This is a genomic window from Nonomuraea sp. NPDC049129 (assembly GCF_040648495.1).
Lineage (GTDB): Bacteria > Actinomycetota > Actinomycetes > Streptosporangiales > Streptosporangiaceae > Nonomuraea.
In genome coordinates this window covers 688,398-745,020 of record NZ_JBEZDU010000002.1, presented here as the reverse complement: position 1 = coordinate 745,020, position 56,623 = coordinate 688,398, and the positions used below count along the sequence as shown (strand labels likewise).

Annotated in this window: 51 protein-coding genes and 1 pseudogene (2 of these 52 only partly in view); 23 read left to right on the top strand and 29 right to left on the bottom strand. The window is 70.6% G+C overall.

Annotated features, from left to right (window positions below; translation table 11 throughout):
* Positions 1-152 carry the beginning of a cysteine hydrolase gene (locus AB0B64_RS08425; protein ID WP_358175701.1) on the bottom strand. The gene continues 421 nt to the left of window position 1, outside the view, so only the first 152 of its 573 coding nucleotides appear in the window; its start codon is at positions 150-152; its stop codon lies off the left edge, out of view.
* Positions 47-1,330, bottom strand: coding sequence for a transposase (locus AB0B64_RS08420; protein ID WP_358175988.1), 1,284 nt, complete (start codon positions 1,328-1,330; stop codon positions 47-49). The genes AB0B64_RS08425 and AB0B64_RS08420 overlap by 106 nt, the downstream gene beginning before the upstream one ends.
* Before the next feature lie 64 nt (positions 1,331-1,394).
* On the opposite strand from AB0B64_RS08420, the pseudogene tnpA reads away from it, so the two are divergent.
* Both tnpA and AB0B64_RS08410 read left to right on the top strand, forming a co-directional pair.
* Positions 1,395-1,828, top strand: a pseudogene (tnpA, locus tag AB0B64_RS08415) (IS200/IS605 family transposase).
* An 86-nt stretch (positions 1,829-1,914) separates the two neighbouring features.
* On the top strand, positions 1,915-2,262 hold the full coding sequence (locus AB0B64_RS08410; RefSeq protein WP_357960282.1) for a hypothetical protein: 348 nt from the start codon (positions 1,915-1,917) through the stop codon (positions 2,260-2,262).
* 63 nt (positions 2,263-2,325) lie between these two features.
* Here the strand turns inward: AB0B64_RS08410 and AB0B64_RS08405 are convergent, their stop codons facing one another.
* From AB0B64_RS08405 to AB0B64_RS08385, 5 genes are all read right to left on the bottom strand, one after another.
* On the bottom strand, positions 2,326-3,147 hold the full coding sequence (locus tag AB0B64_RS08405) for an alpha/beta hydrolase (protein WP_358175698.1): 822 nt from the start codon (positions 3,145-3,147) through the stop codon (positions 2,326-2,328).
* Positions 3,148-3,219: 72 nt separating this feature from the next.
* Positions 3,220-3,957: a class I SAM-dependent methyltransferase gene (locus tag AB0B64_RS08400; protein ID WP_358175695.1), complete on the bottom strand. Its 738-nt coding sequence runs from the start codon at positions 3,955-3,957 to the stop codon at positions 3,220-3,222.
* Positions 3,958-4,315: 358 nt separating this feature from the next.
* Positions 4,316-5,320 carry an enolase C-terminal domain-like protein gene (locus AB0B64_RS08395; RefSeq protein ID WP_357960291.1) on the bottom strand — a complete coding sequence of 335 codons (1,005 nt, stop codon included), beginning with the start codon at positions 5,318-5,320 and terminating at the stop codon, positions 4,316-4,318.
* A 21-nt stretch (positions 5,321-5,341) separates the two neighbouring features.
* The gene (locus AB0B64_RS08390; protein WP_358175693.1) at positions 5,342-6,715 is read right to left on the bottom strand and encodes an MFS transporter; all 1,374 of its coding nucleotides are present in this window, start codon (positions 6,713-6,715) and stop codon (positions 5,342-5,344) included.
* Between the two features lie 111 nt (positions 6,716-6,826).
* Positions 6,827-7,549 (bottom strand): TetR/AcrR family transcriptional regulator, encoded by a 723-nt coding sequence (locus tag AB0B64_RS08385; protein WP_357960297.1) that lies wholly within the window; start codon positions 7,547-7,549, stop codon positions 6,827-6,829.
* A gap of 100 nt (positions 7,550-7,649) precedes the next feature.
* Between AB0B64_RS08385 and AB0B64_RS08380 the strand changes: the two genes are divergently transcribed.
* A complete protein-coding gene (locus AB0B64_RS08380) occupies positions 7,650-9,095 on the top strand; it encodes an MFS transporter (protein WP_357960300.1) in 1,446 nt (481 codons plus the stop codon).
* Between the two features lie 46 nt (positions 9,096-9,141).
* Here the strand turns inward: AB0B64_RS08380 and AB0B64_RS08375 are convergent, their stop codons facing one another.
* The 5 genes from AB0B64_RS08375 to AB0B64_RS08355 are packed head-to-tail and all read right to left on the bottom strand — an operon-like array spanning position 9,142 to position 17,079.
* On the bottom strand, positions 9,142-10,314 hold the full coding sequence (locus tag AB0B64_RS08375; protein ID WP_357960303.1) for a VWA domain-containing protein: 1,173 nt from the start codon (positions 10,312-10,314) through the stop codon (positions 9,142-9,144).
* 45 nt (positions 10,315-10,359) lie between these two features.
* Positions 10,360-12,840 carry a DUF5682 family protein gene (locus tag AB0B64_RS08370; protein WP_358175690.1) on the bottom strand — a complete coding sequence of 827 codons (2,481 nt, stop codon included), beginning with the start codon at positions 12,838-12,840 and terminating at the stop codon, positions 10,360-10,362.
* On the bottom strand, positions 12,837-13,901 hold the full coding sequence (locus AB0B64_RS08365) for an AAA family ATPase (RefSeq protein WP_219536275.1): 1,065 nt from the start codon (positions 13,899-13,901) through the stop codon (positions 12,837-12,839). The genes AB0B64_RS08370 and AB0B64_RS08365 overlap by 4 nt, the downstream gene beginning before the upstream one ends.
* Entirely contained in the window at positions 13,898-15,322 is a 1,425-nt protein-coding gene (locus tag AB0B64_RS08360; protein WP_357960311.1) for a DUF5691 domain-containing protein, read from the bottom strand. The genes AB0B64_RS08365 and AB0B64_RS08360 overlap by 4 nt, the downstream gene beginning before the upstream one ends.
* Positions 15,319-17,079, bottom strand: coding sequence for an SWIM zinc finger family protein (locus tag AB0B64_RS08355; protein ID WP_358175687.1), 1,761 nt, complete (start codon positions 17,077-17,079; stop codon positions 15,319-15,321). The genes AB0B64_RS08360 and AB0B64_RS08355 overlap by 4 nt, the downstream gene beginning before the upstream one ends.
* Positions 17,080-17,344: 265 nt before the next feature.
* Here AB0B64_RS08355 and AB0B64_RS08350 point away from each other — a divergent pair, with 265 nt between their 5' ends.
* From AB0B64_RS08350 to AB0B64_RS08340, 3 genes are all read left to right on the top strand, one after another.
* Positions 17,345-17,899 carry a cupin domain-containing protein gene (locus AB0B64_RS08350; RefSeq protein ID WP_358175684.1) on the top strand — a complete coding sequence of 185 codons (555 nt, stop codon included), beginning with the start codon at positions 17,345-17,347 and terminating at the stop codon, positions 17,897-17,899.
* 77 nt (positions 17,900-17,976) lie between these two features.
* Complete coding sequence (locus AB0B64_RS08345) at positions 17,977-18,534, top strand: NUDIX hydrolase (RefSeq protein WP_357960318.1); 558 nt, start codon at positions 17,977-17,979, stop codon at positions 18,532-18,534.
* Between the two features lie 502 nt (positions 18,535-19,036).
* Positions 19,037-19,687 carry a response regulator transcription factor gene (locus tag AB0B64_RS08340; RefSeq protein ID WP_225289552.1) on the top strand — a complete coding sequence of 217 codons (651 nt, stop codon included), beginning with the start codon at positions 19,037-19,039 and terminating at the stop codon, positions 19,685-19,687.
* Here AB0B64_RS08340 and AB0B64_RS08335 read toward each other — a convergent pair.
* The 5 genes from AB0B64_RS08335 to AB0B64_RS08315 all read right to left on the bottom strand — a co-directional run bounded on the left by AB0B64_RS08335 (position 19,679) and on the right by AB0B64_RS08315 (position 25,731).
* Positions 19,679-20,815 (bottom strand): MFS transporter, encoded by a 1,137-nt coding sequence (locus AB0B64_RS08335; protein WP_358175681.1) that lies wholly within the window; start codon positions 20,813-20,815, stop codon positions 19,679-19,681. The two genes, AB0B64_RS08340 and AB0B64_RS08335, sit on opposite strands and share 9 nt — an antisense overlap.
* Before the next feature lie 38 nt (positions 20,816-20,853).
* Positions 20,854-21,618: an SDR family oxidoreductase gene (locus tag AB0B64_RS08330; RefSeq protein WP_358175679.1), complete on the bottom strand. Its 765-nt coding sequence runs from the start codon at positions 21,616-21,618 to the stop codon at positions 20,854-20,856.
* 13 nt (positions 21,619-21,631) lie between these two features.
* Positions 21,632-22,429 carry a family 3 encapsulin nanocompartment shell protein gene (locus AB0B64_RS08325; protein ID WP_358175676.1) on the bottom strand — a complete coding sequence of 266 codons (798 nt, stop codon included), beginning with the start codon at positions 22,427-22,429 and terminating at the stop codon, positions 21,632-21,634.
* A 36-nt stretch (positions 22,430-22,465) separates the two neighbouring features.
* Positions 22,466-24,250 (bottom strand): carbamoyltransferase C-terminal domain-containing protein, encoded by a 1,785-nt coding sequence (locus tag AB0B64_RS08320; protein ID WP_357960328.1) that lies wholly within the window; start codon positions 24,248-24,250, stop codon positions 22,466-22,468.
* 116 nt (positions 24,251-24,366) lie between these two features.
* Positions 24,367-25,731: an FAD-binding oxidoreductase gene (locus AB0B64_RS08315; RefSeq protein WP_358175673.1), complete on the bottom strand. Its 1,365-nt coding sequence runs from the start codon at positions 25,729-25,731 to the stop codon at positions 24,367-24,369.
* A gap of 176 nt (positions 25,732-25,907) precedes the next feature.
* Between AB0B64_RS08315 and AB0B64_RS08310 the strand changes: the two genes are divergently transcribed.
* Genes AB0B64_RS08310 through AB0B64_RS08295 form a run of 4 tightly spaced genes read left to right on the top strand, consistent with a single transcriptional unit; the run spans position 25,908 to position 30,823 of the window.
* Positions 25,908-27,185 carry an aminotransferase class I/II-fold pyridoxal phosphate-dependent enzyme gene (locus tag AB0B64_RS08310; RefSeq protein WP_358175670.1) on the top strand — a complete coding sequence of 426 codons (1,278 nt, stop codon included), beginning with the start codon at positions 25,908-25,910 and terminating at the stop codon, positions 27,183-27,185.
* On the top strand, positions 27,182-28,099 hold the full coding sequence (locus tag AB0B64_RS08305) for a sulfotransferase (RefSeq protein ID WP_358175667.1): 918 nt from the start codon (positions 27,182-27,184) through the stop codon (positions 28,097-28,099). Before AB0B64_RS08310 ends, AB0B64_RS08305 begins: the two co-directional genes overlap by 4 nt.
* A 19-nt stretch (positions 28,100-28,118) precedes the next feature.
* On the top strand, positions 28,119-29,681 hold the full coding sequence (locus AB0B64_RS08300) for an AMP-binding protein (RefSeq protein WP_358175664.1): 1,563 nt from the start codon (positions 28,119-28,121) through the stop codon (positions 29,679-29,681).
* Positions 29,682-29,683: 2 nt separating this feature from the next.
* Positions 29,684-30,823 carry an acyl-CoA dehydrogenase family protein gene (locus tag AB0B64_RS08295; RefSeq protein WP_357960343.1) on the top strand — a complete coding sequence of 380 codons (1,140 nt, stop codon included), beginning with the start codon at positions 29,684-29,686 and terminating at the stop codon, positions 30,821-30,823.
* A gap of 9 nt (positions 30,824-30,832) precedes the next feature.
* On the opposite strand, the gene AB0B64_RS08290 is transcribed toward AB0B64_RS08295, so the two are convergent.
* Positions 30,833-31,495 (bottom strand): nucleoside monophosphate kinase, encoded by a 663-nt coding sequence (locus AB0B64_RS08290; RefSeq protein ID WP_357960346.1) that lies wholly within the window; start codon positions 31,493-31,495, stop codon positions 30,833-30,835.
* Between the two features lie 3 nt (positions 31,496-31,498).
* Positions 31,499-32,743, bottom strand: a complete 1,245-nt coding sequence (locus AB0B64_RS08285) for an ROK family protein (RefSeq protein WP_357960349.1) — start codon at positions 32,741-32,743, stop codon at positions 31,499-31,501.
* Between the two features lie 130 nt (positions 32,744-32,873).
* Here AB0B64_RS08285 and AB0B64_RS08280 point away from each other — a divergent pair, with 130 nt between their 5' ends.
* From AB0B64_RS08280 to AB0B64_RS08260, 5 genes are read left to right on the top strand one after another with little or no spacing between them, the layout of a single operon-like run.
* On the top strand, positions 32,874-33,920 hold the full coding sequence (locus tag AB0B64_RS08280) for a substrate-binding domain-containing protein (RefSeq protein WP_358175661.1): 1,047 nt from the start codon (positions 32,874-32,876) through the stop codon (positions 33,918-33,920).
* A gap of 7 nt (positions 33,921-33,927) precedes the next feature.
* A complete protein-coding gene (locus AB0B64_RS08275) occupies positions 33,928-34,902 on the top strand; it encodes an ABC transporter permease (protein ID WP_357960355.1) in 975 nt (324 codons plus the stop codon).
* A complete protein-coding gene (locus tag AB0B64_RS08270) occupies positions 34,899-35,645 on the top strand; it encodes an ATP-binding cassette domain-containing protein (protein WP_358175658.1) in 747 nt (248 codons plus the stop codon). Before AB0B64_RS08275 ends, AB0B64_RS08270 begins: the two co-directional genes overlap by 4 nt.
* A 35-nt stretch (positions 35,646-35,680) precedes the next feature.
* Positions 35,681-36,556, top strand: coding sequence for a sugar phosphate isomerase/epimerase (locus AB0B64_RS08265; RefSeq protein WP_358175655.1), 876 nt, complete (start codon positions 35,681-35,683; stop codon positions 36,554-36,556).
* The gene (locus tag AB0B64_RS08260; RefSeq protein WP_357960363.1) at positions 36,553-37,209 is read left to right on the top strand and encodes a nucleoside/nucleotide kinase family protein; all 657 of its coding nucleotides are present in this window, start codon (positions 36,553-36,555) and stop codon (positions 37,207-37,209) included. The genes AB0B64_RS08265 and AB0B64_RS08260 overlap by 4 nt, the downstream gene beginning before the upstream one ends.
* Before the next feature lie 6 nt (positions 37,210-37,215).
* On the opposite strand, the gene AB0B64_RS08255 is transcribed toward AB0B64_RS08260, so the two are convergent.
* The 3 genes from AB0B64_RS08255 to AB0B64_RS08245 all read right to left on the bottom strand — a co-directional run bounded on the left by AB0B64_RS08255 (position 37,216) and on the right by AB0B64_RS08245 (position 42,537).
* Positions 37,216-37,692, bottom strand: a complete 477-nt coding sequence (locus AB0B64_RS08255; RefSeq protein ID WP_357960366.1) for a hypothetical protein — start codon at positions 37,690-37,692, stop codon at positions 37,216-37,218.
* Positions 37,689-41,438 (bottom strand): amidoligase family protein, encoded by a 3,750-nt coding sequence (locus tag AB0B64_RS08250; protein ID WP_358175653.1) that lies wholly within the window; start codon positions 41,436-41,438, stop codon positions 37,689-37,691. The genes AB0B64_RS08255 and AB0B64_RS08250 overlap by 4 nt, the downstream gene beginning before the upstream one ends.
* 103 nt (positions 41,439-41,541) lie before the next feature.
* Positions 41,542-42,537, bottom strand: coding sequence for an aminoglycoside phosphotransferase family protein (locus AB0B64_RS08245; RefSeq protein ID WP_358175650.1), 996 nt, complete (start codon positions 42,535-42,537; stop codon positions 41,542-41,544).
* 39 nt (positions 42,538-42,576) lie between these two features.
* Between AB0B64_RS08245 and AB0B64_RS08240 the strand changes: the two genes are divergently transcribed.
* From AB0B64_RS08240 to AB0B64_RS08230, 3 genes are read left to right on the top strand one after another with little or no spacing between them, the layout of a single operon-like run.
* A complete protein-coding gene (locus AB0B64_RS08240) occupies positions 42,577-43,101 on the top strand; it encodes a PadR family transcriptional regulator (protein WP_357960375.1) in 525 nt (174 codons plus the stop codon).
* Complete coding sequence (locus tag AB0B64_RS08235) at positions 43,094-43,759, top strand: ABC transporter ATP-binding protein (protein WP_358175647.1); 666 nt, start codon at positions 43,094-43,096, stop codon at positions 43,757-43,759. The genes AB0B64_RS08240 and AB0B64_RS08235 overlap by 8 nt, the downstream gene beginning before the upstream one ends.
* Complete coding sequence (locus tag AB0B64_RS08230; RefSeq protein ID WP_358175644.1) at positions 43,756-45,105, top strand: FtsX-like permease family protein; 1,350 nt, start codon at positions 43,756-43,758, stop codon at positions 45,103-45,105. The genes AB0B64_RS08235 and AB0B64_RS08230 overlap by 4 nt, the downstream gene beginning before the upstream one ends.
* An 11-nt stretch (positions 45,106-45,116) precedes the next feature.
* Here AB0B64_RS08230 and AB0B64_RS08225 read toward each other — a convergent pair whose 3' ends face one another.
* The 6 genes from AB0B64_RS08225 to AB0B64_RS08200 all read right to left on the bottom strand — a co-directional run bounded on the left by AB0B64_RS08225 (position 45,117) and on the right by AB0B64_RS08200 (position 50,147).
* Positions 45,117-45,602 carry a DinB family protein gene (locus tag AB0B64_RS08225; RefSeq protein WP_358175641.1) on the bottom strand — a complete coding sequence of 162 codons (486 nt, stop codon included), beginning with the start codon at positions 45,600-45,602 and terminating at the stop codon, positions 45,117-45,119.
* Positions 45,603-45,671: 69 nt separating this feature from the next.
* Positions 45,672-46,139: a hypothetical protein gene (locus AB0B64_RS08220; protein ID WP_357941446.1), complete on the bottom strand. Its 468-nt coding sequence runs from the start codon at positions 46,137-46,139 to the stop codon at positions 45,672-45,674.
* Positions 46,123-46,923: a PAS domain S-box protein gene (locus tag AB0B64_RS08215; RefSeq protein WP_357941444.1), complete on the bottom strand. Its 801-nt coding sequence runs from the start codon at positions 46,921-46,923 to the stop codon at positions 46,123-46,125. The genes AB0B64_RS08220 and AB0B64_RS08215 overlap by 17 nt, the downstream gene beginning before the upstream one ends.
* Positions 46,924-47,012: 89 nt before the next feature.
* On the bottom strand, positions 47,013-48,401 hold the full coding sequence (locus tag AB0B64_RS08210; protein ID WP_357941442.1) for an amino acid permease: 1,389 nt from the start codon (positions 48,399-48,401) through the stop codon (positions 47,013-47,015).
* Positions 48,402-48,418: 17 nt separating this feature from the next.
* Positions 48,419-49,390, bottom strand: coding sequence for a MerR family transcriptional regulator (locus tag AB0B64_RS08205; RefSeq protein ID WP_358175638.1), 972 nt, complete (start codon positions 49,388-49,390; stop codon positions 48,419-48,421).
* A 46-nt stretch (positions 49,391-49,436) separates the two neighbouring features.
* The gene (locus tag AB0B64_RS08200) at positions 49,437-50,147 is read right to left on the bottom strand and encodes a GntR family transcriptional regulator (RefSeq protein WP_357941438.1); all 711 of its coding nucleotides are present in this window, start codon (positions 50,145-50,147) and stop codon (positions 49,437-49,439) included.
* Between the two features lie 115 nt (positions 50,148-50,262).
* On the opposite strand from AB0B64_RS08200, the gene manD reads away from it, so the two are divergent.
* Genes manD through AB0B64_RS08180 form a run of 4 tightly spaced genes read left to right on the top strand, consistent with a single transcriptional unit; the run spans position 50,263 to position 55,378 of the window.
* On the top strand, positions 50,263-51,471 hold the full coding sequence (gene manD, locus AB0B64_RS08195) for a D-mannonate dehydratase ManD (RefSeq protein WP_358175635.1): 1,209 nt from the start codon (positions 50,263-50,265) through the stop codon (positions 51,469-51,471).
* Positions 51,468-52,934 (top strand): mannitol dehydrogenase family protein, encoded by a 1,467-nt coding sequence (locus tag AB0B64_RS08190; RefSeq protein WP_358175632.1) that lies wholly within the window; start codon positions 51,468-51,470, stop codon positions 52,932-52,934. Before manD ends, AB0B64_RS08190 begins: the two co-directional genes overlap by 4 nt.
* 27 nt (positions 52,935-52,961) lie before the next feature.
* On the top strand, positions 52,962-54,344 hold the full coding sequence (locus AB0B64_RS08185; RefSeq protein WP_357941431.1) for an MFS transporter: 1,383 nt from the start codon (positions 52,962-52,964) through the stop codon (positions 54,342-54,344).
* Positions 54,341-55,378 (top strand): L-idonate 5-dehydrogenase, encoded by a 1,038-nt coding sequence (locus AB0B64_RS08180; RefSeq protein ID WP_358175629.1) that lies wholly within the window; start codon positions 54,341-54,343, stop codon positions 55,376-55,378. The genes AB0B64_RS08185 and AB0B64_RS08180 overlap by 4 nt, the downstream gene beginning before the upstream one ends.
* Positions 55,379-55,449: 71 nt before the next feature.
* Here AB0B64_RS08180 and AB0B64_RS08175 read toward each other — a convergent pair whose 3' ends face one another.
* The gene (locus AB0B64_RS08175) at positions 55,450-55,689 is read right to left on the bottom strand and encodes a hypothetical protein (protein ID WP_357941427.1); all 240 of its coding nucleotides are present in this window, start codon (positions 55,687-55,689) and stop codon (positions 55,450-55,452) included.
* A gap of 86 nt (positions 55,690-55,775) precedes the next feature.
* Between AB0B64_RS08175 and AB0B64_RS08170 the strand changes: the two genes are divergently transcribed.
* On the top strand, positions 55,776-56,623 hold the 5' portion of the coding sequence (locus AB0B64_RS08170; RefSeq protein ID WP_358175626.1) for a transposase. It continues 382 nt past the right edge of the window; 848 of the gene's 1,230 nt are visible here — the first part of the coding sequence; the start codon lies at positions 55,776-55,778; the stop codon falls past the right edge of the window.

The following is a 56,623-nucleotide window of genomic DNA, read 5'->3' as shown; positions in this document are numbered from 1 at the left end:
GTTTGACGTGCTCCTCCACATAAATAGTGGAGGGTTCCTGTGCTGCTTACGCAGCAGCTCGCAGCGCGGGTGCGGGCGAGACTGTGGGACAGGATGCTTGACGCTTCACCGGCCCCGCTATCGCGGAGTCTCCACGTCCTGTGACCGCCCATCCGGCGGCGGAGTTGTACCGATGAAGCTGGTTTCGGGCGGCGTTGGTATCAGCGTTGCCAATCCATCCGCACGCCAGGTTCTTGCACACGAACCGCGACTGCCTCTCGCGTGACCCTTTCGTGGTGGTGTGGCAGCGGTGACACTCCTGGCTGGTGCCGCGCGGGTCGACCGTGGCGACCAGACCGCCACGGTCGGCGGCCTTGTAGGTCAGCAACTCCACCGTCCGACCCCACGCCTGACCCGCGATCGACCGGTTCAGGCCCCGCTTCTGAGCGACGCCCCGCCCCGGCTCCTGCACCGTCCCGGACGCCGAGGCCATCATGCTGGTGACTCTCAAATCTTCGACCACGATCGCGCTGAGCCGCCGCGCGAGGTCGGTCGTGCTCTGATGCTGCCAGTCGACCACTCGGCGCTTGGCTGTCGCGCGGAGCCGGGCGATCTGGTCGTAGGTGCGGCGTTCCCGGTTGGACACCGGGTCGCCTTTGCCGCGGCTGGCACGCTGACGGGCGCTTTTGCGCTCCAACCGCAACAACCGCTCACGCTGCCCGCCAGACAGCCACGGGCCGTGCCGAAGATGCTCCCCGGTGGACAAGGCCAGCGGGACCGCGATGCCCCGGTCCATGCCGGCCTTCGGCCCGGCGTGCGGCACGGGAGCGGAGACGAGCAGTTCGGTACGGAAGGCGATGGTCCACCCGTGGGCGTCTTTCACCAGTCGAGCCCCGGTGATCCTCCCTGCTGGTCCGCCCTTGGTGAGGCCGGGCAGGTCTTTGGTCCACCGGAACTTCACCCGCCCGAGTTTGGGCAGGTTCACCGCACCCCACCTGCGGTTGATCCTGGCGATCTGCAAGTCGCGGGCCTGGGGGACGTCCACGGCCATTCGGCATCCGAACCGGCCCTTGAACGTCGGGCGTTCGGCCGGGTGGGCGGGGTTGAAGAAGTTCGCCCACGCCTGCCGGTAGGTCTTCAGCACGGCCTGCGCGGCCTGAGCGGGCAACTGCCCCATCCACTCGATCTCGTGGCGGGCCTGCCGAATCGCCGCGTCGCACTCCTTCAAGGACGCAAGGCGGCCCTGACGGAAGGTCGTGAACTCATGCAGCAGGTTCCACACGGCACGCGCAGTGTGGGCTTGACCGTCCAAGACGGCTGCTTGCCGCTTGTCCAACGCCAAGCGCGCCACATGCGCACGCCTCCGTTTCACCTGCTCCACGCACTGATCATATCGTTTCGTTTATGCCACCGCGATGGAATCCAATCCCGAGGCGAGAAGGAGACGATATGTCGTCTACACCCCGTATGCCTATTTGGCTTTCGTGACAAATTTAGTGTTTATGACAAAGTACCGGCGTGGGGTGTTCACTGGCGAGATGCTGATCCGCCGTGAGGAACTCATGCGCTAGGTCTGCGCCGACTTCGAGGTCGAACTGCGCGAGTTCAACGGCGAGCACGACCACGTCCACCTGCTGGTCCACCGCCCGCCTAAGGTCGCCCTGTCCAAACTCGTCAATTCGCTGAAGGGGATCTCGGCCCCGATGCGTCGTAAGGAATACAGCGCACACGTCGCAAACACCTCCGGGGCGGGCATTTCTGATCTGGTTCCTATTTCGCCGGATCGGTCGGCGGAGCGCCCTTCACCGTACTCAAGCAGTACATCGAGCAGCAGAAACAACCAGTATGAGTAAAAGTGAAGCTACCGATAAACCTGAAAGGTCAGGGAACCCTCGCACCCTGACGGGCACTCCCACGTGAGCCATCACCCCCGGCATGAACACCGGAGCATTGGCCTGCGTCGACCAGCGCGTACCGAAGCTGGGGGCCGTGGTCAGGCGGCTCAGCTCGCTGACAGACCCTACCTTCAGCGCCGAACGCGACCGCTTGACGCGCCTGCACATGGAGATCGTCCAGCGGGCGGTCGGCCCCATGACCGACCACCAGCGCCAGGTCATCTGGGTGGTGATCGGCACGGCCGACGCCGCGATCCAGCACTGGATGGCCGACATCCTGACGCCCGTCGAGGTGCGCTTCCAGATCCTCACGGCGTGCCGCCTGCTGGACCTTTCCACCGGCCAGATCGCGGCGGACCGCCGACTCGCGGACCACGAACCGGCCTGATCGTGGGACCGAGCCGCAGGGGCGATTTCCAGAATCGCTTCTGTTTTTCGGCCGGACGTCGGCCTATCGCGGGATCAGTCCCCGGACGTCGGCGAAGAGCCGTTCGTGCGCGGCCGCCGCCTCCGGGCTGGTCAGGTCCATGCCTTGGATGAATCCGTGGACGAGGCCGGGTTCACACCGGTGCGTGACGTCGACTCCGGCTTCGGCCAGGCGGCGGGCGTAGGCGTCGCCCTCGTCGCACAACGCGTCGTGTTCGGCGGTCACCACCAGGGCGGTCGGCAGACCGGACAAGTCCAGCTGGTGCAGGGGACTCGCCGACTGGCGCCCAGCCGGGTCAGGCACCCACTGGGCGACGAACCAGCCCAGTATGTCGGCGTCGAGCCCATAGCCTGTGCCCTTCTCGGCGACGCTCGGCTGGGAGAGCGTGAGATCGGTGTTCGGACATATCAAGATTTGTACGTCGGGCAGCGGACCGCCCTCGTGCCGCAACCGCAGGCAGGCCATGGCGGCGAGATATCCCCCCGCGCTGTCACCCGCCACGGCCACCGGCCCGGCCCAGCGGAGCACGTCAACGACGTCGTCGATGGCGGCTGGGAACGGATGCTCCGGAGCCAGCCGGTAGTCCACCGCCAGCACCTCGACATCGCACTCCTTGGCGATGCGGCGACAGGTCCTGTCGTGCGTCTCCAGGTCACCGAAGACCCATCCGCCACCGTGCACGAACACCAACAGGGGACGCGGCTCGGCGGCGGGCCGGTAGTGGCGCAGCGGCAGGTCCGAGGGGCCGGTCACGTCCGCGACGTGCGGCAGGCCGGGCCCCTTCGGTCGAGTGCCGTTCCGGCTCCGCGCGCTCTCACGGAGTTCACTGGCGAGATATGGGGACACGCCAACGAATGATAGAGGCCACCCCTAAAGGGGAGGAATGCCACGGTCTTCCTCGCTGACGCTGCCGCGGTCTTACTCGCTGACAGCGGGGCGGTGGAAGGTGGCGCGGCAGCGGTGGCGTTCCGGGCTGCGGAGGTCTTCGATGTGGTCCGCGACCAGGCCCTCCGATGCGAAGGACGCGATCTCGGACGGCGTGAGAGGCCACGGCGGCGCGAACACCGGGCCGCCCTCCTCACGGGCCGAGGCGATCACCAGGAGCGTGCCGCCCGGCCCGACGAAGCCGGAGACCGAGTCGATGGCCTGCGCGTGGAGGTGCTCCGGCAGAGCTTGGACGGTCATGATCTCCACCACGAGGTCGAACGCATGGCGCCACTCGGTGGGCGGGTCGAGCAGGTCGGCTGCGCGATAGTCCACCGTGGAGTCCGGAAAGCGCTCCTGGGCCAGGCGTACGGCCGACTCGCTGACGTCGAAGGCAACCGTGTCGTAGCCGAACCTCACCACGTACTCGGCGTCGTCCCCCAGCCCGCACCCGACCACCAGCGCTCGCCGACCCACTCCGGGGCCGGTCCCCGACGCCGAAGAGTGCCACTCGACGAGCAGTGGGTGGGGTGTCTGTGAGTCCCACGGGACGATCGCCTCACCCGTCGCCGACTCCGCGTACAGGCGCTCGAACCACCCCGTCGGATCACCGGCCGCCAGTGACTCCGCCGCCAGCCGCCGGGAGTCCTCGTCCCGATCCCGCTCCGCCAAAGGTCCTCCAAGTTCGAGTCCGTACGGCAGGCCGCGCCCCGCCCTGTCGGCCAGTGCCACCAAGTCGACCGTATCGCCCATCGGCCCGACAAAGCTGCGTTGCTGGAGAACCGGGCAACATACCCCAAACGCCGCAACTCGATGTCGAAGAACGGGATCAGCACGCAGACGGCCGGGCTGGGGTGAGGGCACGGGAGGTCGGCGTGCCACCAGGAGAGCTCCCCCGCCCGGCCGTCGACGGCCAGTTGGACGACGTCCCGCGCGGTGGCCTCCCGCCCGAGCAGCTTGCTCGCGGCGCCGATGACCGCAGAATGGCAACAAGTGTCCGCCACCTGGTTAACGCCGGTACATCCCCCACGTCAAGCCCCTTTATCGCGAAATTTCGGGATAAAGGTAGGGGGGTTAGATCACATAGCCGTCACGCGAGAAACGAGTCCTTGGCCATCCGGCGTACCCGGGCCTCGTCGATGACGTGCCCCAGCCCCGCCTGCGTCAGGGGCACCGCCACCACCCCGCCGTTCGCCCCCACGATCGGCGTCACGATCTGGTTGTTGCGCGGCGGCTGCGTCACGTCGCACGGTAGCGTGCACCCCGGCAGGCTGGCCAGCGCCACCGTGGCCGCCCGGGCCAGTCCGGCGCCCTGGCCGCCCGCGCACTGGATGTCCCAGCCGGCCGCGGCGGCCCGGTCGTGCGCGCGGCGGGCTTCGCTGAGCGACGGGAAGGCGGTGGGCCGCAGGATCAGCACCCGCGCGGCCCGCAGGGTCAGGTAGTCGTCGAGCTCCGCCGACGAGCGCACCTCGACCGCCACCGACGCCGCCACCTCGTCCTGCAGCGAGGCGTGGGCGTAGACGTCGCCGACGGGGAAGGGCCGTTCGATGACCTCGATGCCGTACGAGTCCAGCGCCGCGAGCTGGCCGCCCTCGGAGTAGGCGCAGCCGCCGTCGACGGCCAGCGTCAGAGCCGGATAGGCCAGGCGTACGGCGCGCACCGGCTCGACGTCCCAGCCGGGACGCACGTCCAGCGTCACGTGGCCGTAGCCCGCGCAGACCTGCTGGTTGACCCGTGAGACCAGGCTCTCGAGTGACGGGTCCGGTTCGAGCCGGACGGTGGCCACCAGGGAGGTGCGGGTGCCGCCGATCGCCTCGGCGAGCGGCACGCCGCGCATCCTGGTCCACAGGTCCCAGCAGGCCATGTCGACGGCCGGGTCGCCGCTCAGTACGGCGTCGGGGTGCTCCCAGTCGACGCCGATGAGCTGGGCGGCCAGCGACTCCTCCAGCCGGGCCCAGGTCTTGGGCTGGGGATCCAGCGCCTCACCCCAGCCGGTCATGCCGGCGTAGTCGGTGAGCTTGACGAGCAGGCTCTCCGACCGCCTGCCGTACGGCAGGACCAGCCGGAAGACCTCTAGCTCCCGCACTCGCGGCATGTACCCCCCTCTGCGACGAAGCTACGAAACGACTCCTTCCAGTGTGCCTGCCTTCGTGTGCTGGGCAAAACGCGGGGCGATGACGGCGGCCAGCACGGCGAGGGTGAAGGTGAAGGCGAGGCCCACCAGATAGGTCTCGCCGGTGGCGGTGAACAGGGCCCCGGTGACCGCGACGGCGACGACGGTGAACACGGACTCGCCGACGCCAAGGGCCGCGGTGTTCTGGCCCGCCTCTCCGGGCGCGGACATCTCCAGCACCAGTACGGACACCGTGGGGTGCAGCGCGCCGATGCCGAGGCCGGAGATGGCCATGGCCACGTACGCGAGGGCGATCGGCACGGAGTCGATCAGCATGAGCGACATCAGGGCGATGCCGGTGGCGATCATGATGGCGCCACCGCGCAGCGCGGTGAGGTGGCTGATGCCGCCGCGGCCCTTGATCCAGGATCCGGTGGACCAGCCGAGCGCGCCGACGGTCAGGACGATGCCGGCGCCGGTGGGTGTCAGGCCACGCTCGCTGATCAGCATGAGCGGGATGAGAACCTCGGCCGCCATCAGCGAGCCGTAGGCCAGGCCGCGGAGCACGGGCGCGCTCGGCAGCCCGCGGGCGGCCCTGAGCGAGCCGCGGGGCAGCAGTCTGGGCAGGGACACGGCCAGCAGGACGATCCCGGCCGCGAGCAGGGGCAGGCCGCGGAGCTGGAGCGCGCTGCCGTACTGGATCAGCGCGGCGGCGACGGCGGTCAGCGTGGCCCAGACCAGCTTGCGCCCGAGGCCGGGGGCGGGCTCGGCCTCGCCGCCGCGCAGGCCCGCGCCGGCCGTGCCGCGCCACAGAAGCAGCGCGCTGGGCACGACGATCAGGGAGACGCCGAGGAAGATCCACCGCCAGTCGGCGTTCTCCACCACGAATCCGGCGATGGCCGGGCCGACCATGGACGGCACCACCCATGCGGCCGAGAACAAGGCGAACACCCTGGGATGCATCTCACCCGGATAGACCCTCGCCACCAGCACATAGAGGGCCACCTGGATCAGGCCCGCGCCGAGCCCCTGGATGAACCGTCCGGCGACGAACACCTCCATGTTCGGCGCGAACCCGGCCACCAGCAGTCCTGCCACGAAGCCCGCCACACCGGCGCCGACCGCCGGCAGCGGGCCCTTCACATCGCTCCACCTGCCGCCGAGCACGGTGGCGATCACGCTGGCCGCGAGGGTGGCGCTGAAGGCCAGGTTGTACAGGTGCATGCCGCCGAGCTCGCGCGCCACGACGGGCATCGCCGTCGCCACCGCCATCGCCTCGAACGCCACCAACATGACGAGCGCCACCAGCCCCACGCTGAGCGCCCGGTACTTCGCCGACACCACACTGACGGGAGGTGCTTCAAGAGTTGCGGTCATGTCCGGCAAACTATGCCGAACCCCCTGCTCAGCACATCGGGCGCCAGCCCTAGGCCCTTGGACTTAGGGAATCCGGGGCCGGTCGGCCTAAGGCATCCGGGGCCCGTCAGCCTAAGGCATCCGGGCCTCGAGACCGTCGATCATCAGATCGAGGCCGTACTCGAAGCGCGCCCGCCCGTCGTCGGCGATCAGATCGTCGACGTGCTCGGCGATGTGCGGGAACCGCTCGGCAGGCAGGGCGCGGTAGTGGCTCTCGATGTGGCCGACGAACGACTTGAAGTATTCCTCCAGGCCGAGACCCGTGGCCCGCATCCTGCCGAAGTGCAGCGAGCCCTCGAAGGCGTCGCCGGTGATGTAGAGGGAGATCCGGTCAACGGCGAGCGAGGCGTCACGCGGTGCCATGCCCGCGTCGATGAGCAGGCCGAAGACGTATTCGGCGATCCGCAGCGCGTTCGGGCCCACGGGGATGCTGGCCAGCGCGGCCCTGGCCACGTCGGCATGGCTGCCCAGCACCCGGTGGCACTCGATCGCGTACTCGCGCAACTGCTCCTTCCAGCGGGCCGGATCGGGGTCGGCCAGGTGGATCTCGCCGAGCACCCGGTCATAGATGAGCTCCAGGAGCTCCTCCTTGTTGGCGACGTGCGCGTAGAGCGAGGCGGGCCCGGTGTCGAGCTCCTGCGCGACGCGGCGCATGCTCAGCCCGTCGAGGCCCTCGGCGTCAAGGATCCGCAATCCCGTCTCGACGATCAGGTCCTGGCTCAGCTGCCGCCTGAGCTGAACCGGCTTACGCGCCTTGCGCCACGGCGGGGTCGGGACGTTCTCGCTGCTTCCCATGACGAACACTGTACTTGACACGAACGCTGTTCGCCACTAAAACGGTGTTCGTAGCGAACGGTGTTCGTAGTAAGAAACGGTGTTCTACCAAGGAGTCCTCATGACCGTCACCGCCCCCCAGGCGGACTCGGAGGTCCAGCCCTACCGCTGGCGCTGGGTCGCGCTGTTCGTCATCCTGGCCGCCGAGGTCATGGACCTACTGGACGCGCTGGTCACCTCCATCGCCGCACCGACCATCCAGAAGGATCTGGGCGGCTCGTCGAGCCTGGTGCAGTGGCTGGTGGCCGGTTACACGCTGGCCATGGCCGTCGGCCTGATCACCGGTGGCCGGCTCGGCGACCTCTACGGCCGCAAGCGCATGTTCGTGATCGGCGCCCTGGGCTTCACCGCCGCCTCATTGCTGTGCGGGATCGCCGCGAACCCGGAGATGCTGATCGCCGGCCGCGTTGTGCAGGGCTTGTTCGGAGCCGTGATGCTGCCGCAGGGGCTCGGCCTGATCAAGGAGATGTTCCCGCCGCGGGAGATGGGCAAGGCGTTCGGCATGTTCGGCCCGGTCATGACGATCTCGTCCGTGGGCGGCCCGATCCTGGCCGGCTGGCTGATCGACGCCGACCTGTTCGGCACCGGCTGGCGCATGATCTTCCTGATCAACCTGCCACTCGGGCTGGCCGCCGCGCTGGCCGGGATGCGGTTCCTGCCGGAGTTCAGGCTCTCCAACGCCACCCGGCTCGACCTGGTCGGCATGCTGCTGGTCTCGGCCGCCGCGTTCCTGCTGATCTTCCCGCTCATCCAGGGCCGCGAGCTGGACTGGCCCGCCTGGACGTTCGTGTCGATGGCCGCCTCGATCGTGGTGTTCGCCGTCTTCGGCCGGTACGAGAGCCGCCGCGCCGCTTCCGGAAAGGACCCGCTGGTCACGCCGAGCCTGTTCCGCAAGCGTGCCTTCTCCGGCGGGCTGGTGGCCGGGCTGGCCTTCTTCTCCGGCATGATCGGCCTCAGCCTCGTTTTCACCCTCTACACCCAGGTCGGGCTCGGCTACAGCCCGCTCAAGGCCGGCCTCACCGGTCTGCCGCAGGCCATCGGCGGCGTGATCGGCTTCGGCCTGGCCATGTCGGGCCTGCAGGAGAAGCTCGGCCGCGGCCTGCTGCAGATCGGCACCGCGGTGATGGCGGTGGGCGCGGGCGTGCTGGGCCTGACCATCCACCTGGTCGGCACCGACGTCAGCCCCTGGCAGCTGTCCCCCGGCCTGGCCTTCGTGGGCATCGGGATGGGCCTGACCATGGCGCCGTTCTTCGACATCGTGCTCTCGGGCGTCGAGCCGCACGAGTCCGGCTCGGCGTCGGGCACGCTGACCGCGACCCAGCAGCTCGGCGGCGCGCTCGGCAGCGCCCTGCTCGGCACGCTCTTCTTCAACCTGCTCAAGAGCCAGTGGAGCTTCGGCTCGGCGATGCAGGTCACCATCTGGGTCGAGATCGGGCTGCTGGTGCTGACCTTCCTGCTGGCGTACCTGCTGCCGCGCAAGTCCAGTGTGGAGCAAGCGGGGCACTGAGGTTCTCAAGGGCCGCGACCTGGCGTCGCGGCCCTTTCGCCACGTTTCAGGAACCCATGCCGACATGCCGTTCGGCCCACTGGGCGATGTCGCGGCGCTCGATCGCGGCGGCCATCAGGTCCGGGAACGCGTCAGGCGTACACGCGAAGGCCGGGACCCCCATCGCGGCCAGCGCGGCGGCGTTCTCGTGGTCGTAGAAGGGCGCGCCCTCGTCGGACAGGGCCAGCAGCACGATCACCTGGACGCCCGCCTGGGTCATCGCGGCGACCCTGCGCAGCATCTCCTGCCGCACACCGCCCTCATAGAGGTCGCTGATGAGGATGAAGATCGAGTTGGCCGGCCGCGTGATGAGACCCTGGCTGTAGGCGATGGCCCGGTTGATGTCCGTACCGCCGCCTAGCTGCGTGCCGAACAGCAGCTCGACCGGGTCATGCAGCTGATCCGTCAGGTCCACCACGGCCGTGTCGAACACCACCAGCGACGTCTTGAGCGACCGCATCGAGGCCAGCACCGCGCCGAACACGCTCGAGTAGACCACCGAGGCCGCCATCGACCCGCTCTGGTCGATGGCGAGCACCACCTCGCGCTGCACGGACCGCTGCCTGCGCGCGTAGCCGACGAGCCGCGAGGGGACGACCGTGTTCTTCTCGGGCAGGTAGTTCTTGAGGTTCGCCCTGATCGTCCGGTCCCAGTCGATGTCGGACACCCGCTTGGGCCGGTGGGTCCTGGCCGAGCGGTCGAGCGCGCCGGTGACGGCGGCCCTGGTCTTCTGGGCGAGCCTGCGTTCGAGCTCCTGTACGACCCTGCGCACCACCGCCCTGGCCGACTCGCGCGCCTGGTCGGGCATGACCCGGTTGAGCGCCAGCAGCGTGCCGACCAGGTGTACGTCGGGCTCGACGGCCTCCAGCATCTCGGGTTCGAGCAGCAGCCTGGTGAGGTTGAGCCGCTGGATCGCGTCCTTCTGCATGACCTGGACGACGGTCGAGGGGAAATAGGTTCTGATGTCGCCCAGCCACCGCGCCACCCGGGGCGCCGAGGCGCCTAGGCCGCCGTCGCGGTCGTACACGGCGGCCAGCGCCCGGTCCATGTCCGCGTCGGCGCCCTCAAGCCCGCCTGCCCCGCCCGCGCCTCCTTGGCGGCCCGCGCAGATGCCGTCGGCGTCGCCGCCGCCCAGCACCAGCCGCCACCTGCGCAGCCGCTCGTCCATACGCTCAGTCATGCTCTCTCCCGCCGATCCGCGTTCTCCCCAAGATCGCCAGCACGCTCAGCCATGCTCTCCCCCGCCGATCCGCGCTCTCCCTAAGATCGCCAGCACGGTCCGCTCGGCCGCCGCCGCCCGCTGTTCGTCCACGGCCTGCTCCCCCGCCCGCCCGGACCACTCCGACCGCTCCGCCGATCGGACGCGCTCGCCGATCGCCCGGCGTTCTGGTGCGGCGAAGCTCCCGAACGTACGGCGGAGCAGCGGCAGCACGTCGACGAACTGCTCGCCGTCCAGCCCGGTCAGCCAGGCGTCGACCAGGCCGAGCAACCTCGGGTCGTGCACCAGCAGCAGCCCGCCACCGCCCAGGAAGCCCTCGATCCAGGAGGCGGCCCTGGTGGGCGCGTGGCCCCTGGACATCGCCCGCGACATCCGATCGTCGGCGTCGTCGAGCTCGCCGGCGTCGAGCAGGATCCTGGTCAGCCGTCCCTCGATCAGCCCGTGCAGGTCGGGGCGGTCACTCATCCCACGCAACGTGACCAGCCACCGGCTGAGCGGCGACGCCGCCTGACGGGAGGTCGGCGCCGCTGGCTCCTGCCCGACGGCCTCCGGCGCTGAGCCAATGGCCTCCGCCGATGTCGACCCGGCGGCCCGCTCTAGCGGCGAAGTGGTCGGTTCCTCTGACATCAGCGCGACGGCCGTGTGGACGGCGTCGACGCCGCTGAGCAGTGCGGCCGCTGCCTCGTCGTCGAGGCCGGTGACCGCGACGGGCAGGCCGACGCAGATGCGGTCGAGCATGGATCGGACGATCACCGCCAGCCCCTCGGCCGAGGTGCCGCGTACATCACCGTAGCGGTGGGCGCGGACCATCGCCGGTAGTGCGGCCATCAGGTGGGTGACGTCGGTGTCGAGCGCGGCCTTGGCCGAGAGGGCGGCCAGGACCTCGGGCAGCGCCTGCGGCAGGTCGGCCAGCAGGCAGCGTTCGACCAGCCCGGTCAGGTCGGCCAGCGTCACCGACGCCGCCGAGGCGAGGTCGCGGGCCCGCTGGGCGGCGGCGGAGGCGACCGTGATGCCGAGGGCCGCCGCCTCGACGAGCGCCAGGTCGAACTCCGGCCGCCACTGCAGCGTCCACGTCTCCCTGAACGTCCCCTTGCCCCTGGCCTCCCCGAGCACCCCCCACTCCACGTCGAGCAGCCGCAGCCGGTGCAGCAGGTGGCTGCGGTCGAGGTCGAGCGGCTTGCGCAGGTCGAGCCCCAACGCGCGGTCCAGCGCCTCGGGCTTCAGCTTGAGCCGTCGCTGCTGCTCACGCAGGTCGCGCTGGAGCGGCACCATGGGCGTGCCGTCGGAGACATGGCCGAGCCGGTCGCCGACGACCAGGCGCCGCTGGATCAGCTCCACCGCCAGGTCGTCGCCCTCGCACAGCACCGCCCTGGCCGCCTCGGTGACCTCGCCGAGCCCGGCCAGCGGGCGTCCACGCAGGGTGGCGAGGCTGTGTGCGAGGCGTACGGACTCGATGACGTGCGCGGACGACACCGCCAGGCCCTCGTCGCGCAGCACCGCCGCCGCTCCGGCCAGCCACCGCTCCACGGGCCGGTCGGGCGCGGTGAACAGGTGGTGGTACCAGCCGGGCGAGGAGATGCCCGCGCCATAGCCGCTCCACGAGGCCAGCCGCCCGTACGTCCACGGCACCCACGTCAGCTGCGCCTTCACCTTGGGCAGGCCACGCAGGAGCGCGTCGTCGGCCTTGGCCGGGGGCAGCGGGGCGGTCAGGGCGGGGACGTGCCAGGCGCCGCAGATCACCGCGATGCGGTCGTGGCCCTGTCTGATGGCGGTGCGGAGGGTCTTGCGCATGTACGCCTCGCGCCTGGCCTCCCGCTCGTCGGGCTCGTGGCCCTCGCGAACGGCGGCCATGGCCTCGGCGATCACCTCGAACGGGGTGTCGCCCCGGTGCTCGACGACGTCCTCCCACCAGCGCTCGGGATCGTCGTAACCGGCTGCGGCGGCCAGGGTGCCGATGGGATCGACCCGCAAGCGCTCGGGGTCGGAACCGGGCACAGGCTCGAGATCCGCCTCGGGGCCGGGCTCAAGGGTGGCGGCCCGAGGGTCAGGGCTGTCGGCTTTGGGGCTGTCGACGTCGGAGGTGCCGGGAGTGGCGGCGTCAGGAGTGACGGTTTCGGGGGTGTCAGCAGCGGGGGCGTCGGGGGCGACAGTGCCGGGGGTGTCGGCGTCGTGGGGATCGGCCAGGCTGTGGGCTGCCGGGAGGTCGCAGAAGCGTACCGGGATGCCGGCCGCCGTGCCGTACAGGATGGCCTGCCACTCGGGCGAGAACCCGGCGAACGGCCAGAAGGCCGCGCTGGACGCCTGGCCGGGCACATGCGCGAGCAGCGCGACGGGCGGTTCGAGCTCGGGCGCGAGGGCTACCAGTGCGTCGGCCTCCGGAGGTCCTTCGATGAGGATCAGGTCGGGGCGGAGGCGTTCGAGCTCCGCCCGCACGGCGCGCGCCGAGCCGGGGCCGTGGTGCCGGACGCCGAGGATCGAGACGCTCATGAGACCTCGCGGCAGGCGCGGTAGAAGTCGCGCCAGTCGGAGCGCTCGCGGACGACCGTTTCGAGGTATTCGCGCCACACCACCCGGTCGGACACCGGCTCCTGCACCACCGCGCCCACGATCCCGGCGGCCACGTCGGAGGGCCGTAGCACGCCGTCGCCGAAGTGGGCGGCGAGGGCGATGCCGCTGGTCAGCACCGAGATGGCCTCGGCCGTGGACAGAGTGCCGCTGGGGGATTTGACCTTGGTACGGCCGTCCTCCGTCACACCCGTACGCAGCTCCCGGAACACCGTCACCACGCGGCGGATCTCCGCCAGCCCCGTGCTGGTCTCGGGCAGCTCCAGCGAGCGGCCGAGCTGGGTGACGCGGCGCGAGACGATGTCCACCTCCTCCTCGGCGGTGGCCGGCACCGGCAGTACGACGGTGTTGAAGCGGCGGCGCAGGGCGCTGGACAGCTCGTTGACGCCCCGGTCGCGGTCGTTGGCGGTGGCGATGACGTTGAAGCCGCGTTCGGCCTGGACCTCGCGGTTGAGCTCGGGGATCGGCAGCGTCTTCTCCGACAGGACGGTGATCAGGGCGTCCTGTACGTCGGAGGGCATGCGGGTGAGCTCCTCGACGCGGGCGATCCGGCCCTCGGCCATGGCTCGCATGACGGGCGACGGGGTCATCGCCTCGACGGACGGGCCCTCGGCCAGCAGCCGCGCGTAGTTCCAGCCGTAGCGGATGGCCTCTTCTGCCGTCCCGGCCGTACCCTGCACCAAAAGGGTGGAGTCGCCGCTGATCGCGGCGGCCAGGTGTTCGGACAGCCAGGTCTTGGCCGTGCCGGGCACACCGAGCAGCAGCAGTGCGCGGTCGGTGGCCAGGGTGGCGACGGCGACCTCGACGATGCGGCGGGCGCCCACGTATTTCGGGGTGATCTGCCGGCCGTCGCCAAGGATGTACGTGGTCACGGCCCACGGTGACAGCTTCCATCCGGGTGGCCTGGTCCGGTCGTCGTCCTTGGCGAGTACGGCCAGCTCCTCGGCGTACTGATCTTCCGCATGGGGGCGCAGGACGGTCATGAGAGCTCCTTCATCAGGTCGGCACGGAAGCGCAGCAGGGCGGCGACCTGCTGGATGGGCTGAACGGGCGAGTAGTTCTCGGCCAGCTCGGCGAGCGCCGGGTCGATGTGCTCGCCGGCCAGTTTGATCAGCTCACCGAGGTTCCATGGCTGGGTGGTGGCCACTTTGGTGATCTTGCGGAGGACCGCTGTCGCCAGCTTCTCCCGCCAGTGCGAGGACACACCGCCCAGCACCATGATCAATTGGCTGTCCAGGTCATGCTTTTTCACGAAATCGGCGGCAAGCTGTTGCTGCTCGTCCGGCCCCAGCGCCTCCAGCAGATCCGCGATCGGGTCCCACGCGAACATCGCCCGCGCCCACTCCGGATCCCGCTGCAGCACGGCCGCGCGCACCCAGGCGGTCTTCACCTCGCCGTCCCAGTCAGGGATCTTCATCTTGAGCAGCTTGGCGGGGCTGCCCCAGAGAGCGAGGGGCGCGCGGGCGATGACCTGCTGGAGCCACCAGGCCCGCTCACCGGTGCCTCGCGGGGGCTTGGCCCGGATGCCGTCGCGCTCCATCGCCTTGTCACACGCTGTGGGCGCCTCGACGATGATCGTGCGCTTGGTGACGGTCAGGCAGCTTCGCGCGCGTACGGCCATGCGCTGGGCCAGGCGCGACTCGGGGAGGCGGGTGAGGAGGTTGGCGGCCTGCTGGCGTACCTCTCGCCTACGGTCGTCGAGGGCCTGCTCCAGGAACGGCTCGTCGTCCATCGACAGCCCGTCGGCCAGCACCTCGACGAACGCCGCCCGGTCGTCCGGCCCCTCACGCTCCCAGCCCGCCTCCAGCAGCGCCCTGGCCTGCTTGGGGTCGTGCCTTCGGAGGTGGCTCAGGTAGGCGCGGCGGTCGGCCGAACTGCCCAGCTCCCACGTCTCGCCGGTCGGCTCTTCGAGCAGGTACGCCCAGTCGGGGTTCAGGGCGGCCAGCCACCTGCCGCGCTGCCCGGCGACCAGGCCGAGATTCGCTCTGATCGACTGGTCGCGTCTGCCCCGGTCGAGGAGTTCGGGCAGGACGTACGGGGGCACTCTGCGGCCTGCGGTGGAGGCGGCGGCCAGCCATTCGGGGAGCAGGCGGTCGTACTCGCCGCCCAGGATCCTGGCCAGGCGCTCGGCGGCCTGGGCGGTCACGGCGGGCAACTCCTCGTCTTTCGCCCACCCCTGCTCGGTGGCCCCACCCGCTGCCGCCTCACCCGCCGGTGCCTTGCTCTCGGCCCCCTCACCCGCTGTCGCCTGGTCCTCGGTCCTGTCGGCCTTGGTCGTCTCGATGAGTTGCTGACCGGCGCGGCGGCGCACCACTTCTACGGCGGCGCTTTCAAGCAGGTCTCCCTCGTACGGCCTGCGGTCGGTGCCGACCAGTGCCGTCGATGCCAGGTCGTCCCAGGTCACAGGATCACCGCCGTTCCGTCGTCGGCCCAGGTGGTCAGCGGGCGCAGGCCCAGTGGGGTCCACTCGGCGGCCACGGTCACCGGCCGCCCGCCGGAGACGGCGATCAGCCGCCACGGGTCACGTGACCTCGGGTGCAGCGGGAACCCGCCCACAGAAGTGCGGCCGGGAACCACGCCTGCCAGCACGACGGGCCAGGAGTCGGTCCACGGGTCGGCGGCCACGGCGGCGGCGATCTCACCGAGCGCCGTCTCCGGCGAAACCCCAGGCGGAACACGACCACCGAGATCTCTCCGACCGCCGAAATCAGCCCCACCGTCGAGATCCGCTCGATAGTCGGGGGCGCTCCGGCCTGTGGCTTCGCCCTGGTCGGCGAAGGTAGTCCGGTCGGTGGGAAGGCTTCGAGGGGTGGCGTGGCGGGTGGCCACCAGGGCGCGGAGGGGTGCGGCGCCCGGGTAGAAGGCGACGTCGGCGTCGATCGTGGTGCCGGTGACCAGCGAGGCGTCGAGTGGCTGGCCGGAGGCGGCGAAGGACAGGATCAGCGCCGCCCGGCCGGTGTCATGGCCCCGGAGCCATACCCGGCGGGCGGTCAGCCGGTCGTGTTCCTCGTCGCGTCTGCCCACCACATGCCACCGGTCGCGTACGACCGGCCGGACCAGCACGTCCTCCCGCGCGACGGGGAAGCCCGCGCGGATCAGGACGGTCTGGCGCAACGGCCCCGGCAGCTCGGCGCGCCGCCGGTAGGCAACCGCCAGCAGGTTGATCAGCGAGTATTCGGCCAGCAGCCGACTCGGCCAATCGTCGGCCATGCGCACCTCCCGCAACCGGGAGAGCGCGTTGGCGACGCCCGGCGCCTGGGCATCGACGAGGCGTTTGGCCAGGTCGTCCCATTCGTCGGCGTCGGTCCCCGCCAGGCCCTGCCGCACCTGGTCGGCCAGCCACCGTTCGAGCTCGGCCAGTCCGGCACTCACCCGCGCATGCCGAACGGACTCGACCCCTGCACCCCGCCCACCACTTGACCTACCAGTGGAGGACGGCCCGGAGCCCAGACCGGACCCACCGCCAGCCGCCGCGCCCGAGCCTTGCCCGCCTTCCGAGCCCGAGCCCAAGCCCGAGGACGTGCCCGAACCTGAACCCGAATCAGTTCCCGAGATCGTGCCCGGCCCACCGCCTGAGGCCGCGCCCATGTCCGTCGCCTTGCCCGATCCGCCGTCCAAGCCCATGTCCGTGTCCGACGCCGCGCCCCATCCGCCGTCCGAACCAGACCCCACGCCCGTGCCCGTGTCCGACGCCGTGCTTGGGTCGGCGCCCGACCCGGCGTTCGGCGTCGGATCCGATTCGGGCCAGTCGGCCAGTTCTGGGTCGCTCTCGGCTTCCGCGGCGGCACGGGCGCGGGCGGCCTCGAGCTTGGCCGCCGCCTTGGCGGCACGTTCCTTACGCATAGCGACCCACTCCGCCGCCCACGGCGGCAGCGAATCGGCGGCGGGAACCCCATCTGCCGACCACATGAGCAGCAGCCCGAGCGCGTGCTTGCACGGGAACTTCCGGCTGGGACAGCTGCACCGATATGCGGGCTCGGAGAGATCGACACACGCCATGTAGGGCGTGGCTCCACTCCCCTTGCACTCACCGAACAGCACGTCGTCAGTCGTGCCGCGCAAGCTCCATTTGCCAGGTGTCGCCACGCCCTGCGCCGCCTTCTGGGACGAGGCGTCGGGGGCGAGAGCGAGCACCTGATCACGGCTCCACCGTTCGATCACTTGCCGCAGACTAGCCAGCTCGACCGACAATTACTGCCCGCTCAGACCGATCCGCCAAGAAGATCCACACGGCTACTGGTCAGGGTGAGATGACGTCGCTCCACCCCACTCCTGTCAGTCGCTCCCCTGCGCTCCTGTCGGTCGGTCCACCCCACTCCTGTCACTCGGTCCACCGCAGTCGTCGGCACACCGGCACCCGGGCGATCCGTTCGCCACCCAACCGACCTCACCGCCGCCGCGCACCCCAGCACGTAGGATCACCCACGTGGAGCTGACGATCTATCCCAGCGGCCCGGCCATCGAGGTCGCCGACGAGGCTGAGGCCCTGGCCAGTGAGCTGGACGGCCAGCTGGTCCTCGACGGCACCCGCTTCCTGCGCCGTGACGTCACCGGCGCGGCGATCGCGTTCGTGGAGCGCCCGCCCATCGCCCGCGCCCTCGACCTGCTGCCCCATCCCGAGGGCGGCTGGTTCCGCGAGACCTGGCGGAGTCCCGTCACCTTCCTGCCCGCCGGTTATCCCGGGCCTCGCGCCTCCGCCACCGGTATCTACTTCCTGCTGGGTCCTGGCGAGGAGTCGGTGCCGCACGTGGTCCGGTCCGACGAGGTGTGGCTGTGGCATCGGGGCGGCCCGCTGGACCTGACCATCGGCGACGAGAGCGTCATCCTGGGCCCGCTGGTCGAGGACGGCCAGGTGCCGCAGGCCGTGGTGCCGGGCGGCGTGTGGCAGTCGGCCCGGCCCGCCGGCGGCGAGGAGGTGCTGGTCAGCTGCGTCGTCTCACCGGGATTCGACTTCGCCGACTTCACCGCGCGGACCGAGTAGAAGCCATGGACAGACTTCACCGCGCGGACCGAGTAGAAGCCACGGACAGACTGCACCGCGCGAACCGAGTAGGAGCCATGGACGTACGACCGGACAGCGAACACCCGATCAGGCGCCTCTCGACCGAGGTCGTGTACGAGAGCCCGTACCTGCGCATGCGCGAGGACCGCATCCGCCGCCTGGACGGTTCCGAAGGCATCTACTCCTACGTCGAGAAGCCCGACTACGCGCTGGTCATCCCGGTCGAGAACGACGGGCTGCACCTGGTGGAGCAGTACCGCTACCCGATCCGCGCCCGGTCGTGGGAGTTCCCGCAGGGCACGTTCCCGCAGATGCGGACCGGTGACCCCGAGCACCTGGCACGCGAGGAGCTGCGCCAGGAGACCGGCCTGACGGCGGCGGACATGCGGCACCTGGGACGGCTGAGCTGCGCCAAGGGCATGTCGTCACAGAGCTTCGACGTGTTCGTGGCCACCGGGCTGGAGCCGGGGCCCAACGAGCTGGAGGTCGAGGAGCAGGACCTGCTGCATCGGTGGTTCAAGCGCACGGACTTCGAGGCCATGATCCGCGACGGCGAGATCACGGACGCGGCGACGCTGGCGGCCTACACGCTGTTCCTGCTCTCGAACCAGTAGGTCATCCCGCTCGAACGACACCAAGGGCAAATCGGCTTAAAGACGGGATCATCGAGAATCCCCGCTGGGTCCTCGGATTCGATAGGACGATGCTAAAGCGCCGTGTGCAGAGCACTGCGCCTTTTCGCCCTGCGGCTTCCACGGCTTCCTCGCAGGGGAGCCACCGTGAACGGCTCCCGGATCCGCGCGGCCACACCAGGGTTACCCAGGCGGCCGTGGCGTTGAGCAGCAGCGCGTGCTGGACGGCGGGGGCGATCACCCGGCCGTTGAGCGGGCGACGGGACAAGCCGTGGAGACGGACAGTGGCCATCGTCGCCCCACCTGTCGCACACGCCACGACGCATTACCCACTTGTCCAGCTCCGAGTCGGACCAAATGTCAAGATGCTGCGCCCCCTAGAAATCCCTGATTTCGCGTGTACATCCCCGGCGTAACCGAACAGATGTGACATGCTGCCCACAAATCACGGAAAAGAGTTCGCATGTGCGGTGCGTCACTAAGAGTGATTATCTGTGATAAATACGCGATCACGCGGTTCGGCCTACTGTCGATCCTGGCCTCCCGGGACGACGTCAACGTGATCGAGACCACCGACAGCGGCGTCCATGCGATCATGCTCGCCCGCAAGCATCATCCCGAGGTCGTGGTCACCGGGCTGACCCTCGGCGGGCTGTCCGGGCTGGAGCTGATCCAGCGATTACGGGCCGAGAAGCTGGACCCCGAGCCTCGGGTGGTCGTGTTCACCGTCGACCATACCGACCAGACGGTCACCGACGTGCTGCGCGCGGGCGCGAACGGGCTGCTGACCCAGGATTCCACGCAGGACGAGGTCGTCGCCGTCATCAGGGCGGCGGGCCGGGGGCAGACCATGCTCTCGCCCGTCGTGACGCAGCGGCTGGTCGACTGGTTCAGGCAGCGGGAGCCCCCTCCCGCCGAGCTGGAGCAGCCCACGCTGGCCGGGTTGACGCCGCGCGAGCAGCAGGTGCTGCTCCTGGTCGCGCAGGGGCGGTCGACCGAGGAGGTGGCGGGAGAGTTGTACATCGGGGTCAGTACGGTACGCACCCATTTGCACCGCCTCCGCGCCAAGTTGAAGGCTAAGGACCGGGCCCAGCTGGTCTCCTTCGCCTACCGCTCCGGCCTCATGTCAACCTGACCGCCGCGCAGGGATCTGGCGCGTCGCCAGCGGCCCGAGGGCGAGTGAGCCGAGTACGACGGCCGCCGCCAGCGCGAACGTCCCCGGGTAGCTGATGTCCGCGACCACCCCGCCGACCAGCCCCGCGAGCCCGAAGAAGATGTCGTACAGCGAGCTCAGCGCCCCCAGCGCGGCCCCCCGCTCCACCTCCGGCGCCCGGCTGATCGTGATCATCGCGAGCGACGGGTAGAGCAGGGTGAACCCGGCCCCCGACAGCACCGCCCCCGCCGCCGCCACCCACCAGCCGGGCGCGAAGCCGATCATGGCCAGGCCGGCGGCCTGCGCGAGGCTCGACGCGACGATCACCGGCATCGGGCCGAGCCGGTCCGGGAGGCGGCCGGCCACGAGCCGGGTCACGATGTACGCGGCGCTGAACACGCTGAGCAGTACGGGCCCGTTGGAGATCCCTCTGGAAGACAGGGCCAGCGCGCCGAAGCCCACCAGCACGCCGTACCCGAACGCCCCCATGCCCAGCGCCAGCCCCGGCAGCACCGCCGCGCCCGGGATGAGCTTGCGCGACACGACCGGCAGCCGCGCGCCGGACGGCAGCAGGCTCAGCACCGCGACGGCGAGGAGCGGCAGGACCACGGCGGCGGCCCACACCGCCGGGTAGGAGCCGAGACGGTACAGCGACTCGCCCAGGGCGGGCCCGGCCATGAAGCCGCCCCACATCGCCAGGCCGTACCAGCCGACGATCTGGCCCCGGCGGTTCTCGGGCGCGAGCTGGACCGTCCACACCGAGCCCGCCGTGAACAACAACGCCTCGGCGACGCCCATGACGAGCCTGGTGGTGATGAGGCCGGGCAGGCCCCACGGGAGCGCGTACAGGGCGCCGACGACGGCGGCCAGCGCCGAGCCGGCCAGCATCAGCCGGCGACCGCCGAAGCGCTGCGCGAGCTGGCCGCCGTAGGGGCGCAGTGCCAGGGTTACCGCCGCGGTCGCGGTGAAGGCCGCGCCGACGGCGAACGGCGTGCCGCCCAGCTCCTCGGTCACCAGTCGCGGGATCACCGGCACCGCCGCGCCGAACGCCGTGAACGTGACGAACAGCGCCGCCACCAGCCCGGCGAACGTCCGCGCCCAGGGGGTCACAGGCCGCAGGCGCCGTCGCCGGCCATCAGCAGGAACGCTCACAGGCCGCGGGTGTTGCCGCCGTCCACCAGCAGCACCACGCCCGTGATGAAGGAGGTGTGCTCACTGGCCAGGAACGCGGCGATCGCCCCGAAGTCGCCCGGCCGTCCGATCCTGCGCATCGGCAGTCCCTCGGCCACCCGCGCCAGCGCCGCGTCCGCCTCGTCACCGAACTGGTGGTCCAGCGCGGGCGTGCGGTGGAAGCCCTGGGCGAGGACGTTCACGGTGATGCCGCGCGGGCCGAGGCTCGGTACGAGCCCCTTGGCGAAGCCCAGCACGCCCAGCCGGGCGACGGCCGACAGACCGGTCAGGGGCAGCGGCTGGCGTACCGCCTCCGAGGTGAGCATCAGCACCCTGCCCCAGCCGGTGTCCAGGTGCGGCAGGGCGGCCAGGACGACGCTCACGTGCGGGATCGTGTTGTCCTCCAGCGCCCGCCGGTACACGGGCACGTCGAACTCCTCCAGCGACCCGTGCGGCACCCCGCCCGAGCTGCTGACCACGATGTGCAGCGAGTCGAACTCGTCGGCGGTGCGCCCCACCCATTTGGCCACGGCCGCCTCGTCGCGCACGTCCACGCTGGTGCTGAGCACCCGTCCCGGACCCGCGGCGTCGATCTCGGCGTGCGCCCGCGCCAGCCGGTCGGGCTCGCGCGCGCAGATGGAGACGTGCGCACCCTCGGCCGCCAGCGTGCGGGCCACGGCCAGGCCGAGCCCGCTGCTGGCCGCCGCCACGAGCGCGACACGTCCGTTCAACCCAAGGTCCATGACCCAACACCTCTCAGGAGAGCAGCAGGAAGTGCTGCGGCAGATGTACGGTCAGGCCGACGCGGGTGCTCGCCTCGATGACCTCGGTGTCCCTGCGCAGCCGCAGCGTGGACTGCGCGGGGTCGAGCAGCGTCACGGCCGCGCGGAAGTCGCCGAGCAGCGCGTCCCCCGCGCCGATCATGCGGGTGCGCGAGACGCGGATGCCGGCCGTCGCCAGCCGGTCGAGGGTCCCGTCCCGGACCAGCTTCCAGTACAGGCCGGGGTGGGTGACGATCCCGTCGCACGAGCCGCCGGTCTCCTCGACCTCGGCCGCCGCCGCGGTCAGCACGTCCTCGGGATCGCCGTCGAACGGCGCGTGCCGTGACTCCGCCAGGTGCAGCAGCCCGTCGATCGCGCCGTCGCCGGAGCCGTGCAGCAGGATCTGGTTCTCGACCGTGGACAGCCGTACGAGCACGCGGTAGTCCACGAAGGCGGCGAGCAGGCCGGGCTCGTCAAGGACCCCCTTGGGCACGGGCACGCCGACCTTGACCTCGGTCAGGCCGGCCACGCGGACGCTGGCGGCGAAGACGGACTCGGGCGTCTCGGCGTACGACGTCCCCGACGGCGCCAGCTCAGCCGGTGGCGCCTCATGGACGTAGGGCACCTGCCCGTCGCCCACCTTCGCGCTCTTCAGCAGGTGCCGGACCGTGTAGCGCGGCCGGGTCTTGAACAGCGGGAACGCCTCGGTCAGCGCCAGCCGGTACGGTACCTCGACGTCGCCGCCGTTCCGCGAGCCCGCCACCGCCCACGCGAACTCCTCGCCAGGAGACATGCCTCGTCCCTCCCCGGAAAACCGTTTAAATGGTTGTCAACGCTGAGCTGATTTGGTGGCTACAAACCGTCCGAGCACGAGGTAATCCATCTCGGTCTTCAGGAAGCAGTCCATGGCGTCGGCCGGAGAGCACACGATGGGCTCACCGGCCACGTTGAACGAGGTGTTGATGAGACAGGGCACCCCGGTCAGCTCGGTGAAGGCACGCAGCAACTCCGCCAGCAGCGGGTTGTCCTCCTCGCGGATCGTCTGAATCCTGGACGTGCCGTCCACGTGCGTGGCTCCGGGAATCAGGTCGCGGTAGCCGGGCCGTACGGGGAAGACGAACGTCATGTACGGCGACGCCCGCTTCTTCCCCATCTCGAACACCTCGGGGGCCACATCCTCGAGGACGACGGGCGCGAACGGCCGGAACGGCTCCCGGTGCTTGATCCGGTCGTTGATGATGTCCTTGATATCGCCGAAGCGGGGATTGGCGAGAATGCTCCGGTTGCCCAGCGCGCGCGGCCCGTATTCGGTCCGGCCCTGGAACCAGCCGAGCACGCACTTCTCCCGCAGCAGCGCGGCCGTCTCCCGCGCCACGTCGCCGGGTGCCAGCTCACGCCATTCGACGCGCCCCGCGTGGGCGTCGAGGGTGGCGAGGATCTCGTCGTCGCCGTACGCGGGCCCCAGGTAGGGCGAGCCGGAGACCCGCGGCTTGTCGCCCGCCTCCTGACTGGCGTAGAAGGCGGCGCCGATGGCCACACCCGGGTCGCTGGCGCCGAAGCTCACGTCCATCTCGGCGAACCTGGAGCCTTCGAGCAGCTTGGTGTTGTTGACGCAGTTCAGCGCCAGGCCGCCCTCGAACAGCAGTCGCGGGAGCGCGCTGCGCTCCTCCAGCGCGCGCAGCTGGTGGGCCGTCACCGCCTCGACCATCTCCTGGGCGGCCGCGGCGACCCGGACCCGCACGTCGAAGTCCTCCCGGCCGTCCGGGTCGGTGTCGAAGATCCGGTCGAACAGCGCGTAGTAGGCGCGTACGGCCCGCGGCGCGTAGGGGATGGTGTAGCGGCCGTTGTCCGTCAGCGCCACCACGTGCTTGAGCAGCGGGTTGGGCTCCGGCGGCGGGCCGTGGCCGGCCAGGCCCATGACCTTGTACTCGTCGTTGTTGGGCATGAAGCCGAGATACCTGGTCAGCACCGCGAACAGCAGGGCCAGCGAGTTGTCCCCGTCCACGGTCGCGTCGTCGAACAGGCGCACCTTGCCGTCGCGTACCTCGCCGAGGATCGCCGACAGCCACTCCGCCCGGCCGTCGCTGACCACGAAGGCCGCCTCCCCGCCCCCGGACAGGTGGTATCCCGTCATCAGGTGGGCGAGGTGATGCGGCACCGTGACCAGCTTCTCGGCGGTCAGCGGGTGGCCCGTGTGCTCGTGGAAGTCGGCGAGAATGGCCTCCTGGCTGAAAATCCTGGTATAGGTGTCGTCGAGCCGCCGCAGCCTGGCGAATTTCTTGTCCACCGGTGCGTCGGCGTCCACGATCTCGGCGATCATGTTGTTCATCACGTCCTGGGAGAAACGCCAGGAATGCGCGAAGACATCGACCTCGTCGTACGTTTTCCCGGCCGCCCTTAAAACCCATTCGATGGCCCGGGCCGGAAACCGGGCGGTCTTCTTCTCGCGATTGAGCCGCTCCTCCTCGACGGCCGCGACCAATTCCCCGTCTACCATGAGGGCCGCCGAGGAATCGTGGCCGTAGAGCATGTGACGGTCGATTCCCGTCGACCCGTAATAACGCGCGAAGAGTTCGGCGACCTTACCGAACCCGTTGTATCCGAGGACGATCACGAGAACTCCTTGCGGTGAAGGACTCGGGTCCCACCAGTGAAGGTCATGCCGCCCTGGACGGCGTCCACCTGGTGATGACCCCGGGGGCGACGCATCGTTGAGCCGGTGGACGCGGCTCAGCGGACGGGTGAGGGCGCGACGTTGTAGTTGGCGCGGAAGAAGTTGTCCGGGTCCAGCCGCCGTTTCACCGAGGTCAGCCGGTCGAAGGCCGTCTCGCCGAAGGTCTTCCTGGCCCGGTCGCCGGTGGACGCATAGTTGATGTAGCCGTCGCCCCAGCGGCTGTACGGCTCGGCGACGGCCGAGACGGACCGCGCCCAGGCGGTCCGCTCCTCGTCGGCGGCCGGGTCGGCCCAGATCGCCGTGCCCGTGATGTTGAAGGCGGCGCCGCGGAAGGGCACGGCCGTGGCCTCGGCGGGCACCCGCCGCACCGCGCCGTGCAGCGCCTCGACGAGGATTCCGTCTCTGAAGGGCCCCAGCCAGCGGCCGGCCAGGAACCGCTCGACCAGCGCGTCGGCCAGCGCGTCCGGCAGGGCCTCGGCGAAGCGGGCGCTCCAGTAGTGCCTGAGCCCGAACGCCAGACGGCCGAGCGCGGCCTGCAGCGACAGGTACGACCTGGGCATGAGCTGCCAGTCGAGGATCTCCGGCCCGCGCAGCCGCTTCTCCAGCGCCGCCCGGTAGCCCTCGTCGTCGCCGCTGTAGGCCACGCAGATCACCGCCGCCGGGACGTGCGTGGGCCCGTACCTCTTCAGGAACAGCGTGCAGTTGAGCTCGTCGGGCGCGTCGAGCATGAGCTCGCGGAACAGGCGCACGGCCCGGCCGAGCTCGGCGCGCGGATAGGCCACGCAGCCCCCGTACAGCAGGCCCACCGGGTGCGTACGGAAGCGGAACTCCGTCACCACGCCGAAGTTGTGGCCAGCGCCGCGCAGCGCCCAGTCGAGCTCGGGATCGCGCTCCGCGTCCACCTCGACCACCTCCCCCGCTGCCGTGACGAGCTGGTAGGAGAGCACGTTGTCGCAGGTCAGGCCGTATCTGCCCATCAGGTGTCCGAGGCCGCCGCCCAGGGTCAGGCCGCCGACGCCGGTGGTGTCGAAGGTGCCGCCCGTGGTGGCCAGCCCGTACGCGGTGGTCGCCAGGTCCATCTGGCTCCAGGTGGCGCCGCCGCCGACCGTGGCGGTGCGCGCGCCCGGATCGACCGTCACCGAGCTCATCAGCCGCAGGTCGATGACCAGCCCGTCCTCGACGGAGGCGTACCCGGCGACGTTGTGCCCGCCGCCGCGCACCGCCGTGGCCAGCCCGGCCTCGCGGGCGGTACGGATCACCGCCCGCAGCTCCGCGACGTCACGCGGCAGGCAGATCAGCCGCGGCCGCAGATCGTGCATGCCGTTGAAGAGCAGCCGCACCTCGTCATAAGCGGGGTGGCCGGGTCCGACCACCCGATCGGGACAGGCGGCGTTCAGGGCGTTCAGCGTGGAGACCGTCACTGGCTCGTTCCTTTCTCGGGCCGAGGTTCTTCGACGGCTTATCACGCATTTGTGACACACGCGAGGGGGTTGTCTTTCCGGGGACTTGCCGCGATAGTCGGCTCTTAGGTCCAGCGCGTAATTCACTACCCGACCAAATAGCTCACGTTATTTGTACCAACAGATTCGAGGGACCGGTGAATCCACCCCTGACCACCTGGCCCACTTATGACAAGGGAGATGTCTTCCTCAGCCCGGAGGACATCACCGCGGCGATCGAGGCGCTGCGCGCCCGGTTGTTCTTCCGTTACGATTTCCGACCGCACGAGGAGACATTTACCGGGCTCTTCGAACGACGGCTGTGCGAGGTGTTCGGCGCCGGGCACGCGCTGGCCTGCGCCAGCGGCACCACCGCGATCACCCTGAGCCTGCTCGCGCTCCAGCTGCCCGCCGGCTCGCCGATCGCCTGCCCCGCGTTCACCTTCGCGGCCACGCCGAGCGCGATCCTGCTCGCCGGGCACCGGCCGGTGCTCGTGGAGTGCGACGAGAACCTGCACCTGGACGTGCGCGACCTGCGCCGGGTGTTCGACGAGGGCGCCAAGGCGGTCGTGGTGGTGCACATGCGCGGATTCGCCAGCGACATGCCGGAAATATGCCGACTGGCGGAGGAGTACGGCGCGTTGGTGGTCGAGGACGCGGTGCCCGCCCTCGGCGCGCGGCTCGACGGCCGCTACCTGGGTACGTTCGGCCACTTCGGCGCCTTCAGCACCCAGTCCGACAAGTCGCTCAACACCGGCGAAGGCGGGTTCCTGCTCACGGACGACCCCGAGGCGTACGCCCGTGCGGTGGTCTACAGCGGCGCCTACGAAGGCCGGATGGCCCGCCACTTCCCCGGCAAGGTCCCGGACGTCGACGACCGCGCGTACCCCATCTTCAGCTTCCGCATGGACGAGATCAGGGCGGCGCTGGCCGGAGCCCTGCTCCAGCGGCTGCCCGACCGGCTGGCCGCCCATCGCCGCAACTACGACTACGTGACCGAGCGGCTGGCGGACCTGGACGGGATCGCGCTGCGGCAGCCGGTGGCACCGGGCGCCTACCTCGGCGAGGCGCTGGTCTTCCGGCTGCCGGGGGCCACGCCGCGGGAGTGCGTCGCGTTCGCCGAGGCCGTCGCGGCCGAGGGGGTCGACGCCCGCGCGCTCGGCGACCGCGACGACGTCAACGTACGCGCCTTCTGGAACTGGCGCTTCCTGCTCGGCGACAACCCGGAGGCCGCGCGGAGCCTCTTTCCGACGTCGGCGCGCTATGTCAGCGAGGCGATCGACATCCCGCTCTCGGCGAACCTGGACCTGGCCGACTGCGACCGTCTGGTGACCGCCGTCAGAAAAGCCGCCGCCGGAAGAGCACCCGCCACAAAGCCCGCCGCCACAAAGCCAAGCAGTGAGAGCGCCGTCGCCGGACGGACCGCGAGCCGATGACGCCCACAGCGCCGCGAGTGCTCTACGTCACGGGCTGGTGCAGATCGGGCAGTACGCTGCTCGGCAACCTGCTCAACGAGCTGCCGGGCGTCGCGCACGTGGGCGAGCTCAACTACCTGTGGTCCAACGGCGTGCTCGGCACCGGCACCAACAGCACCTGCGGCTGCGGCAAGGACCTCCAGGACTGCGACGTGTGGCGGCGGGTGCTGCGTGAGCTGGACGGTCACACCCTCGCGACGGAGATGATCGGCCTGCACAACGCCCGTCTGCGCACCCGCTTCACCCAGGAGCGGCTGCGCGAGGCACGGGGCATGGCCCGGCCGCCGCGCGACGTGCGGCGCATCAGCGAGGTCAAGCGGCGCCTCTATACCGCGATCGGCGCGGCGCTGGGCGCCGAGGTGATCGTCGACACCTCCAAGTTCCCCGCCGAGGCGGCCCACCTCATGGGCCTGCCCGACCTGCGGCCCCAGGTGCTGCACATGGTGCGCGACCCCCGGGCGACCGCCTATTCGTGGCACCGCGCCAAGGGCTACATCCCGGCCATGAGCCCCCTGCGCAGCAGCGCGTACTGGACCTGCTTCAACGCCGCGTCGGAGTGGATCGCGCGCGCCTACCCCGGCAGGTGCCTCAGGCTCAGGTACGAGGACTTCGCCGCGCGGCCCGCCGAGACGATCGGCCAGGTCATGGCGTGGGCGGGTCTACCCTCCCCCGGCCCGGTGATCGACGGCAACACCGCCCGGCTCGGCGTCAACCACACCGTCACCGGCAATCCCGACCGGTTGCGCACCGGGCCCGTGGCCATCAGGCCCGACGACGCCTGGCGCACCGCCCTGCCGGCCTCGAGCGTCGCGCTGAGCACCCTCGCCGCGCTACCGCTCATGAGCAGGTACGGCTACCGCCTGACCAGCCCCTGATATGGCGATGGGAGCACCCATGAACTGGCGAAGCGACGCCGAGCACTGCTACCGGGAAGGCTGGTGGCGGGACGGCACGCCCCTGGACGACCTCCGGCGGGCCGTGGAGCGCTCACCGGGCCGCGTCGCGATCACGGCGCACCAGGCGGGCGCCGCCGACCTGGCCAGGCTGACGTACGCGGATTTATCGCGACTCGTGGAGCGGTTCGCCGGGGCCCTGACCGAGCTGGGCGTCGGCCCGGGTGACGTGGTCGCGCTCCAGCTGCCGAACTGGTGGCAGTTCCCACCGCTCGCGCTGGCCTGCATGCGGGTCGGCGCGGCGGTCAACCCCATCATCCCGATCCTCCGCAAACGCGAGGTCGGCTTCATGCTGGAACGTACGGAAGCGAAGGTCTGCGTCGCGCCCGCGTCGTTCCGCGGCTTCGACCACGCCGGGATGCTCGCCGAGATCGCCAAGGAGGTGCCGACGCTGCGGCACGCGGTGACCATCGGCGGCGGCCCGCTCGACTTCGACGACGTCTTCATGTCCGGCGGCGACGTCCGGCTCGGCCGGCCGGAGGCGGGCCCCGACGACCTGGCCCAGGTGATGTTCACCTCGGGCACGACGGGCGAGCCCAAGGGCGTCATGCACACCCACAACACGCTGTACGCCGGCATCCGCACCGAGGCGGAGGCCCTCGGGCTGGATGAGGATCTGGTCGTCCACATGGGCTCGCCGCTCACCCACCAGGCCGGGTACCTCTACTGCTTCCTGATGCCGCTCCAGCTCGGCGGCCGGGCGGTGTTCCAGGACGTGTGGGACCCGGACGTCATGCTCGGCCTGGTCGAGTCGGAGGGCGTCAACTTCGGCATGGGCGCCACCACGTTCGTGGTCGACGCCATCGCCGCGCAGCGGGCCCGGCCCCGGGACCTGCGGACCCTTGACTCCTTCGCGTGCGGCGGGTCGCCGATCCCGCCGAAGGTCGTGGAGGAGGCGGGCGAGGTGCTGGGCGTACGCATGTACGCGCTGTGGGGCATGACGGAGAACGCCACCGTCACGATCACCCGCCCCGAGGACCCGCCGGATCTCGCCGCGCGCTCCGACGGCCGCCCCGCCCCCTGGATGCAGGTCCGGATCGCCGGCGACCGCCTTCAGGTACGCGGCGCGAACCAGTGCGTGGGCTACTGGAAACGCCCCGATCTGTACGCCGAAGCTCTCACCAGCGACGGCTGGTTCGACACGGGCGACCTGGCCAGGGATGACGGCGAGGGCGGCATCCGGATCACCGGCCGGGCCAAGGACCTGATCGTCAGGGGCGGGGAGAAGATCCCCGTGGTCGAGGTGGAGGCCGCGCTGTGGCGGCACCCGCGGATCAAGGAGGCCGCGCTGGTGGCCTACCCCGATGAACGTCTCGGCGAGCGGGCGTGCGCCTTCGTCGTCCCGGACGGGGAGGCGCCGTCACTCACCGACGTACAGCTGCATCTGGAAGGACTCGGCATGGCCCGGCAGTTCTGGCCGGAACGCCTGACTGTCGTCGCCGAGCTGCCGAAGACGGCGTCGGGCAAGGTACAGAAGTTCGAGCTGCGCGAACGGATGGGCTGAGCATGGACTTCGCGTTCGACGACGAGCAGGAGCGGCTGCGCGCCCGGGTGCGCGACTTCGCGGCCGAGCGCCTCGCCCCGCACTACCAGTCCGACGATCGGGCCGCGGCCATGCGCCCCGAGCTGCCCGGCGAGCTGGCCCGCATGGGGCTGCTCGGCCTGCGCGTCCGTAAGGAGTACGGCGGCGCGGGCGCCGACGCCGTGACCACCGGCCTGGTGCTCGAAGAGCTCGCCCGCGCCGACGTGAACAGCTGCTACCTGGTGCTCAACGCCGCGCTCGTGGCCGACATCCTGCAGGCCAACGCCTCACCGGAGCAGCGGGGAGACTGGCTGCCCGCCCTGGCCTCGGGGGAGCTGATCCCGGCCATCTGCCTGACGGAGCCCGAGCACGGCTCGGACGCCGCCGCCATCGAGTTCCGCGCCACTCTCCAGGACGGAGCCTGGCTGCTGCACGGCGAGAAGACCTCGATCATGCTCGGCATGACCGCCACGCACGGCCTCGTCTTCGCCAGGACGGGCGGTCCTGGCGCCCGCGGCGTCACCGCCTTCCTCGCCGACCTGGCCGCGGCGAAGCGGGAGGCGTTCACCGACCTCGGCAACCGCGCCGTGGGCCGCGCCCACCTGACCTTCGACGGCCTGACCACCGGGCCCGAGACGATCGTGGGCGGCGAGGGCCTCGGCTTCGTCCAGGTCATGCGGGGCTTCGACTACTCGCGGGCGCTGATCGCGTTGATGGCGACGGGCACCGCGCAGGCGGCGATCGACGACGCGCTGGAGCGGGCACGCACCCGCACCGCCTTCGGCCGCCCGCTCGGCGCCTTCCAGGGGCTCAGCTTCCCCCTGGTGGAGTACGCCACGCAGCTGCGGGCGGGCAGGGCGCTCTGCTACGAGGCGCTGTGGCGCAAGGACCAGGGACTCCCGCACACGACCGAGGCGAACATGGTCAAGTGGTGGGTGCCGAGGATGGCCGCGGACGCCGTCCAGCAGGCGCTGCTCACGTTCGGGCAGGCCGGCTACTCGGAGGAGCTGCGGCAGGCCCAGCGGCTGCGCGACGTGATCGCGCTGCAGATCGCCGACGGCACCGCCCAGATCACCAAGCTGGTGGTCGCCCGGCAGCTGCTCGGCCGCGACGCCGCGCCCTGAGCCCGCCTTTTACGAGGCCGTCCTCTCTGCGGCGTACGGCGGCAGGTTGAGGCGGTCGCGGATGTTGCGCTGGACGGTGGCCTTGTCGTCGCGGGCGTCGACCGACACGACGTACTCCTTACCGCGGAACAGCTCCACGACCGGGTCGATCTTGTCGTGGTATTCGCGCAGCCGTGTGGCGAGCGCGTCCGGGGCGTCGTCCTCACGGGTGACGAGCTCGCCGCCGCACACGTCGCACCTGCCCTCGGTCGCGGGCCGGTGGGCGATCAGGTTGTAATCCATGCCGCAGCGCGAGCACAGCCGCCTGGCCAGGACCCGCCGCCGCACCTCCGCGTCGGGCAGGTCGAGGTGGATCACGCCGTCGATGTCGTAGCTCTCCAGGAAGAACTCCGCCTGCCGCCGGCTGCGCGGGAAGCCGTCGATGATGAAGCCGTAGTTCCAGTCGTGCTGCTGGAGTCGCTCCCTGACGACGTCCTCGACCAGGTCGTCGCCCACGAGCTCACCGGCCGCGACCAGGCGGCGGACCTGGGCGCCGAGCTTGGTGTGGACCTTGACATGCCAGCGGAAGATGTCGCCGACGCTGATGTGCACGAGGTCGAGGTCGGTGGCCAGCAGGGTGCTCTGGGTGCCCTTGCCGCTGCCCTGCACCCCGAGGATCACGTATTTCCGCATGTCTCATTCTCCCCCGGAGACGGGCAGCATGATCTCAGCGCCCGCCGCACCGCGATCGACGAGCTCCTGAACCCGCTGGGGAGCGTAGATCCCGTCCACGAGGAGCTGCGCGAGCCCGAGTATGCCCGCGTTGGGGTCGAGGTCGCTGCGGACGATCTGGAGATTGCGGGTGGCCAGCGGCAGTGACCGCCGGTAGACGATCTCGCGGATGCCGGCGAAGAGCTGCTCGTCGGTGTGCGCGAGCTGGCCGCCGATCGCGATGATGCGCGGGTTGAACAGGTTGACCGTGTCGGCGATGGCGCCGCCGAGGATGCGGGCGGCGCGCCGCGCCAGGCGGACCGCGGTCAGGTCTCCTGAGCGGATCAGCCGTACGGCGTCGTCGACGGTGGTGATGTCGTGGCCCGCCGCCTGGAGATCGCGCACGAGCGCCCAGCCCCCCGTGTAGGCCTCCACACAGCCGAGGTTGCCGCACCGGCAGAGCGGCGGCTCGGCCACGTCGTCGACCACGACCTGGATGTGGCCGATGTCGCCGGCCGCGCCGTCGGCGCCCCGGTGCACCTGGCCGCCCGCGATGAGGCCGGTGCCGACACCGGTGCCGATCTTGACCATGAGCAGGTGCGGGACGTCGGGGTAGCGCAGGCGCTGCTCGCCGAAGGCCATCGCGTTGACGTCCTTGTCGACCAGCACCGGGCAGTTGTAGCGGGCGGTGAACCAGCCCGGGATGTCGAAGCGGTCCCAGCCGGTCATGATCGGCGGGCTGACCACCCGCCCGCTCGCGAAGTCGACGGGACCGGGCACGTCGATGCCGATGCCGAGCACGTCACCTGGCTGGTGGCCCCGCTCGTTCAGCAGCTCGGCGAACAGCTCGGACACGATCGTGAGGATCGCCTCCGGACCGCTGGTCACCTCGGCGCGGACGTCCCGCTCGGCCCGCACCACCCCGCCCAGATCGCACACGGCGGTGCGCAGGCCGGTGGCGCCCACGTCGGCCACCAGCAGCACGCCCCGGTCGCGGTTGACGACGAACTGACCGGCGGGCCGGCCGCCCGTGCGCGCCTCCGTGGGTGCGGGGATGAGCAGCCCGGCGGTGAGCAGACCGTCGAGGCGCTGGTTGACCGTGGTGCGCGACAGGCCGGTAAGCCGCATGACGTCGGCCTTGGTGAGCCCGTCGGGGATGTCGCGGAACAGGCTGAGGATCTCGCCCGAGCTGACTCCCATCCGCAGCGCGGACACACCGGTTATGGCCATTAACCCACTCTATCGGCGACCGGGAGTGCTCGTAAGTCAAGAATGTTTCGACTTAAAAAGTCGAAACATGGGTTGTCAGAGTTCAGAAGTAGCCATACGGTCATCCCATTGACGCCGAAAGGGGCATCCGATGCACATGACCTCGCATGGAAGGCGAGCGACGACGGTAACCGCCGTGCTGGCGGCCGGGACGCTGGCTCTGGGAGCCTGCGGCTCCAGCGTGTCCGCCGGTCCGTCCGGCAAGGACGCCGCCGCCGCCGAAGCCCCGAGCGTCGCCGCGGTGATCAAAGGGCTGGACAATCCCTTCTTCCAGACGATGAAGCAGGGCATGGACGACCAGGCCAAGGCGGGCGGCCTGTCTCTCACGGTCCAGGCGGCCACCTCCATCACCGACACGACCGGGCAGGCGGACAAGCTCAACGGCCTGGCCGGGCAGCCCTTCTCCTGCTTCGTGGTCAACCCGATCACCGGCACCAACCTCATCCAGGGCCTGGCCAAGATCGGCGCGCAGAACAAGCCCATCGTCAACATCGACAGCCCGGTCGACGCCGGTGCGGCCGGCAGCGCCAACGTCAAGCTGGCCACCTACATCGGCACGGACAACGTCGAGGCCGGCAAGATGGCAGGGAAGCGGATGAGCGAGCTCGTGCCCGCAGGTGACGTAGCGGTCATCGGCGGCATCGCGGGCGACGTCACCAGCGGCGCCCGGGTCGAGGGGTTCCAGCAGGGCATCGGGCCCAATCTCAAGGTCGTCCAGACCGTCGCCGCCAACTGGGAGCGCCAGACCGCGCTCACCGCCGCGACCGACGTCATGCGCGCGAAGCCGGATCTGCGGGGCTTCTTCGTCGCCAACGACGACATGGGGCTCGGCGTGGCGCGGGCCATCGCCAACGCCGGCAAGGCGGGACAGGTCAAGGTCATCAGCGTCGACGGCATCAAGGACGCCCTCGAAGCGGTCAAGGCCGGCACGCTGGACGGCACCGTCGCCCAGTACCCGTACGCGATGGGCCTGATGGGCGTCGAGGCGTGCCAGGCCGCCACGAAGGGCAAGACGCTGCCGGCCAAGGTGAAGTCCCCGGTCGAGCTGGTCACCAAGGACAACGCGGACAAGGCGCTGGCGGCCACCCCCAAGCCGTTCGGCACCTACACCGACCCGTTCAAGAGCCTCATCCAGTAGGACAGAGATGGCAAACACCGCAATCGCCGCGCCCAACCACGAAGCCTGGACCGCGCGCCTGAAGGACGTCGGCTTCTGGGCCGAGTGGGCGGCCCTCGTCGGGCTGATCGCCCTGGTGATCGTCTTCCAGGCGCTGAACCCCACCTTCCTCAGCGCCGGCAACATCGCCTCGATGCTGGTCGCCGCGGCCATTTTGATCATCCTGAGCGTGGGCCAGACGTTCGTCATCGCCACGGCGGGCATCGACCTGTCGATCGCCTCCGCGATGACCTTGGGCGCGGTCGCCTTCGGCCAGGCCTACGCGATGGGCTGGGGGCTGACGCTGTCGTGCCTGGCGGCCATCGTCGCCTCGGGCCTGGTCGGCGTGGTCAACGGGGTGATCATCGCCCGAGGCAAGATCACCGACTTCATCGTGACGCTCGGTACCCTTTCCGCGGCCTCCGGACTGGCGCTGATCCTGTCCGAGGGCAAGCCGGTGACAATCATCGACGCGGCGCTGCTCCGCCTGTCGACCGGCGGGATCGGGATCTTCGGCTGGTCGTTCATCATCGCGGCGGTCGTCGCGGTGGTGGGGCACGTCCTGCTGTTCCACACCAGGTTCGGCACGCACGTGCTGGCCACGGGCGGGGCGGCGGAGTCCGCGACGGCCATGGGGATCAGCACCCAGCGCGTCAAGATCGCCGTTTACACGATCTCCGGCGTGCTCGCCGGGCTCGGCGCCATCCTGCTGGTGGCCCGGATCGGCGCGGCCGAGCCCGCCGCCAACACCTCCTTCCTGCTCAACTCCGTGGCCGCGGTCGTGCTCGGCGGGGTGAGCCTGTTCGGCGGGCGGGGCAGCATCATCGGCCCGGTCATCGGCGCGCTCCTGCTCGTCGCGCTGGTCAACGGGCTGACGCTGCTCGGCGTCTCGCAGTTCTACCAGCCTCTCGCCGTCGGCATCGTCGTGGTGCTGGCCGCGCTCCTGACAAGGTTCCAGCGATGACGAACACCCTGCTCGACTGCCAGAACGTGTCCCTGTCGTTCGGCAACGTCCGCGCCCTCGCCGACGTCTCGCTCTCCCTGCGCCAAGGAGAGATCACGGCGCTGGTCGGCGACAACGGCGCGGGCAAGTCCACGCTGGTGCGCTGCATCTCCGGGATCCACCGGCCCGACAGCGGCCACATCCTCTTCGAGGGGGAGAAGGCCGACTTCCACTCCCCCGACGAAGCCCGTACGGCGGGCATCGAGACCGTCCACCAGAACCTGGCGCTCGTCGAGGACCTCACCGTGTGGCAGAACCTCTTCCTCAACCGCGAGCTCGTCCGCGGGTTCGGTCCCATCGCGTTCCTGGACCGGCGGGCCATGCAGGCCCGCGCGCGGGAGATGGTCTCCACGCTCGCGGTCAACGTCCCCGCGGTGAAGTCCCGCGTCCGTCGGCTGTCCGGCGGGCAGCGCCAGGCCGTCGCCATCTGCCGCGCGGCGGGCTTCAGCTCCCGGCTGGTCATCATGGACGAGCCGACGGCCGCGCTCGGCGTCCAGGAGACGGCCCGGGTCGAGGAGCTCATCCTGCGGCTGCGCGACGAGGGGCACACGGTGCTGCTCATCAGCCACAACTTCGCGCAGGTCATGCGGCTGAGCGACCAGGTCTGGGTGATGCGCGCCGGCCGCTGCGTCGGCGGCCGCCGTACGTCCGAGATCACCGGCGAGGAGATCGTCTCCCTCGTCACCGGCGCCGCCGGCCAGTGAACCCCGTACCCAACCACCAAGTAGAAGGCACCACAATGACCACCACGACCAACCCCATCGGCGTGCACGCCCTCGTCTGGGTCGGTGACACCACGCCCGCGTCGGTGGAGCACGCGATCCGCAAGACGAAGGAGGCCGGGTTCGACCTGCTCGAACTGTCCCTGCACGACTCCGCCAACCTCGACGTCGCGGCCGCCCGCGACGCCCTGCGGTCGGCGGGACTCGGCGTGGCCTGCTCGCGCGGCCTCGCCTTCGACGCCGACGTCTCCAGCGACGACGCCGACGTGGTCGCGCGTGGCGAGAAGCTGCTGCACGACTCGCTCATCGTCACCCACGAGCTCGGCGGCACGCACTTCACCGGCGCCCTCTACAGCGCCCTGGGCAAGTACGACCGCCCGCTCACCGACGCCGGCCGCCGCAACGTGGTGACGGTGCTGCGCGGCCTGGCGCAGGAGGCGCGGGGGCGCGGCATGACGCTCGGCCTGGAGATCTGCAACCGCTACGAGACCAATGTCATCAACACCGCGCGCGACGCGCTGCGGCTCGCCGACGACATCGGGGAGGACAACGTCCTCATTCACCTCGACACTTACCATATGAACATCGAAGAGGACGATCTCGTACGCCCGGTGCACGACGTCGGCGACCGGCTCGGCTACGTCCACATCGGCGAGAACCACCGGGGCTACCTCGGCTCCGGCCACCTGGACTTCACCTCGTTCTTCCACGCGCTGGCCGACATCGGCTACCAGGGACCGATCACCTTCGAGTCCTTCTCCTCGGCCGTGGTGATGCGCGGGCTGTCCAACGACCTGGCCATCTGGCGCAACCTGTGGTCCGACGGCGAGGACCTGGCCCGTCACGCCCACGGCTTCATCACCGGCCAGCTCCACGCGAGCCGGGCTCGATGATGACCCTCCACGATCTGGCGGCCCGAGCCCGCTCCCTCGTACGCGACGGCCACCGCGCGGTCCTGGGCATCACGGGCAGCCCCGGAGCCGGCAAGTCCACGCTCGCCGAGAACCTGGTCCAGCTGCTGCGACAGGACCGGCCCGCGCTCGACTGGGTGGCGCACGTGCCGATGGACGGCTTCCACCTCGCCGACGTGGAGCTGGAGCGGCTCGGCCGGCGCGACCGCAAGGGCGCCCCGGACACCTTCGACGCCGCCGGATACGCCGCGCTGCTGCGCCGCCTGCGCCAGGACGAGGACGACGTGATCTACGCCCCCGCGTTCGAACGCGACCTGGAACAGCCGATCGCGGGCAGCATCCCGGTCCCGCGCACCGCCCGGCTCATCGTCACCGAGGGCAACTACCTGCTGCTCCACGACGGCGACTGGGCCCGGGTCCGGCCCGAGCTCGACGAGGTCTGGTACTGCGATCTCGACGAGGACGAGCGCGTGCGGCGGCTCGTGGCCCGCCACGAGCGGTTCGGCAAGGAGCACGACGCGGCCGTGGCCTGGGTGATGGGCACCGACCAGCGCAACGCGAACCTGGTCAACGGCACCCGCCCGCACGCCGACCTGGTGATCTCCGACCCGACCCTGCGCACGCTGAAGGCCTGACGCCCGTCATGTGCTCCGGCTGACCCGGACGACGCCCGCCTGGTGCAGGCTGCGCAGCAGGGAGAGGTCGTCGGCCGGATCGAGCCAGACGATCTCGCCCTCCGGCCTGGGCCGCGACCCAGCCGGCTGGTAATGGGCGGTGACGAGCACCAGGGGCACCGGCGCGGTCCAGCGCTCCAGGACGGGCGGTTCGGCCCGGTCGGCCAGGATGACCGCCTGCTCCTCCGGCGTGCACGCGTCGAGGTCGCCCCCGATGGCCAGCCGCGCCTGCAGGCGTACCTCCGCCTCGGTCGCGTAACGCACCCGCTGCTCCAACTCGCCCGTGTAGCCCTGGATGAGGTCGGCGACCAGCTCGGCCGGGTCGTCGCTGTAGCTGCGCCACCATCCGTGCACCAGCTCGTAGGCGTACGGCGTGCCGTCCTGTTTGAGCGGCTGCTGCGGCGGCGCCTGCGCGGCCGAGGTGTTCCTGACACGTGGGCTCACGGCGTCAATTGTCCCGCCATCGCGCGCATCACGTCGTCGGAGGGCTGCCAGCGGGTGATCGCGAACAGCGCGGCGAGCTGCCGCCGGTCGATCTCCCGGGGGAACAGCGTCTCGACCAGGTCGCGGAAGGAGGCGGAGTCCTGTTCCGGCGTGCGCTCGCCCAGGTCCCAGTGGGCGCCGAGCCGCTCCATCGCCGGCACACCGCCCGGATCGCGAGTGGCGGCCTCCGCCAGGGCCACCGAGAGCTTGATCCTGGCCTGGATGATCGAGGGATCCAGGTGCCCGTCCCACAGCCGGAACTCGACGTGATCGCTCCTGCCGCCGCGGACGTAGCCGAAGTTCACGGCCGCCGCCCGGTGGTTCAGCAGACGTACCTCCTCCAGATCGGCGCGCGACAGGTCGACGTCGGCGTTCGGCAGGCACTCGTCGTAGGCGCGGTGCAGGCCGTCCGGGTTGCGCGGGTCCTGCGCCAGCCGGTAGAGGACGTCCTCGAAGGCGTGGTAGAGCTTCAGCAGGCGTACGTGACTGGCCACCGAGGTGCGGAAGTCGACTCCGACGTGGATGTGGCCGCCGGTGGACGTGGTGATCTCGCCCCCATGGGACCGGATGACGTCGACGACCGTCGCCAGGTTCGCCCACGTCTCCGGGCTGTCGCGCAGGATCGGGGAGATCACCTCACCCGCCACGAGATGGTCGCTGAACTCCAGCTCCACCCGCCAGCCCTGGTCGTAGCCCTTGTCCGAACCGTGGTGGCCGTACACCGTCGAGTCCTCGGCCAGCCCCTTCTCGTGCAGCTCACGGGCGATCTCGTCCACCACGGCGCGCCAGGTTTCCGGTGGCCTGCCCGGCAGGGCGAACTCCAGCTCCACCCCGAACGCGCGCGGCACACCGATCGCGTCGGCGGTCATGTACGGCACGATCATGCCGGGGTCCTCGCCCTGTTCGAGGCGGTGGACGGCCTCATCGTAGGCCCTCTGGAAGGCGTCGAAGTCCCAGCCGAAGTGGTGCTCCAGCCGGACGCCCGGGCCGGCGTCGACGGCGATGAGCGGGGTGCGCCCTGTCGCGTGGTCGGCCACCTGGTAGAGGCGGTCCATCATGACCTCGTACTCGGCGTGCAGGCCGTGCCGTTCGAACTCGGGCCGCAGCGCCTGCAGGCGTTCGGTGATGAGGTCGACGTCCTGCCTGGTGAGCGGGTTGTCGACCCAGCCGAACAGGCCGTCGGGCCGCCGCCGGATGAAGTTCGAGGCGAACGGCTGGTCCCGGTGCATGGTGATCCGGTCGCCGTCGAACGAGCGCGCGTGGTCGATGGCGAAGAACCGGCCGTCGTCGGTCAGCATCAGGTTGCGGGCGGCCCGGTCGGAGTTCGCCGTCAGCACGTCGAGCAGGCCGATGAGGATCGCGTCCCGCCTGCCCTTGAAGCCGGACAGAACGTGGGCCACCTCGTGGGCGCCCGAGGCGTCGATGAAATCGGCGAGCACGGCGCCCTTGGCATAGGGATCCAGCATGGCGCGGGCCACGTTGGCCCCGATCGCCTGCCCCACCTGGGAGACCACCACCTCGATGCGCGCCGGGCGCTCCACCCTGCCGTGCATCTCCTTCCTGATGGCCTGCGGCACGTCGTCCAGCGTGATGATGTCGACTTTCCCATCGGATCCCCCTCGGATGGGGACGTGGGTCGCCTCCTCCGCGTCGACCGCCGCGCGCAGTGACTCGGGAGCCGCCGGTACGCCCGCCCTCGGAGGCTTCACCTCGGCGGCCACCGCCGGCCGTTCGACCCGGGCCTCCGGCACGGCGATGTGCCAGGCGCCGTCACCCCGGTGGGGGAGCATCGGGCGGCCGTCGGCCGTGTAGCCCTGGATGTTCGCGGTGTGCGCCTGCCGGTCCGCGCCGATGTAGACGTACCTGTCGCCCGCGATCACCTCGCGGCCGGTGGTGTTGGCCAGCTCCTGCAGCAGGCCGTGGTTGGCGGCGGTCTCGCAGCCGAGCACCCGCAGGGCCGCGTCGGGCGCGGCGATCAGCCGGGGGTCGTGCACGAGCATGGTGCCGAGATCGCCGGCGGTCAGCCGGTGCTCGCCGATGAGGAAGTGGGTGCCGTCCGCGGCGACGCCGACGTCGATGATGCCGGAGGTGGGCGACAGCAGCCGCGGGTCGGCGGTGGGCATCGACATGGACCCCGGGTCGCGGTACCACACGCCCGCCGCGACCTCCTCCCTGAAACGGCCGATCATCTCCGCGTGCCGCGGTTCGAGGTGCGGCGCCGGGTGTACGGGTAACGGGTCTTGCCCGATCTCGACCAGGTAGACCCTGGTCCCGGCCTGGCCGTCCGGCGCGATGTAGGCGCCCTCGTGCGCGCCGAGGACCCGCATCTTGGTGCCCGGCGCCTGGGCCACCTGACCGCCGCCGAGGTCCGTGCCCGTTCTGGAGAAGGTGACGATCTCCGTGGGGGCGAGGTGATCCGCGGAGTACGACCGCGTGTTGAGCACCGTGTCGGGCAGCGTGAACTCGGCGCCCGGCCGCATGTCCCTGACCGGGAAGTCGACCCTCCGGTAGACGGTGCCCGCCACCTCGGTGTCCCGTCCGACGTGGTTCTGACCGTTCGGTTCGCCACCGTTCCGGCCGAAGTGGTGCACCAGCGCGTCGGCGACCGGCCGAGAGCCGGGGGCGTGCGCGGCTTCCGGGTGCGGCCGAGCCGTCTCCTGGGACGCTCGAAGCACGTGCGCATCTCCGCCCCGGTTGATCAGCTGGTCGATGCGGCGGCCGTCGGTGCCCTCGCGTACCTGGGCGAGGTCGGTGTGGGGCGCGTCCGCACCCCGCGCCACGTGCGGTCCGGGCCCCTCAGGTGCGGGCGCCGGCTCCTGCGGCCGGGGATCATCGTCCCCGATGCGGGCCGGCCGTTCGGCATCGGGCCGGGCCGCCCCGCCACCGTCGGCGCGGGGGCCGTGCGGACTCCAGCTCGCCAGATGGCCGTCCGCGACACTGACCACACCCGAGGTGAACGCCTCGGCCACCACCTTCAAGCTGACCGGCTGACCGCTCAGCAACGCACCCGCCACCGTCGCACCCGCGGACGCCACCCCCGTGTGCCCCATCAACATCCACAACGACCGCGTGGGGAGCGCCCACGCCAGCCCCGTGAGCAACCCGCCGTTCAGCGCTCCCATCCCCGCCGACGTGCCGACCTGCTTCCAGTCGATGGCGTCGCGCCGCGACTGGGTCCCCTGCACGTACAGGTCCATAGTGCCCATCAGGAGCCCGAAGCAGGCCACGTTGACCGCCAGGCGCTGCCCGAACTGCCGGACCGTCCACCGCGCCACCTGCGCCCGTGCCTTGAACAGCCCCCGTACCGTCAGCCGGCCGGCGGGATGCAGCAGCGCCCATGTCAGCCACAACATCTGCACCACGAACAGCAGCACGGTCAGCTTGATCATCCGCTTGGTGTACTGCACCTGCACACCCAGGTCGTTCAGCCCGATGGCCATGGTGACCAGCTGTTCCACGAGATCGGCCTGCCGCCCCCCGACGACCTCTCCCACCCGTTTCACGAACGCCTTGAGCGCGCCGCCGTCCCACTCCCCCCGCACCCCGCCGGTCAGCCACTGTCCCGACCCGTCGGCCGTGGCCACGATCCGCCGCGCGGCCCGCACCAACGCGTCGGCCATCCGGAACAGCGCCCGCTCGTCGGCCTGCGGCCAATCCGAGCCCACCACCCAGCCGACCCACGGCCGCAGCCACCCGGGGATCTCCATCCCGTCAAGCCACATGGAACTCAGCCCTCGGGATCCTCTTCTTTCTCCGGCACACCAAGATCTCTCCTACTATGCCGAGATTTTCCGTATCTTGCAGGAAATGTCAGCTCTTTGACGCCGGAGCTGTCAGCTCGCGCACGGTCTCGGTGAGGGCCTCCCACGCCTCCCGAGTGTCGGCGCTCAGCTCATGGGGCGAACGCAGATCCTCGACATAGATGGCCAGGTCCTCGATGGCCCAGCGCAGGCGGAAGAGCTCCATGACCTCCGGGTCGGGCCGCCGCCCCGTGAGCTCCGCGTAACGCGCCAGGTCATCCGGCCCGTCGGCGACCAGCCACAGATCCCGCTCCGGCGGCGCCAGCCCCACCGTGTCCCAATCCACCAGCACCGGGCCGCCTTCGACCATCACCACGTTGCCGGGATGCGGCTCCCCATGGGTCACCACGAGGTCCGCGCCGCCCGCCTCATCGACCCGCCGATCGAACTCCGCCAGCCGCTCCCGCAACCGCCCGGCGGAGTCGGCCACCAGAGCGCGGGCGGGCTCCGCGTACGGCCCACCCCGCCAGACCCCGCCCGACGCCTCGATGGCCTCCTCCAGCCGGCCCCGCATCGGAACGCGCAACGGCCGGACGGGAGTCGACGGCGGCGGCGACGTACGGTGCAACTCGGCGAGCATCTCCACGGTCTTCCGGCGCTCGCCGGCCGTCAGGCGGTCGCCGAACTCCCCGGGACGCCCGTTCACCAGCGGAAAGACACTCACCGCATGCCTGGGCCCGAGCAGCTGAAGCGTCTCACCCCCAGCGGCCGCCAAAGGCGCGACGACGAAGTCGAGGCCCTGCGCACGCAGGGCGACGGCGGTGTCCATGGCCCGGCGTAGCGCGCTCTCCCCGTCCCCGGCCTGGCCTTTCTGCGTCAGGTCCGCGACCGTGACGAACCACCGCGGCCCATCCGCGTCAGCCGCGATCCAGTGGTAGTCCCCGAACCCGACCGGCGCGTACTCCAGCGAGACGGCCCCGATCCCCCACTTCTCCAGGGCATCCCGCAACGCCCGCTCGTCAACTCCCGTCGGCCGGTCCTTCATGCCCGCCAGGTTATCGACCATGATCGCGCTTCACTATTCATTCAATGTATAGTGCTCGCCATGTCGACCGGACATGTGATGCTCGGGCTGCTCGTGGAGCGCCCGAAGCATGGATACGAACTCAAACGCGAGCACGACCGGCGCCTGCCCGGCGCCAAACCGCTCGCCTACGGCCAGGTGTACGCGACGCTGCAGCGCCTGCAGCGCGACGGGTTCGCCGAGGTCGCGGAGACGGTGCAGGACGGCGGCCCGGAACGCACGGTGTACGCCATCACCGAGGAGGGGGTCTCCGAGCTGACCCGGTGGCTGGACGGGGTGGAGGCGCCCGCGCCGCACCTGTCCAGCGCGCTGCTGTCGCGCGTGGTGGTGGCGTCGGTGGCCAACGGCGCCGCCGACGGCTACCTGTCCCGGCAGCGGGCCGCGCACCTGGCGCGGATGCGCGAGCTCACCGCGGAGCGCTCGGCGGGCTCTCCCGCCCAGGCGCTGGCCGCCGACTACGCGCTCCAGCACCTCGACGCCGACCTGCGCTGGATCGAGACGGCCATGCTACGGCTGGCCGATCTGAAGGAGGACTCTCATGCTTGAAGCGCGCGCGTTGCGCAAGACGTTCGCCTCGACCGTCGCTTTAGACGGGGTCTCCCTGGAGATCGGCGCGGGCGAGATCGTGGCGATCACCGGGCCGAGCGGCTCCGGCAAGTCCACGCTGCTGCACTGCCTGGCCGGGATCATCCGTCCGGAGTCGGGCGAGGTCCTGTTCGACGGCAAGCGCATCGACACGCTCGGCGAGAACGACCGTACGAACCTGCGCAGGCAGAACTTCGGCGTCGTCTTCCAGTTCGGCCAGTTGGTGCCCGAGCTGACCGCGACGGAGAACGTGGCGCTGCCGCTGCTGTTCGACCGGCACGGCCGCCAGGAGTCGCTGAACACCGCCCGCTCCTGGCTGGAACGCCTGAACGCGGCCGACTGCGGCGACCAGCGGCCCGGCACCCTGTCCGGCGGCCAGATCCAGCGCGTCGCCATGGCCCGCGCGCTGGTCACCGGCCCGCGCGTGGTCTTCGCCGACGAGCCGACCGGCGCGCTCGACTCGCTGGCCGGCGAACAGCTGATGGACGAGCTCACCCGTACGGCCCGCGCCGACGGCATCACCCTGGTGATCGTCACGCACGACAACCGGGTAGCCGCCTACGCCGACCGGGAGCTCGTGCTGCGCGACGGCGAACTCGCGGCGGAGGTGGCCGCATGATCGCCGTGATGCGCATGCTCGCCAAGGGCGGGTCGCGACGCGAACGGATTCGGGGGCGCCTCATGACCACGGGGGCGGCGCTCGCGACCTTCCTGTTCTGCGTGGCGGTGAGCCTGCTCCAGGCGTGGGACGCCCGCGTCGACGCCGTCTTCAGCGACGAGGGGCGCGCCCTCACCTCGCTGGGGCTCGCCCTGCTGATCCTCCCGGCGATGGCCTTCCTCTACCAGGTGAGCCGGTTGGCCGGCGCCACCAGGGAGCGGCGGCTGGCCGCCCTCCGGCTGGCCGGGGCCACGCCGCGCCACGTGCGCCTGCTCGGGGCGTACGAGAGCGGGTGGCGGGCGGCACTGGGCGGGCTGATCGGCATCGCGGTGTACCTGGTGATCGACCTGGCACTGTCATGGCCGCTGCCGCTGAACCGCCCCCTCCTGATGCCGGCGATCCTCGCCGTAGTGACCTTCAGCGGCACGTACTCAGGACTGAAGGCGGGACGGCACGTGGTGTCCTCTCCGCTGGGCGTGGTCCGGCGGGCGCAGCCGACCGGCCCGAGGGTGCTCGACCTGGTGCTCGTCGCGGCGGGACTAGGGGCGTTCGCCACCGTAGGGACGAACGAGGGCCGAGACTTCCTCGGCGAGTACGTCGAACTGATCGTGCCGTACGGCGCGCCGCTGATCATCGCCATCGGCATGGTGCTCCTGCTGTTCGGCCTGGTCCTCGCCACCGCCTGGCTGATCAGGGCGGCCGCACGGTGGATAGGGCGGCGCGCACGGACGGCCGAGACCCTGCTCGCGGCCCGGCTCGTGGAAGCCGACCCACGGGGCTGGGCCCGCGCACTGTCAGTGGTGGGGCTGACCGTGTTCTTCGGCGCCGCCGAGGGCGCCAACCAGGGGATCATCTTCTCGCATGGCGCCGACGTCGTCCCTTCTTACTTCATGACGGCCTACCTGCTGATAGACATCGCCCTGCTGATCGCGCTGGCCACCTCGGCCGCCGCCCTCATCGTGCATCAGGCGGAGGCGTTGCTGGATCATCGACGCTCGTTCGCGGCCCTGGCCGGCGCCGGCGTGCCCGTGCCCGCCTTGGGCCGGGTTCTCATCCGCCAGGCGCTCACCACGTCGATCCCGGTGTGCCTGATCGCCGCCCTCACCGGGATGGGCGTCGTCCTCATCCCCGTCTTCCTCGTCCCCGACGCGTCCGTCCTCCAGGAACTACCGAAAGCGATCCTCTGGGGAACGACCCGCGCGATCCTCACGGTGCTGATCGGCGTATTGACGGCTCTCCTGGTGGCCAGAGCCGCCCGTCCCCTCCTCCGCCGCACCCTGCACCCGGACGAACTCCGCACCGAGTGACGGGCAGAGGGCTACGTCAGGACGAGCCAGGTTCGGCCATCGGTCAGCTCACGGACCGCGTCGAGGTGCCCGGCATGACACGCCGTCTCGGTGATCACATGCAGGATGACCGTGAGCAGGTCCCGGGGCGGCTGGTCACCGAAGAGCTCGTCGGGCCACCAGGCCGGTCCGGCGTCGAGCGGGGTGGCGGCGATGATGGCGTTCGCCAGCTCGATCTCCCGCCGGTACAAGCCCAGCACGGTCTCGACCGGCTCGTCGGGGGCGACCTGCCAGGCGGCGTCCCCGCTTTCGAGCTCGACCGATTCGCCCGCCACGACGGCGCGGAACCAGAACCGCTCGACGTCGAGGGCGAGGTGGCGGACGAGTCCCAGGCACGTCCACCCCGACGGCAGCACCGGCCGCCGCAGCGCCTCCGCCGGAAGGCCGTCCAGGATCCCGAGCACATGCTCACGCTGGCTGTTCAGGGACGCGAGGAGCGTCTCCGTCTCCTTGGTCATGATCGGTTCCTCCACCGTTCGAGGTGGCGCCGATCTTAGCGACCGCCCGCGAAGTGATGACAGACCGCCTCATTCCGCCGTTCGGGGGCGCGGCGGATGTCCGATCATGAACGGCCCGGTGGTCTCGGAGACCGCCACGGGAGAGAGCCCGGCCGCGATGAGCTGGGCGCGCAGCGCGATCACGGTACGCTCGAGGGCGCGGATCTGGGCCTGGAACTGGCGGATCTGCTCGCGCATCGCGGCCGCGCCGGTCTGCTCGCTGGCCAGGTCGGCGCTGACCTGGGCGGCCTGGCCCTGCAAGCGGGCCACCTGCTTCTCCATCTGGGTCAACGCGTCTTCGTAGATCGTTTTGGCGCGGACGAAGGCGTCGGCGTCCACCTTGGAGCGTTCGAGCTCGGCGTGGCGTTCGGCCTGCATCAGCGCCGTCTGCTGCGTCTTCTTGTTGGCGTCGGTGGCCGAGCGGAAGGCGAGGTAGGCCACGCCGAGCGGGACGATGCCGACGGAGAGCTGGATGAGGATGTTACTCAGGTTGGACACTGCCGCCTCCGACTGGCCGCACCACGCCGGTATAGGTGACGCCGTCATCGCTGTGCCAGGCGTTGACGGTCAGGGCGATGGCGAATTCGCTGCCGTCGCGGTGCAGGCCGACCAGCGGGATGTCCCGCCCGGCCAGGTCGGAGCGGCCGGTGGAGCCGACCCGGGCCAGGCCGGCGGCGTGCTGGCCGCGGAAGCGGGGCGGCATCAGGATGGTCAGCGACCGTCCGACCGCCTCGTCGATGGTCCAGCCGAACAGGGTCGCGGCCTGGGGGTTCCACGACTGGATGACTCCGGCGCCGTCGGCGACGATGACGGCCGCCGCGTCGGCCCGGCCACCCGGGAAGCGGCTCACCACGACGGCCTCGGGCCAGGTGGCGATCAGCGCGATCCAGCCGCCGAAGGCCAGCCAGACCGCGCCGCCTACCCACCCGCGTGGGTTGACGCCGGTGAACGTCGAGAGCAGGTAGACCAGGCCGTACATCATGAGCAGCGCGGTGGCGGCGGCGAAGGCCACCCGGTCCGAGCGCATGAACATCTGCACCAGGCACAGAGCGCCGGTGGCGCACCAGACCAGCGCCCAGACGGTCAAGGGGGCGATGGAGGCCAGCATGGCGTATCCGGGGGCGACCCGCTGATCGGCCGGCACGAACGCGAGGGACGCGGCGATGGCCATGCTTAGCAGACCGACGAACGCCAGGGAGGCGCCGCGCCGCCCGATGCGGTGCAGAACGCGAGCGATCGTACGGCGAAGGAGGGGGGCGCCGGCAGCGGCTCTGTTACTCACGGTGGTTAGGTTAATGCACATAGTTAGCGATCGAGCGGTTATCCACACCCCACCCGCGCGGCCCCCTCGGGCATCTGGTCCAGGGAGCGTCAGGCCAGCTGAGAGTGCCGGCGGCTGTAGGTGAAGTAGATGATCAGCCCCAGCACGAACCAGACGGCGAACCGCAGCCACGTCAGCGGGTCCAGGAACGTGATCAGCCAGATCGAGAAGAGCGCCCCGAGGGCCGGCACCACCGGCATGCCTGGTGTGCGGAACGTACGCGGCAGCTCGGGCTGCCGATAGCGGAGCACGATCACCGCCACGCACACGACCACGAACGCCAGCAGGATCCCGATGTTCGTCAGCTCGGCGGCCTCCCGGATGGGCAGGAACCCGGCGATCACCCCCGACGCGACCCCCACGATCCACGTGACCCTCGTGGGCACGCGGCGTACCGGGTGCAGCTTGGCGAACCACTGCGGCAGCAGCCCGTCGCGGCTCATCGAGAACCAGACCCGGGTGACGCCGAGCATGAATGTGAACATGACCGTGAGGATGCCCACCACGGCGCCGGCCGCGATCAGCGAGGCCAGCCCGGACAGCCCCACGGAGGCGAACGCCGTGGCGAAGCCGCTCTCCGGGTCGATGTCGCGGTAGTTCTGCATGCCGGTGAGCACGAGCGTGGCCAGCACGTACAGGATCATCGAGATGGTCAGCGAGTAGATGATCGCTCTCGGCATGTGCCGCCGGGCGTCCCGCGACTCCTCGGCCGCGGTGCTCATCGCGTCGTAGCCGAACACCGCGAAGAACACGGTCGCGGCCCCGGTGATCGCGCCGCCGATCCCGAACGGGAAGAACGGCGTGTAGTTGGCGGGCTTGATGTAGAAGAACCCGACCACGATCACCAGCACCACGACGGCGATCTTGATGGCCACCACCCACGTCTCGAACCTGGCGGCGGCGCGGATGCCGAGGTTCAGCAGGTACGCGATGAGCAGGCACAACAGGACCGCGAACAGGTCCACCACGTGCCCGGTGCCGGTGCCGGGCGCGCCGAGCATCCAGGCGGGCAGCGTGAAGCCGAGTTGCTGGACGAGGAAGCCGAAGTAGCCCGAGATGCCGATGGCCACGACCGCGACGATGGCGGTGTACTCCAGCAGCAGGTCCCAGCCGATGAACCAGCCGACGATCTCTCCCAGGACCGCGTACCCGTAGGTGTAGGCGGAGCCCGACTTCGGGATCATGCCCGCGAACTCGGCGTAGGAGAACGCGGCGGCGGCGCTGGCCACCCCCGCGATGAGGAAGGACACCAGCACCGCCGGCCCCGCCGTCTGGTTGGCGACCGCGCCGGCCAGGGCGAAGATCCCCGCGCCGATGATGCCGCCCACCCCGATGGCGGTGAGCTGCCACAGACCGAGTGACCTGGACAGCTCCCCCTCGTGCTCGGTGGCGATCTGCTCCACCGGTTTGCGCCTGAAGACACCTTGCGAAGAGACCATGACGCCCCCATCAATGGCTACATGCGTCCCTCTTTCCCCTCTGAACTGGCACTATGCGTGCCGCTGGCCCGCAGGGCGCGGATGAACCAGTCGAGCGCCGGCGCCAGGCTCTCCGGGGCGGGCCAGCCGTTGATCACCGCGAGCAGCCGCAGGTAGCGCTCCCAGCTCGGGTTGTTCGCGCTCTCCAGCCGTACCAGCAGGCGGCGCCGGAGATCGGCGTCGTCGGGGCAGTCGTAGACGTGCGCGTATCGGGCCGTGACCGCCGCCACGACCGCCTCGGCCCGGGGCGAGGCGGGGTCGATGCCGGCCGCCAGGGCCGGACCCGCCTCGTCGCGGACCATCGCGGCGGAGTCGCGGCGCGGGAGCGTGGTGTCGCTCTGGGCCCGCTCGGCCGCGTACTGCTCGGCCAGGTGCCGCACGCCGGCCCGGAAGTCCGGGTCCTGGGACAGCTCGGCGAGCTCCACCCACGCCTCGACCTGCTCGGGTTCGGGATTGTCGGGCAGTTCGGGGGTCATCGAGCGCATGACTCCCGCGAACCCGGGGTGGGCGTCCAGGCCGCCGAAGGCGGTGTCGAGGAAGTCGCCGATCAACCGGCGGCGTTCGTCCTCGGAGAGCTTGGCCAGCTTGTGCATGAGATCCGTCTCCTCAGGGGTGGACCCGCGCCTGGCCACCGCCGTCAGCACCGCGCGCCGCAGCCGCAGCGTGCGGATCTGCACCGCCAGCGCGTCGGCGTGCGCCGCGGCGACCTCGGCGAGCGAGACCTCCCGGTCCACGACCTTCCGGATCGTGGGCAGGTCCAGCCCCAGGTCGCGCAGCGTCCGCACCAGTTCGAGGCGGGCGAGGGCGTCGACGTCGTAGCGGCGGTAGCCGGCCGGGCTTCGGCCGGTCGGCGGCACGATCCCGCGGTCGGAGTAGAACCGGATGGCCTTGACCGTCAGGCCGGTCCGCCGCGCCAGTTCGCCGATCGAGTAGAGCGTGTCGCCGTCCATGCCTTCCACCCTTGCGCCTCCCCTAAGTGGAGACTCAAGCCCGCCCTTACTCCCAGACGACGACGTTGCGGCGGACCGGAGCCGAGCCGGAGTCCGTGGCGAACAGCTCCGGGGAGTGCTCCCGGATGCGTTCGACGTCGTTGAAGACCGCCCTCAGGTGGGTGCGCATGGCCGTGCGGGCCAGCACCACGTCGCCGCGGACCACCGCGTCGAGGATCTCGACGTGCTGGGCGGCGAAGCTCGTCGGGGAGGTCACATGGAGGCCGAGCCGGCGCGCGCGGTCCAGATGCCCCTTGGCCGAGGCCACGGTCGTCCAGGCGCTGCCGTGCCCGCTCAGCCGCAGCAGGCCCTGGTGGAAGGCCTCGTCGAGGGCGAAGAACCCCTCGATGTCGAGGTCGGGCCGCTGCTGGTCCCTGAGGTTCTGCCGCAGCTCCTCGACCAGGTCGGTGTCGAGCTCGGCGGGCAGGTCGTCGAGTGAGGCCAGCTCCACGGCCTCACGCAGGAACTGCGCGTCGGCCACTCTGGCCGGGTCGACGCGGGAGACGAACGAGCCGACCTGGGGGAAGATCTGGACCAGGCCCTCTTCGGACAGCAGGATCAGGCTCTCGCGGACCGGCGTGCGGCTCACCTTGAGCGCGGCCGCGAGCTCGTTCTCGGACAGGGCCGTCCCCGGCGGGAGCTCAAGGGTCAGGACCTTACGGCGCAGGGCCTCGTAAACAGTGCGACGACTGGTCCGCCGCTGGTTCGATCCGGCCACACGCTCACCCTACCCGGTCATCGCACAACTAGTATTGCGCATCTGTGCGACAGATGCTTGTATATCAGTACTGCTCGACTACAGAGTGTCGGAGATCGTCCGAAGGAGTGGACCTGTGAGCAAGATCGAGCGTGCCGAGGTGTTCGTGGCCTCCCCGGGGCGGACCTTCGTCACCTTGCGCATCACGACCTCGGACGGTGTGACCGGCCTCGGCGACGCCACGCTGAACGGCCGCGAGCTGGCCGTGGCGAGCTACCTGCAGGAGCACCTCGTACCGCTGCTGATCGGCAAGGATCCGGCGCGGATCGAGGACATGTGGCAGTACCTCTACCGTGGCGCGTACTGGCGCCGCGGCCCCGTCACGATGACGGCCATCTCCGCCGTGGACACAGCCCTGTGGGACATCAAGGGCAAGGTCGCCGGTCTGCCGGTCTACCAGCTGCTCGGCGGACGCTCCCGTGACGGCGTCATGGTCTACTCACACGCCAGCGGCATGGACGTCCCCTCCCTGCTCGACGACGTCGAGCGGTTCCTCGATCTCGGCTACAAGGCGGTCCGCGCCCAGGCCGCCGTCCCGGACGTCGGCGGCACCTACGGGATCCGCAAGGGCAAGGTGTACGAACCGGCCGCGTCCTCGCTGCCCGACGAGCAGCCGTGGGACACCGAGGCTTATCTCGGGTTCGCGCCGACCTACCTCGAAGCCGTACGTGAGCGCTTCGGCTTCGGCTTCCACCTCCTGCACGACATCCACCACCGGCTCACGCCGATCGAGGCGGCCCGCTTCGGCAAGCGGGTGGAGGACTGCCGGCTGTTCTGGATGGAGGACCCGACGCCGGCCGAGAACCAGGAGTCGTTCCGGCTCATCCGTCAGCACACGACGACGCCGATCGCGGTCGGAGAGACGCTGACCTCGATCTGGGACGTCCAGCACCTGATCACCGAGCAGCTCATCGACTACGTGCGCACCACCGTCGTCCACGCCGGCGGGATCACGCACCTGCGCCGGATCTTCGACCTGGCCGCGCTCTACCAGGTCAGAACCGGTTCCCACGGGGCGACGGACCTCTCACCGATCACCCTGGCCGCCGCGGTGCACGTCGACCTCTCGGTGCCCAACTTCGGCATCCAGGAGTACATGGGCCACCCCGACGAGGCCGCGGAGGTCTTCCGCAGCGGGGTGACGCTGGCCGACGGCATGCTCAACCCGTCGGAGGAGCCCGGTCTCGGTGTCGAGTACGACGAGAAGGAGGCCGCGCGCTTCCCCTATGAGGCTCGCTACCTGCCCGTCGCGCGGCGCCTCGACGGCTCGGTGCATGACTGGTGAAGACCTCGATCCTGCCCTCGCTGAGCCTCGCCACGCTCGACCGGATCGCTCCTGACCTGCGCCCGGCCGTCGATCCCCGGGAACTGCGCCCGAAGGTCGTCCACTTCGGCCTCGGCGCGTTCCACCGGGCCCACCAGGCGGTCTACACCGAGAGCGCGGCGGCCCGGAGCGGCGAGCCGTGGGGGATCGTCGCCGTGGCCCCACGCTCGACGCGGGTGGTGAAGGCGATGCGCGTCCAGGACTGCCTGTACTCGGTGGCCGAGCGCCGCCCCACGGCTACCACCACCCGCGCGATCGGGTCCATCGTCGGCGCCCTGGGGATGCGCCAGGACGCCGAGCGGGTCGACGAGCTGCTCGCCGATCCCGGCGTCACGGTGGTGACCCTGACAATCACCGAGGCGGGCCACTACCGCCGCCCCGGGGCCGACGGGCTCGACACCGGCGCCCCGGAGATCGCGGCGGACCTCGCGGCGGCGCGGACCGCGGACATCACCACGGTCGTCGGCCGGCTCGCCGTGGGGCTCGCCGCGCGGATGCGCGCCGGTGGTGCCCCGATCAGCGTCGTGTCCTGCGACAACATGGCCGCCAACGGCGCCGCGCTCGGCACGGTGGTACGCGGCTTCGTCGAAGCCTCCTCGTGGCCCGACCGGCGAGCCGTCCTCGACTGGATGGCGACGTCGGTGGCCTTCCCTTCGACGATCGTCGACCGCATCGTGCCGGCGACGACCGACGCGGACCGGGAGGCGGCCCGCGCCGCGCTCGGCGTGTGGGACGAGGTGCCGGTGGTCGGCGAGCCGTACCGGCAGTGGGTCCTGGAGGACTCCTTCGCCGGGCCCCGGCCGTCATGGGAACTCGACGGCGCCCTGTTCGTCCCCGACGTCGTGCCGTACCAGCTCACCAAGCTGCGGTTGCTCAACGGGTCCCACTCGGCCCTGGCCTATCTGGGCGCGGCGGCCGGCTGCGCGACGATTGCCGACGTCCTGGAGACCGGCTGGGGTGAACGGCTGGTCCGGGCGCTGAGCGCGGAGGTCGCGCCGACGCTGCCCGAGGGCGGCCCCGATCCGGTCGCCTACGCTGATGACCTGGTCAAACGGTTCCGTAACCGCAAAATCCGGCACCTGCTCCGGCAGATCGGCTCCGACGGCTCCCGGAAGATCCCGGAACGCTGGTTCGGCGCCCTGCGCTCGCTGCGCGCCGCCCGCGCCGCCACCCCGGCGCTCGAACTAGCGCTCGCCGCCTGGGCGAACGCCACCCGCCCCGCCGACGACGGCCAGCTGTTCGGCACGACCGATCCGGCCGCCGCGCAGCTGGCGGCCTGCTGGCATGAGGCGGCCGACCACGAAGACACCATCCGCCGCCTGCTTCACGTGCTCGGCGCGGCGGACCTGGCCGGTGACGGCGCGCTCGTCGCCGGCATCGCCGACCGGCTGCCCGCTCTGCGGGCCGGCCACGTCGAAATCTGATCCGGAGTACACGATGACAGGTTCACGATGACAGACAGCACCCACATGGAGCCCGCGGGCGCCGTGACCAGAACGACCCGCGACCTCGTCAGGGCGGCCATGTCCGGCTGGCTCGGCACGGCGATGGAGTTCATGGACTTCCAGCTGTACTCGCTGGCGGCCGCCATCGTCTTCAACAAGATCTTCTTCCCGGACGTCAGCCCGGCCATCGGCCTGATCGCCGCCATGGCCACCTACGGCGTCGGCTACGTCGCCCGGCTGGCCGGCGCCATCTACTTCGGCCGGATGGGCGACCGGATCGGCCGCAAGAAGGTCCTGATCATCACCATCCTGCTCATGGGCGCCTCGACCACACTGATCGGCGTCCTGCCGACCTACGCGGTGATCGGCATCCTCGCCCCGATCCTGCTGGTCGCCCTGCGGCTCATCCAGGGTTTCGGGGCCGGCGCCGAGATCGCCGGGGCGACCGTCATGCTCGCGGAGTACGCCCCTGTAAAGCGTCGCGGCCTGATCTCCTCGCTGGTGTCTCTCGGCACCAACACCGGCACGCTGGCGGCGTCGGGCCTGTGGGCGATCCTGCTCGCCGTCCTCAGTGAGGATCAGCTGCTCACATGGGGCTGGCGGGTGCCGTTCCTGCTGAGCTTCGTGGTCATGGTCTTCGCAGTCTGGGTACGCCGCAATCTCAAGGAGAGCCCGGTCTTCGAGGAACGCCCCGACGTCGTGGACGGCGTCGCGATGTCCCGTACGCAGGCCGAGGCCGTCTTCCAGAAGAAGGATGAGGGCGTGCTCGAGGCCGGGCTCCGCCAGCGCAAGGGCAAGGCGTTCTTCCTGGCCCTCGGCCTGCGGTTCGGCCAGGCCGGCAACTCGGGCCTGGTCCAGACCTTCCTCGTCGGCTACATCGCCGCCACACTGCTCGTCGACCGGTCGATCCCGACCAGCGCCATCGTCTACGGCTCGCTGGTGGGCTTCGTCACCGTGCCGGTGGTCGGCCTGCTCGGCGACCGCTTCGGCCGCCGGCCGATGTACATCGCGGTCACGCTGCTGACCATCGCCTTCGCGTTCCCGATGATGCTGATGATCATCTCCGGCAGCACGGCGGCCCTGATGCTGGGCATGATCCTCGGGCTGAACGTCGGCGTTCTGAGCCTGTTCTCGCTGGAGAGCGTCACGATGGCCGAGCTGTTCGGCTCCCGGACCCGCTTCACCCAGCTCGCCCTGGCCAAGGAGATCGGCGGCATCCTGGCCACCGCCATCGGCCCGGTCGTGGCCGCCACCCTCACCGCCGTCACCGGCAGCTGGTGGCCCATCGCGGCGATGCTCGTCGTCTACTCGCTCATCACCCTGCTGTCCGCCGTCCTCTCCCCTGAGACCCGCGGGCGCGACCTGGTCCGGTTGGAGGACGCGGTATGAAGTCGGCCGTCGTACACGGTCCCGGTGACCTCCGGATCGACGAGCGCCCCGATCCGGAGCCGGGCAAAGGGCAGGTCCTGCTCGCCATGGAGTGGGGCGGGATCTGCGGCTCCGACATCTCGTACTGGAAGAACGGGGCGTCCGGGACCGCCGTGCTCAAGCACCCTCTGGTGCTCGGGCACGAGGTCGCCGGCCGGATCGCCGGGATCGGCGCGGGCGTCAGCGGACTGACGGTCGGGCAGCCGGTCACCGTGCACCCGGCCGAGCTGGTCGGCGACGGCCGCCTGCCCGAACGGCTCGCCGGCCGCACGAACCTCTACCCCCGGGTCCGCTACTTCGGGTCGGCCGCCTTCGACCCGCACACCGACGGCGGGTTCAGCGAGTACAGGGTGGTCCGCGCGGATCAGATCCGGCCGCTGCCCGAGGGCGTGGACACCGAGCGCGGCGCCCTCGCCGAGCCCCTCGCCGTGGCGATGCACGCCGTGCACCGCGCCGGGGACCTGCGCGGGAAGACCGTGCTGGTCAACGGCTCCGGCTCGATCGGCTCACTGGTCGTGGCCGCCGCGAAACACCGCGGGGCGGGCATGGTCATCGCCTCGGACATCGCCGCGACCTCGCTCGCCGTCGCCCGCGCGATGGGCGCGGACGAGACCGTCCAGGTCGGCGGGGACGCCACGCTCCCCCAGGACGTCGAGCTGGTCTTCGAGGCATCGGGCAGCCCGGCCGCGCTCGGCTCCGTCCTGCGGGCGACCGCCCGTGGCGGCACCCTCGTCCAGGTCGGCAGCCTGCCCGGCACGGCCGTCTCCGCGGCCCTCGGCGACCTGGTGACCAGGGAGATCACCTGGATCGGCTCCTACCGCTTCGCCGAGGAGATCGACGAGGCCCTGAGCGCCATGCGGGACGGCCTCGACGTCTCCCCGATCATCAGCCATCGCTTCGACCTCGACCGGGCGGCCGAGGCGCTCGCCATCGCCGCCGACCCCGCGAGCGGCAGCGGCAAGGTGATGCTGCGGCTCGGCGGGGCGGCGCGATGAGCGCGGGCCAAGCGGCCTCGGCCCGCGGTGAACAGGGGTCAGGCAGGCTCGGCCCGGGCGGTGAACAGGCGTCAGGCGGCCTCGGCGGCGCGGAAGGTCTTCAGCGCCTCGGGGCCGAAGTAGGCGCCGTAGCTCGTGGTGGTGTTGCGCAGCGCGTGCGCGGAGATCTGGTAGCCGGTGCCGGTGACCTTGTTGAAGTCCTGGAACCACGGCCCGCCGCTGGAGCCGCCGCCCATGTCGCACACCATCGCGTACTTCATCTGAATGGTGGCGCGGAGACCCGGTCCTTCAGGGCCGGGAGAAAACGCCACCCCTCCTTTCGAAAACAGTATGGAAAGACTCGCTCACGTTCGGTAATATGTGCGGTGGGTGATGGTCCTGTGACAGGAGGTGCACGATGGCGATCCGCCGCTCCACCACCAAACGCAACGGCCTGCCCACGGTCGTACAGTTGCGGCTCACACCCGCACCCGCCCAGGCCGACGCGCTGGCAGCAGCGGTGCTGCTGTGCAATCAGGCAGCCACCGTCGTCTCCCGCCTGGCCTGGCAGCACCGCGTCTTCACCGTGCTGGAGCTGCACCGCCTCGCCTACTACGAGGTGCGCGCGCAGCTGGCCGGGCTCGGCGCGCAAGCCGCCGTGCGGGCCATCGCCCGGGTCGCCGGCGCCTACGCCAACCGGCGCGCCACCAAGAAACGCGCCCACATCTTCCGCCCGCACGGCGCCGTCCCCTACGACGCCCGACTGATGAGCTTCAACCGGGACGCCCGCAGCATGTCGCTGTGGACCCCCACCGGCCGCGTCACCGTGCCCTACGTCGGCCGGCCGGAAGACCTCAAAGCCGTGGACGCCCTGCCGCTCGGGGAGGCCGACCTGATCTGCCGGCGCGGCGTGTGGCTGCTGCAGGTCGCCCTCACCCTGCCCAAGCCGGCGTTGCGTGAGCCGGTCAGCGGCTTCATCGGCGTGGATCAAGGGGTGGCCAATTTGGCGGTCACCTCCGATGGCGCGGTGCTGCCCGGTCCGGCGCTGTCGGGGCCGGTCGGCGGTAACGGCCATGTCCGCACCCTGCGGGAGCGGCGGCATCGCCAGCGTCGGCGGTTGCAGAAGAAGGGGACTTCTGCGGCGCGGCGGGTGCTGCGCCGCCTGTCCGGCCGTGAACACCGGATGATGACCGACCTCAACCACCAAATCAGCAAGCATGTGGTGCGCGAAGCCGAACGCACCGGCCGTGGTGTCGCCCTGGAGGA

Coding starts and splice junctions, on each gene's coding strand:
- AB0B64_RS08225 (WP_358175641.1), bottom strand. CDS start 45,602: ATGACCAAGGAGACGGAGACGCTCCTCGCGTCCCTGAACAGCCAGCGT.
- AB0B64_RS08250 (WP_358175653.1), bottom strand. CDS start 41,438: ATGGAGATCCCCGGGTGGCTGCGGCCGTGGGTCGGCTGGGTGGTGGGC.
- AB0B64_RS08370 (WP_358175690.1), bottom strand. CDS start 12,840: ATGAGCGTCTCGATCCTCGGCGTCCGGCACCACGGCCCCGGCTCGGCG.
- AB0B64_RS08295 (WP_357960343.1), top strand. CDS start 29,684: ATGGACTTCGCGTTCGACGACGAGCAGGAGCGGCTGCGCGCCCGGGTG.
- AB0B64_RS08375 (WP_357960303.1), bottom strand. CDS start 10,314: ATGACTGAGCGTATGGACGAGCGGCTGCGCAGGTGGCGGCTGGTGCTG.
- AB0B64_RS08245 (WP_358175650.1), bottom strand. CDS start 42,537: ATGGTCGATAACCTGGCGGGCATGAAGGACCGGCCGACGGGAGTTGAC.
- AB0B64_RS08280 (WP_358175661.1), top strand. CDS start 32,874: ATGCACATGACCTCGCATGGAAGGCGAGCGACGACGGTAACCGCCGTG.
- AB0B64_RS08210 (WP_357941442.1), bottom strand. CDS start 48,401: ATGGTCTCTTCGCAAGGTGTCTTCAGGCGCAAACCGGTGGAGCAGATC.
- AB0B64_RS08185 (WP_357941431.1), top strand. CDS start 52,962: ATGACAGACAGCACCCACATGGAGCCCGCGGGCGCCGTGACCAGAACG.
- AB0B64_RS08240 (WP_357960375.1), top strand. CDS start 42,577: ATGTCGACCGGACATGTGATGCTCGGGCTGCTCGTGGAGCGCCCGAAG.
- AB0B64_RS08270 (WP_358175658.1), top strand. CDS start 34,899: ATGACGAACACCCTGCTCGACTGCCAGAACGTGTCCCTGTCGTTCGGC.
- AB0B64_RS08380 (WP_357960300.1), top strand. CDS start 7,650: ATGACCGTCACCGCCCCCCAGGCGGACTCGGAGGTCCAGCCCTACCGC.
- AB0B64_RS08265 (WP_358175655.1), top strand. CDS start 35,681: ATGACCACCACGACCAACCCCATCGGCGTGCACGCCCTCGTCTGGGTC.
- AB0B64_RS08410 (WP_357960282.1), top strand. CDS start 1,915: ATGAACACCGGAGCATTGGCCTGCGTCGACCAGCGCGTACCGAAGCTG.
- AB0B64_RS08325 (WP_358175676.1), bottom strand. CDS start 22,429: ATGTCTCCTGGCGAGGAGTTCGCGTGGGCGGTGGCGGGCTCGCGGAAC.
- AB0B64_RS08390 (WP_358175693.1), bottom strand. CDS start 6,715: ATGACCGCAACTCTTGAAGCACCTCCCGTCAGTGTGGTGTCGGCGAAG.
- AB0B64_RS08395 (WP_357960291.1), bottom strand. CDS start 5,320: ATGCCGCGAGTGCGGGAGCTAGAGGTCTTCCGGCTGGTCCTGCCGTAC.
- AB0B64_RS08330 (WP_358175679.1), bottom strand. CDS start 21,618: ATGGACCTTGGGTTGAACGGACGTGTCGCGCTCGTGGCGGCGGCCAGC.
- AB0B64_RS08345 (WP_357960318.1), top strand. CDS start 17,977: ATGGACGTACGACCGGACAGCGAACACCCGATCAGGCGCCTCTCGACC.
- AB0B64_RS08300 (WP_358175664.1), top strand. CDS start 28,119: ATGAACTGGCGAAGCGACGCCGAGCACTGCTACCGGGAAGGCTGGTGG.
- AB0B64_RS08305 (WP_358175667.1), top strand. CDS start 27,182: ATGACGCCCACAGCGCCGCGAGTGCTCTACGTCACGGGCTGGTGCAGA.
- AB0B64_RS08365 (WP_219536275.1), bottom strand. CDS start 13,901: ATGACCGTCCTGCGCCCCCATGCGGAAGATCAGTACGCCGAGGAGCTG.
- AB0B64_RS08230 (WP_358175644.1), top strand. CDS start 43,756: ATGATCGCCGTGATGCGCATGCTCGCCAAGGGCGGGTCGCGACGCGAA.
- AB0B64_RS08275 (WP_357960355.1), top strand. CDS start 33,928: ATGGCAAACACCGCAATCGCCGCGCCCAACCACGAAGCCTGGACCGCG.
- AB0B64_RS08235 (WP_358175647.1), top strand. CDS start 43,094: ATGCTTGAAGCGCGCGCGTTGCGCAAGACGTTCGCCTCGACCGTCGCT.
- AB0B64_RS08285 (WP_357960349.1), bottom strand. CDS start 32,743: ATGGCCATAACCGGTGTGTCCGCGCTGCGGATGGGAGTCAGCTCGGGC.
- AB0B64_RS08290 (WP_357960346.1), bottom strand. CDS start 31,495: ATGCGGAAATACGTGATCCTCGGGGTGCAGGGCAGCGGCAAGGGCACC.
- AB0B64_RS08385 (WP_357960297.1), bottom strand. CDS start 7,549: ATGGGAAGCAGCGAGAACGTCCCGACCCCGCCGTGGCGCAAGGCGCGT.
- AB0B64_RS08180 (WP_358175629.1), top strand. CDS start 54,341: ATGAAGTCGGCCGTCGTACACGGTCCCGGTGACCTCCGGATCGACGAG.
- AB0B64_RS08205 (WP_358175638.1), bottom strand. CDS start 49,390: ATGGACGGCGACACGCTCTACTCGATCGGCGAACTGGCGCGGCGGACC.
- AB0B64_RS08260 (WP_357960363.1), top strand. CDS start 36,553: ATGATGACCCTCCACGATCTGGCGGCCCGAGCCCGCTCCCTCGTACGC.